The sequence below is a fragment of the Paragemmobacter kunshanensis genome (assembly GCF_011059185.1).
In the GTDB taxonomy this organism is placed as follows: Bacteria; Pseudomonadota; Alphaproteobacteria; order Rhodobacterales; family Rhodobacteraceae; genus Paragemmobacter; species Paragemmobacter kunshanensis.
The window spans coordinates 54,402-110,640 of record NZ_JAALFE010000014.1 but is presented as its reverse complement, the minus strand read 5'-3'; the positions used below and the strand labels follow the sequence as shown (position 1 = coordinate 110,640).

The following is a 56,239-nucleotide window of genomic DNA, read 5'->3' as shown; positions in this document are numbered from 1 at the left end:
CAGCAGCTGGTAAAGCTGGCAGGGCTCGTCCCCTTCGGCCACGCGCACGCAGCGCAGTTCCCAGGAATCGAACGCCTCTTTCACATAGGTCGATCCCGGGCCATCGGCGGGGGCCTGGCCCATGTTCAGCCCGGTATCGGCGGCCGGTGCGGCGGGGGCCTCGGCGGGGGCTTCGGTGGTTTCCTGGGCAAGGGCCATGCCCGAGACCGAGGCAAGGCCCATGGCCAGCACGAGGGCGAGGGAACGGTTCATGGAGGTAAGCGACATTGGATCTGTCCTTGATGTGACTGCTGGCCGCTTAGCATGGGTGGCGGGCGAAGTCAGGGGGCAAAATCGGCATGCGCGAAGCCCGGCCAACCCCCCGCGGCCGAGGCGCGCCCGCCCCGAAACGGGCAAAGAAAAAGGGCCGGCAAAGCGGCCCTTTTTCGTATCGTTATTTGCTCCCTGTCGGACTGGCCGACTTCATGGAAAGGGACGCTAAGCGCTATTCCGCCATCCGTCAACAGGGAATCTGGCGGATGGACGGGCTGAAAACATTAGAAAAAAACTGTCTTTTCGGTCAAAAACCCCCGCCCCGCGCGGCCTGCCGGGCAGGGCAGGGCCGGGCGCAGGGCCGGGCGGGGGCGGCCCTTGTGCAGGGGGCGCGGAACGCGGCACTGGCATGGGCTGCGGAAGCATGTATCTTCGACATCGCGCCCGCCCCCCAAGGGGCAGGCGGCAGGGTTTCAGGCAGTCAGACGGGGGCGGGGCATGACGGGGCAGGACAGCATTTTCGTGGGCGGCGGCGGCGAAGGCCATGGCCTGCCGCAAAACCTCTTGCTGAAATACGGCAACCGCCACGGGCTGATCGCGGGGGCCACCGGCACCGGCAAGACGGTGACGCTGCAGATCCTCGCGGAAGGGTTCTCGGCCGCGGGCGTGCCGGTCTTCATGTCCGATGTGAAGGGCGATCTGTCGGGCTTGGGGGCCTCGGGCTCGGCCAGCCACAAGCTGCATGGCCCCTTCATGGAACGCGCGGCGAAGATCGGGCTCGATCTGCAATACCGCGCCTTTCCGGTGACCTACTGGGATCTCTTCGGCGAACAGGGTCACCCGATCCGCGCCACGGTGGCCGAGATGGGGCCGCTTCTGCTGTCGCGCCTGCTGGAACTGACCGAGGCGCAGGAAGGCGTGCTGAACGTGGCCTTCCGCCTGGCCGATGAGGAAGGGCTGCCCCTTCTGGACATGAAGGATCTGCAGGCGCTTCTGGTCTTCATCGGCGAGAATGCCGATGCCATCTCCACCCGCTACGGGCTGGTGGCGACGGCCTCCATCGGGGCGATCCAGCGCCGCCTTCTGGTGCTGGAAAACCAGGGCGGCGCGCGGCTCTTCGGCGAACCGGCGCTGGATCTGGCCGATCTGATGCTGACCGATGCCGCCGGGGCGGGGCGGATCAACATCCTCGCCGCGGACAAGCTGATGAACAGCCCGCGCCTTTACGCGACCTTCCTGCTCTGGCTTCTGTCAGAGCTTTTCGAAACCCTGCCCGAAGTGGGTGATCCCGACCGCCCCAAGCTCGTCTTCTTCTTCGACGAGGCGCATCTGCTGTTCGACGATGCGCCCAAGGCGCTGGTGGACAAGGTGGAACAGGTGGCCCGCCTGATCCGGTCCAAGGGGGTGGGGGTCTATTTCATCACCCAGAACCCCGCCGACGTGCCCGAAGACATCCTCGGCCAGCTGGGCAACCGCGTGCAGCATGCGCTGCGCGCCTTCACCGCCAAGGACCAGAAGGATCTGAAGATGGCGGCCGAAACCTATCGCCCCAATCCCCGCTTCGACACGCAAGAGGCGATCCGCGATGTCGGCACCGGCGAGGCGGTCACCTCCTTCCTTGAAAACAAGGGCATTCCCGGCATCGTGGAACGCACGCTGATCCGCCCGCCCTCCAGCCAGCTTGGCCCGATCGACCCGGCGCTGCGGGCCTCGCTCATGGCCGCCTCGCCCATGGCGGGCAAGTATGACAAGCCCATCGACCGCGACAGCGCCTATGAGATGCTGCGCGCAAGGGCCGAAGCCGCCGCCCGCGAGGCCGCCGCGCAAGAGGCCGCCGAAGCCCCTGAGCAAGACGCCGCCTCACCCTGGACAAGGTCATCCCCCGGCGCGCGCGAAGGCGGCGCGGATGACGGCTATGCCCGCGCGCGCCGCTATGACGGGGGCCGCGACCCGGCGCCAAAGCCGCGCAGCAGCAGCAGCGGACGCAGCGATTCGGTTGGCACGGCCTTTGCAAAGAGTTTCGCCCGCCAGCTGGGCAGCAAGACGGGGCAGGCCGTGGTGCGGGGCATCCTCGGCTCGCTCTTCCGCAGCCGTTAGGCGGTTTTCTGCCGCAGGGTATGGGGCATTCGGCCCCATCACCCATCCGTCGGCATGGGGCGCTATCCGTAAGCGTAGTGGATATCCGCCGCGACAGGGCGCATCTGTGATCCCGAGGAAGGGATGCGTCATGGCCAAACGGGCAGGAACTCTGGAACTGGTGTCACTCGACGGGCCGCGCCTTGCCGAGGCGCCCGCCGATCCGCAGGCGGCAGGGCACTATTTCGATCAGGCCATCTTCGACCTGCATTACATGTTGCTGTCCGCCCGGGCCGAACGTCTGGCCGCGCATGGGGAATTCGACGATCTGCCCTTCAGCGTCGATCGCCTGGGCAATGTGACGCTGCGCCTGCGCCGCTGATCCCGCAGGCGCAAAGCCCCGTCAGAGCGGGCGCATCTTCAGCCTTGTGATCCGGTTCTCGCGCTTCTGCATCACCTCGAAGCGGAAGCCATGAAAGCTGAAGGCCTGCCCCTCGGCGGGGATCGTCTGCGCCTCGTGGATCACGAGGCCCGCGATGGTATTGGCCTCGTCATCGGGCAGGGTCCAGTCATTGGCGCGGTTCAGGTCGCGGATCGTCATGGCCCCGTCGATGATGTAATCGCCCGCCTCGTTCCGGCTCAGCCCGCCATCCTTGGCCACCACGTCGAATTCGTCGGTGATCTCGCCCACGATCTCTTCGAGGATGTCTTCCAGCGTGATCAGCCCCTGAAGCGCGCCATATTCATCCACCACCAGCGCGAAATGCGTCCGCCGGGCCAGGAATTCGCGCATCTGTTCGTCCAGCGTCGTGGTTTCGGGGATGAAATAGGGCTTCATCGCCACCTTCACGATGTCCAGCCCCGCCAGCGGATCGCCTTCGCCCACCTCATCGCCCCGGGTCAGGCGATGCACCTCGCGCAGCAGATCCTTGGCATGGATCACGCCCAGGATGTTCTCGTCACTGTCGCGAAAGATCGGCAGGCGGGTATGGGGCGAGGCCAGCGCCTGCGCCAGGATCCGCTCTGTCGGATCATCGGCATTGATCATCTCGATCTGCCGGCGATGGCGCATGATCTCGTCCACCGTGCGATGCGTCAGGTCCAGCGCGCCCAGCAGGCGGTCGCGCGCCTCCTTCTCCACCGCGCCCTCGGAATGGCCCAGCGCGATGGTGCCCGCGATCTCTTCGCGGATGGCGGTGATGCGCCCCTCTTCGTTGCCGCGCACGCCCATCAGATAGAGAAGCCCGCGCACCAGCCCCCGCACCACCGCCACGACGGGCGAAAAGACCAGGATCAGCAGGCGGATGACGGGCGCCACGCGGCTGGCCACGGCTTCGGGGAAGGTGATGGCCAGCGTCTTGGGCAGCACCTCGCCGAAGATCAGCACCAGCACCGTCATCACCAGCGTCGCAAGGGCCACGCCCGAATCCCCGAAGAGCCGCGTCAGCAGCGCGGTTGCCAGCGAGGCCGACAGGATGTTGACGATGTTGTTGCCCAAGAGCAGCGCGCCGATCATGCGTTCGCTGTCATCGGTCACCGCCATGGCGGCGGCGGCCCCGCGCGATCCCTTGTCGGCCTGCGCCTTCAGCTTGCCGCGCGAACTGGCGGTCAGGGCGGTTTCGGATCCGGAAAAGAAGGCCGAAAGGCACAGCAGGCCCAGAATGGAAAGGGCGGTGATCCAGAAGGCGGCGTCAAGCGTCATGGTCTGTCCGTGCAGGCTGTGAATGGGGCCGCGGGCAGGCCCGGCCGCGGGCGGAGTATGGGGGCAGGGGGCGGCAGGCTCAAGCCTTGCCCTTCGGGCGGGCCAGCGGGTGATGCTCCAGCACCAGCGATTTCAGGTGATCGTCAAGGACATGGGTATAGATCTCGGTCGTGGCGACATCGGCATGGCCCAGCAGCGTCTGGATCACCCGCAGATCCGCGCCCCCCGCCAGCAGATGCGTGGCAAAGGCATGGCGCAGGGTATGCGGTGTCACCTTGGCCGGGTCCACCCCGGCCAGAACGGCGATGTCCTTGATCAACAGGTGGAAATGCTGCCGCGTCAGATGCCCGCCCCGGCCCGGCCCGGCAAAGAGATGCCGCCCCGCGGGCTTGCCCGCCTTGCGCAGCGCTTCCTCTTCCGCATCGCGATGGGCCAGCCATTCGGCCAGCGCCGCCCGCGCCGGGGGCGAAAGCGGCACCATCCGTTCCTTGCCGCCCTTGCCGCGCACAAGGATCATCTTCGGATCGCCGCGCACGGCCGCGACCGGCAGTTCCACCAGTTCCGACACCCGCATCCCCGTGGCGTAAAGCAGTTCCAGAAGCGCGCGGTTGCGCAACCGCTCGGCCGGGGAGCGGCCCTTGGCCCGCGCGGCCTCCAGCAGGCGGTCCACCTCGTCATGGCTCAGCGTCTGGGGCAGGCGCTGCGTGGCCCCCGGGCCGCGGATGCGCAGGGCGGGGTTGTCCGCGCGCCAGCCCTCGGCATGGGCAAAGCGGTAAAGCTGCCGGATCGAGGACAGCCGCCGCGCCCGCGTGGCCTTGGACAGGCCCGCCGCCTCGCAGGACATCAGATAGGCCTCGACATCCTCGCGCGTGGCGGTGGCAAAAGCCTTGCCGCGCCGCGCGAGCCAGCCCATCACATCCGTCAGATCGCGCCCATAGGCCAGTTGCGTGTTGCGCGCGCTGTCCAGTTCGGCGGCCTGCGCCTCGAGAAAGGTGCTGATCCAGCCGGTTTCGTCGCGCGGGGCCATGGTTCAGCCCCGCCGTTCCAGAAGCAGAAGTTCCAGCGCCGCCCGCCGCGCCGCCCGTTCCATCCCCACCTTGCGCAAGAGGGCAAGCCCGTCCGTCACCCCGTCCAGATCGCCCTGCACCCCGCGTTCGATCATCTCGATGGCCAGAAGGATCGCCTCGCCCACCCGGGCTTCGTCCAGCAGGCGGGCCAGATCCTCGCCCGGGTCATGGCCCAGAAAGGCCGGCGCGATGGCCCGTGACAGGCTGTCGGGCGGCGCCAGCCCCGCCACATCGCCCCGCGCCAGCCCCAGAAGAAAGGCCTCGCGCGGGGTTTCGGCCTTGCGCGACGCGGCGACCGTCTCGAAATCCGGGCCCAGCAGGCCCAGCGTCAGCGCGATGCCCGCCGCCTCGCCGGAAAAGGGGATGGCGGCCAGCCGCTTGCCGTAAAGATCGGCAAAAGCCACCTCAAGCTCGGCCTCGGTCATCAGGGCCCAGATCGCGGGCAGCGCCTGCGCGATGGCCGCCTGTTCGCCCGATTGCAGCGCCGCGTCAAAGCGCTGGAAGGCCGCCACCCTGTCCCAGACACCGCCCGAAGCGGCGGGTTTCCGCGCCGTATACTGGCCCAGGAGCAGGTTCGAGGAAATCGCCCCCGCCCGCGCCAGCCGCTCGGCGGCCTCGATCTGGCTTTTCCATCCCGCCTGCGGGCGCAGTTCGGCATGGGCAAAGGCGATGGGCAGGCTGGCGGTGGACAGCGGCTCGCCGATCGCCTCGAACATCCGCCAGGCCAGCGGCGTCACGCGGGTGGGCGCGGGCAGGGGGGGCTCGCCCTCGAACAGGTCGGGGTCGAGAAAGCGCGACAGGAGCGCGTCCTCCTCATCGGTGATATATCCCAGCGCCTGCCCGGTGCGCAGCGTCAGCGCCGCCGCGTTCCAGTCGCCCGAGCGCGCGAGGCAGAAGATCCGCGCCGGGAAGGTGGGGGCAAGGCCGGGCGATTCCACCATGATGCGGCAACCGCGATCCTCTTCCCCGGTCAGCAGCGCCACGTCGAAACTGCGGCGGAAGAGGCCCGGATCGCGGCTGCCCGCCGCATCCAGAAGCGCGCGCGCCTGATCCAGCGCGCCCATGTCCAGAAGCTTGTCCACCCGCGCGGTCAGAAGCGTGGCGCCCGTTCCCGCATCGGCGGGAGGCTGCGCCTCGGCCAGCAGCACGGTCAGCATCAGCCCGCGCAGCGCGGGCAGGCTGTCCACCCGTTCCGCCCCGATCAGCCGCACGATATCGGCGGCCCGCCCCGGCCCCCAGAGCGCGGCCGGAAGCCCCGTCACCCGTGGCGTCAAGAGCCCCACCGCATCCGCGGAAGGCGCGCCGATCACGCTGACCGCCACCCCCGCAGGGGCAGCCCCGGTCGTGGCGACCGGGGGCCCCGGCTCGGCCTGCGGTTGCGGCTGGGCGGGCGTGGTGACGGATTGCGACAGCCAGTCGATGGCCGAAAGCGGCTCTTCCGCCCCGGCCTGACCCGGGGCCATCACCCCCGCCAGCGCGGCCAGGATCAGCCCGCAGCCCGCCCCGGCGCCAAGGCGCCTTTCAATCGGCATTCAGCGTCACCGGAACCGTCACCTCGGCCTGTTCGGGATCGAGATTGCCCAGATAGGCATAGCCCGTCAGCCCGATGAACCCGAGGATCGCCAGCATCAGCACCGCCTTGAAGATCCGCCCCATATGTCTGCCTTCTCGCCTTCCTGTCCGTTCGTTGCGGACCGATGCAGCCAGTCATGGGCCGCCTGCACCGACTGTTATCGCAAGCCGGGGCAAAAGCCACGTCCCGCGTCGCGATTATATATGGCTTTCATCCCCAGTTCACGCCATTGAGGGGGGCAAGGGAAGCGGTCCGGCGGGCGGAATTGCGCCGGACACGCAGGTGTGATCTGGGCGGCGTGTGATGCAACGGCTGAAAAAGACGGTCGTCATGGTGGGCATGATGGGCGCGGGCAAGTCGGCGGTGGGCAATGCGCTGGCCCGGGCGCTGGGTGTGGCCTTCCGTGATTCGGATGATGAAATCGTCAAGGCCGCCAGCCGCTCCATCCCCGAAATCTTCGAACGCGACGGCGAGGCCTTCTTCCGCGCCCGCGAGACCGAGGTGCTGGCCCGCCTCCTGCGCGGCGCGCCCTGCGTGCTGTCCACCGGGGGCGGGGCCTATCTGTCCGAAGCCAACCGCGCCCTGATCCGCGAGTCGGGCGTCGCCGTCTGGCTGCGCGCCGATCTCGATCTGCTCTGGCAGCGCGTCCGCCACAAGACGACCCGCCCGCTCCTGCGCACCGCCAACCCGCGCGAGACGCTGCGCCAGCTTTACGAGGCGCGCGTCCCGCTCTACAGCCTTGCCGATATCGTCGTGGACAGCGCGGCCGACCTGTCCATCGAAGAGATGGCGCAGAAGGTCGCCGCCGCGCTGGCGCAAAGGCCGGATGTGCTGGAAGGGGAATAGCATGGGGATCGACAGGGTGCCGGTCGCGCTTGGCGCGCGCTCCTACGAGGTGCGGATCGGGCCGGGCCTGATCGACCGCGCCGGGGCCGAGATCGCGCCGCTGCTGAAGCGCCGCCGCGCCGCCATCGTCACCGATGACACCGTGGCCCCCCTGCATCTGGCCCGCCTTCAGGTCGCGCTGGCCGCCGAAGGCATCGACAGCACCGCGCTGGCGCTGCCCGCGGGCGAGGCGACGAAGGGCTGGCCGGAATTCGCGCGCTGCGTGGAATGGCTGCTCGACCAGAAGATCGAACGCCGCGACATCGTCATCGCCTTCGGGGGCGGGGTGATCGGCGATCTGGTGGGCTTCGCCTCTGCCGTCCTGCGGCGCGGGGTGCGCTTCGTGCAGATCCCCACCACGCTTCTGGCGCAGGTCGACAGCTCGGTCGGCGGCAAGACCGGGATCAACACCGCGCAGGGCAAGAACCTTGTCGGGGCCTTCCATCAGCCCTCGCTCGTGCTGGCCGATACGATGGTGCTGGAAACCCTGCCACCACGCGATTTCCGCGCGGGCTATGGCGAGGTGGTGAAGTATGGCCTTCTGGGCGACGCGGCCTTCTTCGACTGGCTCGAGGTGAACGGCCCCGCCCTGGCCCGCGATGCCGACTTGCGCCAATATGCCGTGCGCCGCTCGGTCGAGATGAAGGCGGGCATCGTCTCGCGCGATGAAACCGAAGAGGGGGAGCGCGCGCTGCTCAACCTTGGCCATACCTTCTGTCACGCGCTGGAAAAGGCCACCGGCTATTCCGACAGGCTTCTGCATGGTGAGGGCGTGGCCATCGGCTGCGCGCTGGCGTTTGAGCTGTCGCAGCGGCTGGGCCTGTGCGCGCAAGAGGCCCCCAGCCGCCTGCGCGCGCATCTGCGCGACATGGGCATGAAGGTGGATCTGGCCGATATCCCCGGCGATCTGCCGGGGGCCGAGGCGCTGGTCGCGCTGATGGGGCAGGACAAGAAGGTGATCGACGGACGCCTGCGCTTCATTCTGGCCCGCGGCATCGGTGATGCCTTCGTGGCCGAGGACGTGCCCCCCGATCTGGTGACCGCGCTGCTGCACGAGGCGCTGCAGGCGCGACGCTGAAGCGCGGGGGAAGGTCGCCCGCGGCGCTTGCGCGCAAGGGCCCAAGGGCGTAGCACGAAGGCATTCCCGCAGCTTCCCGTGCCGCCATGAACCCCGATACGCCCAGCCCCGATCCGCTTGCCGCCCTTCCCGTCGCGCCCTCCGGGCTTCTGGCCCGGATCACCGGCTTTCTCGATATGGGTGGCCCCGCGATGTATGCCATCGCGGCGCTGTCGGTGCTGACGCTGGCGCTGATCCTGTGGCGCATCTGGGCGCTGATGCGGCTGGGGGCCTTTTCCGGCGGGCGCGTCACCGCCCGCGCCCTGGCCCTGTGGGAAGCCGGCGATCGCGCGGGCGCGCAGGCGCTGCTTGCCGGGCGCCGTTCCGCCCGGGCGCGGGTGCTGCGCGCCGCGATGGAGGCCGCGCTCGACCCGCGCCTCGACCGCGCCGCGACCGAGGCCGCCACCGAACAGATCGCCCGCGCCACCCTGAACGAGGCGGGCGCCGGCCTGCGCTTCCTTGACCTTGCCGCCAGCATCGGCCCGCTGCTGGGGCTTCTCGGCACGGTGACGGGGATGATCGCGGCCTTTCAGGGCCTGCAGGCGGCCGGCGTGCGCGCCGATACCGCCACCCTGGCGGGCGGGATATGGGAGGCGCTCCTGACCACCGCCGCGGGCATGGCGGTGGCGATCCCCGCCATGATCGCGCAGAGCTGGTTCGAAGGGCTGATCGACGGCCTGCGCCACGATATCGAGGATGGCGCGACCCGCATCTTCCTGGCCCAGGACAGGCTGCGCGGGCGGCCCGTCCTCGTGCCCGAAGGGGCAGGGGCCGCCGTGGTGAACTGGGCCGAGGCCGCGGCGCGCGCCGTGGCCCAGGCCAATGCGCGCGGGGATTAGGGCGATGCGGCTTGCCCCGGCGGCGCGGCGGCGGCGTGGCCTGAACCTCACGCCGATGATCGACGTGGTCTTCCTGCTGCTGGTCTTCTTCATGCTGGTCTCGCGCTTTGGCCAGCTGGATGGCGTGCCGCTGGCGCTGGCGGGGGGCGCCGCGCCCGGCTGGTCGGGCGCGCCGCGCCTTGTCGATGTGCGCCCCGAGGGCCTGTCGCTGAACGGCACCGCGCTGGATGAGGCGGCGCTGATTGCCGATCTGCGCCGCCTGATGCCCGCGCCCGATGCGCCGGTGGTGCTGCGCCCGCAGGACGGGGCCGATGTGCAGCGCCTCGTCGCGGTGATCGACCTGCTGCGCGCGGCGGGCATCACCCATGTCCTGATGGCGGAATAGCCCGATGCGCCTGGCCCCGCCGCAGACCCGCCGGAAATCCGATCCGCTTCTGCCGATGATCGACGTGGTCTTCTTCCTGATCGTCTTCTACATGATCGTCTCTTCCTTCGCCGAGCCCGAACCCTTCGCCATCGCCCCGCCGCAATCGGCGCAGGCCATGGCGGTGGAAGGCGAGGCGGCGCTTTTCCTCGGCGCGGATGGCATCGCGGCCATCGCGGGGGGGGCGGGCGCGATCACCGGCGATGCGGCGCTGGCCGCGCTTGCGGCGCGCTGCGCGCCCGGGGGCTGCGGGCCGCTCCGGCTGCATGCCGATGCCGCGGCCCCGGCTTCGGCGCTGGCGGCCCTCCTGCCGCGCCTTGCGGCGGCGGGCTATGGCGACATCCGCCTTGTCACGGTGCAGCCATGACGCGCCGGGGCGAATTCGCCATCGCGGCCGGGCTGGCCATTGCCCTGCATCTGGCGGCCTTTGCCGGGCTTGCCGGCAATGCCGAACCGGGGATCGAGGCCGCCGGGGATGGCGGGGTGGAGCTTGTCTCGCTCACCGCATCGGATGCCGCGCTGGCCGAGATGATCCGCCAATGGGAAACCCCGCCCGATCTTGCCACCACCGCGCCCGCCCCGCAGGCCCCGCCGCCGCCCGATCCCGCCCCGCAGATCGCGGCAGACCCGGCCCCCGCGCCGCTGGCCCTGCCGATGGCACTGGCCCTGCCGCAGCCCGCCGCACCCGATGCCGCCCCCCGTGTCGAGACGCCGCCGCCGCCCCCTCCGCCACCTGAACCCAAGCCCGAACCCAAGCCTGAACCCAAACCCGAACCGAAACCCGAACCCAAGCCCAAGCCCGCAGCAAAACCCGCCCCCGCGCCCAGCCCGGCCCAGCCTGCGCAGACCGCCGCAGGGCAGGGCGGGGCAGAGGCCGCCGGTCAGCAGGGGCAGGCCCGCGCCGCCACCGCCTCGGGCGATGCGGCGCGCAACCTGCGGGCGGAATGGGGGGCCGAAATCCGCGCCCGCATCGAAAGGCGCAAATCCTATCCGCGCGATGCGGGCGGGGCCACAGGCACGGTCAAGCTTCGGATCTCAGTAGGCACCGACGGACGGCTGATCGCGGTGGGGGTGCTGGCCTCTTCCGGCCAGCCTGCGCTGGATGCCGCCGCCGTCAAGGCGGTGCAGCGCGCGGGCCGCTTCCCGCGCGCCCCCCGGGCGCTGGGGGCGGGGCAGGCCGATTTCACCCTTTCGATCAGCTTCAAGCCCTGACCGATCCGGTCCGGGCGCGCAGGTCAGGCGATCCGCGCCTAGAACAGCACCTTGTAGCTGTTGCCCAGCGTATCCGTCGCCGTGCCTGTGCCGCTGGTCGTGCCGCTGCCCGTCACGAAGGTGCCCTGCACGATGGTCCCGTCGCGGCAGACGGCATAGATCTCGCCGGAATTCACCCCGGCCACGGTCGACCGGTCACGCCCCAGCCGCCCGCCCAGATTGCGGATCGACAGGTCGATCCCGCGCTCCTTGGTCACCACCGTCGGGGCGACGCTGGTCCAGGTGCCGTTGCAGCGCGGCCCCTTCGGCAGGCGAAAGCTCAACTCGCCGGAATTGTCGCGCGCATTCGTGGCCTTGGCCACGACGACAGGCGGCGGCACCTGCGCGGCCAGCGGGCCTGCGACGGGATAAAGCTGCATGTCCCGGGACGAACCGCAGGCGGCCAGCAGGCCGAGGGAGAGAAGGGCGAAGGCACGGATCACGCAAAACCCCGTTCGATGGCTGAGTCGATGGCGCGGCACCCTAAGCGCTGCCCGCCGCCGCGACAATGGCCCGCCGCGAGGGCACCGCTCACGCTTTCGCCACCGTGGCATCCGCCGCCGCGCGTGCTAGGTGGGGCAGAAAGGGCAGGGCAGGGAAGGCAGGGCAGGGGATGACCGCGCAATGAAACGCATCGCAGTGGCCCTGTGCGCCCTTCTGGCCATCCTCGTCTCGCTCTGGCATCTCGACAGCGCCCGCAAGGGGCTGACGATCCAGCCGCTCGCCGGGGCCGATATCGCCCCTGCCACGCTTTACCTGCCGCCCGGCACCGATCCCGCGCCCCTTGTCGTGGTGGCGCATGGCTTTGCCGGATCGCGGCAATGGATGGAGTCCTTCTCGCTCGCCCTGGCGCAGTCGGGCTATCTGGTGGCCAGTTTCGATTTCATGGGCCATGGCCGCAATCCCCACCCGATGACGGGGGATGTCACCTCGGTCGAGGGCACCACCCGGTTGATGGTTGATGAGTTGCGCGCCGTCGCCCGCGCCGCGCTGGCCCATCCCCGCGCCGATGGGCGGCTGGCCTATCTGGGCCATTCCATGGCCTCTGACATCGTGATCCGCGCGGCCCTGCCCGATCCCGAATCCCCCGCCGTGCAGGCGGTGGTGGCCGTCTCGGCCTTTTCGCGGGCGGTGACGCCTGCGGAACCCGCCAATCTGCTGCTGATCGCGGGCGCATGGGAAAGCCGCCTCGCGGATGAGGGGCTGCGCCTCTTGCGCCTCACCGATCCGGCAGCGGGACCGGAGAGCGAGGTGGGCGAGATCACGCAGGGCACCGCGCGCCGCCTGATCCTGGCCCCCCATGTGGAACATGTGGCGGTGCTGCAATCCACCGTGGCGCTGGATGCGGCGGCGCTCTGGCTTGACCGGGTCTTCGGGCGTGATGGCGCAAGGCCCGCCGAGAACCGGGGCGGCTGGATCCTGCTTCTGCTGGCAGGCGTCGCGGCGCTGGCCTGGCCCCTGGCCCGGGCGCTGCCCGCAGGCCCGCCCGCAGGCGCGCCTGCCGGGGCAGCGCCCCTTGGGCTGCGCCCCTTCCTTGCCGCCTGCCTGCTGCCGCCCCTTGCCGTGCCGCTGCTTCTTGCCCCCATCGAGACGCGCATCCTGCCCGTCCTCGTGGCCGATTACCTGGTGCTGCATTTCGCGGCCTATGGCGCGCTGACGCTTGCGCTGCTGGCCCGGGCCGGGGCGCTTGCCGGGCAGTTCCCGGCGCGGGTCTGGCCGCTTGCGCTGCTGGTGGGCGCGGCTTCCATCGCGGGATTCGGGCTGGCGCTGGATCAGGCGGTGGCCTCCTTCCTGCCGCATGCGGGCCGCCTTGCGGTGATCGCGGGGCTGGCGCTTGGCGCGGTGCCCTATCTGCTGGGCGACGCGATCCTGACAGAGGGCGGTCGCGCGCCGCTCTGGCGCGTGCTCTTGGCGCGCGGGGCCTTCCTCGCCTCGCTTCTTGCGGCGGTGGCGCTGAACTTCGACCGGCTGATGTTCCTTCTGATCATCCTGCCGGTGATCCTGCTCTTCTTCCTGATCTTCGGCACGCTTTCGGGGGTGATCGGGCGACGGACGGGCCTGCCCGCCATCGCGGGCATCGGCATGGGGCTGATGCTGGCCTGGTCGCTGGGCGTGACCTTCCCGATGTTCGCCTGACCCGGCGCTATCCCTTTGCGCCCGCGCCGCTGCCTTTGGTCTGCCGCCCCGCCGTCATCCTGTCTTCGCAGGGGGGAAAGGCTGTGCCAGCCTTGACCCGTTGTTCCAGTTCCCGTTCCTGTCCCCTGACAAGGATCTGTCCCATGCCCCGAGACCTGCACCTGCTTTCCCGCGCGGCCACGCTCCTGGCCCCGCATGTGGACCTGCGCTGGGACAGGCCCCGCCGCCGCGGCGCGACCCTGATCAGCCGCGCCGCCATCGGCGCCTTCTCCGAAGCGATCCTGCAATCCGTCGATCCCGATCCCGACAGCGCCGATCCGGCCTCGGGCCTCTCGGGCTGGAGCCGCCCGCTGCCGGGCTGCCGCGATCCCTTTCCCCTGCGGCTCTGGGCCTTCAGCCCGGCCACCGACGCCCCGGCATGGGAGGCGCTGCGCCATGCCATCCGCCTGAACCTGCTGATGCAGGCGCAGATCCACCTGCTGCTGACCCGCGCCCCCCTGGGACAAAGCCTTTCGGGCCTTGTCCTGCGCGATGCCGCCGCGGCCCGCCGGGCGCTGGAGCCGCTCGCCCCGCACAGGCTGCAGGGCGGCGATCTGGCCACGCTCCTGACCGCGCTCTATCGCGGAGCGCCACGCTCGGGGCGGCAGACTGTCAATCAGGCCTGACAGTTTTTCTGGACGTAACGGCTGACGCGCACTAGCTTTGCCCAAGGGCCAGCCCGGCCCGCAGGGATCATCATGCCCGACGGCCCGCTTCCCCCCATGCCCGGCCTTGCCGCCCCGTCGCTTGGCGGTGCGCCGCGCCCGGGGCTTTGCACCGATTGCGGCATCTCGCGCCTGGGCGATGGCCGCGCCTGCGGCCGGGCCTGCCAGTTCATCGCGCCCGACTACCCCGCGCGCGAGGCGCGCGCGCATGGCCGCCCGGCCGACCCGGCACAGGGCGAAGAGCGTTTCTTCGGCGTCACCCGCCGCATGCTGCGCGTTCGCATGACCGCGCCGCTGCCCGGCGCGCAATGGACCGGGATCACCACGGCCTTGGCCGCGCGGCTTCTGGAAACCGGGGCGGTGACGGCGGTGCTGACCACCGCGCCCGATCCCGAGGACCGCTGGAAACCCCTGCCGGTGATCGTCACCGACCCGGCCGAGATGCCGCGGGTCCGCGGCATGCGCATGGGGTTCGGCCCGACGCTCGCGCTGCTCGAACCCGCCGCTGCCGCCGGGCACCGGCGCATCGCGGTGGTGGGCATTCCCTGCCAGGTCCACGCCCTGCGCGCGCTCGAGGCGGAACTGGGCTTCGAGCGGATCCATGTCATCGGGACCCCCTGTTCCGACAATACGACGACCGAGAATTTCCACCATTTCCTAGCCCGGATCGACCCGCGACCCGAGACGATCAGCTATCTGGAATTCCGCGCCGATTACCGGGTGGAGCTGCGCTATGACGATGGCCGCCCCACGCGCACCGTGCCCTTCCTCAAGCTGCCGCTGTCGCAGCTTCCGGCCGATTTCTTCCCGATGACCTGCAAGACCTGCGTCGATTACACCAACCGTCTGGCCGATATCACCGTGGGCTATATGGGCGGCGATGGCGATCAATGGGTGATCACCCGCAATGACCGGGGCGAGGAACTGCTGGCGCTGCTGGCCGACCGCGTCACCGTCAGACCGCTGACGGACAAGGGCAAGCGCGCGGGGGCCGTGCGCGGCTTCATGGCCAATACCGAACGCGCCGCGGGCGGCCTGCCGCTGCGCGCCATGCCCGACTGGGCGCGCCCCATCGTGGCCTTTCTGCAGCCGCGCATCGGGCCGCGCGGCCTTGAATTCGCGCGGGCCAGGGTGGAGATGAAGGCGATCGAAACCGTCCTCCACCTGCGCCGCGTCTTTCCCGCCCGGATGAAGAACATGATCCCCGCCCATGTCTGGCGGCTGGTCGCGCCCTATGGCCTGACCCCCGGACCGGAAGAGGAAAGGAAATAGGCGGCACGCGCCCCCGTTCCGGGGCCGCGCATTCCTTTTGTCTCGCCTGCGCGCATTCGCGCTTCGGCTCGGGTCAGGGGGCGGCTGCCCCCTCTGGCGTCGCGTGCCGCGCCGCCATTCACCCCCGCGGGTATTTGCCGCCAAGATGAAGGGAAAGCGCGACCTGCCCCTTCATCCTGGCCCAAATACCCATGCAACGGGGCCACCCGCGCCGGGGCCCGGGGGTCTTGCAATGGTCTGTCGCAAGGATCATCGTGGCCGGAAAGGGGAGGGCGGCCATGGAAACGGTTCCGGCGCGGCGGGGCAGGGCGGTCAGGCTGGCGGCGGGGCAGGCGATCCGCATCGTGAACACCCATGGCACGCAGGTGGTGGATACCTGGGCCTTCAATGCCGGGGATCCGGGGGAATTCATGTCGATGGAGCATCTGCGCGGCTTCATCGGTTCGGTCTTTCCGAAGGCGGGCGACGCGCTGCTGACCAATCGCCGCCGTCCGATCCTTGTGCTGGAGGAGGACACCTCGCCCGGGCGGCACGACACCGTCATCGCCGCCTGCGATATCCACCGCTACCGCATGCTGGGCTGCGGCGATTACCATGACAATTGCACCGACAACCTGCATGCCGCCCTTGCCATGATCGGCTTTCCCCGCACCGAAACCCCCAGCCCGCTGAACCTGTGGATGAACATCCCCATCGCCGCCGATGGCGGCATCACCTGGGGAGAGCCCCTGTCGAAGCCCGGCGATCATGTCCTGCTGCGCGCGCAGATGGACTGCGTGGTGGTGATGTCGGCCTGCCCGCAGGACATGATCCCGATCAATGGCAAGGATTGCACCCCGGTCGAGGTACATTTCGCCGTGATCGACTGATCGCATCATCGCAAGGGAAATGCCGCCATGTCCCGCAATCCGATCCTGACCTTCCACGGAGCCGCGCGGGCGGTGACGGGATCGTGCTTCCGGCTGGAAACCGCCACGGGCGCGGTGCTGGTGGATTGCGGGATGTTCCAGGGATCGAAGACGGAAAAGGGCCTGAACTACCGCCCCTTTCCCTTTGACGCCGCCGCGATTTCCGCGGTCCTGCTCACCCATGCCCATATCGACCATTCCGGGCTGCTGCCCAAACTTGTGCGAGACGGCTTCACCGGCCCGATCCACGCCACCCCGGCGACCGTGGATCTCTGCGCCGTGATGCTGCCCGACAGCGCCCATATCCAGGAGACCGAGGTCGAGATGCTGAACCGCCGCAACCGGCGGCGCGGCGGCGCGGATCTGACGCCGATCTATGATGCCCGCGATGCCGAGGCGACGCTGGCCCTGATGCGCCCGCAGGAGATGGACCAGTGGTTCCCCGTCCTGCCCGGCTGCCGCGCGCGGTTCTGGAATGCGGGGCATCTGCTGGGCTCGGCCTCGATCGAGGTGGAGCTGACCGCCCCGAACACGCCGCTGCGCCTGCTCTTTTCCGGCGATATCGGCCCGGATGCCAAGCTGTTGCAGCCCGATCCGGAAGGGCCGTCGGATCTGGATTACGTCATCTGCGAATCCACCTATGGCGATACCGACCGGATCGAGGCCAGCGCCGAACACCGCCGCGCCGCCCTGCGCGATGAGGTGCGCGCCGCCTGGCGCGAGGATGGAGTCCTGCTGATCCCCACCTTTGCCGTCGAACGCGCGCAGGAACTGATCGCCGACCTCTCCACCTTGATGCTGGCGGGCGACATCCCCTTCTGCCCCATCCATGTCGACAGCCCCATGGCCACCCGCGCCACGGCCCTGTTTCGCAAGCATGCGCGCGCGTTGGAGAACGGCGCCGCGCTGGTGGAGGGGCTGCAATCCAGCCATCTGCATTTCACCGAAACGGTGGAACAGTCCCGCGCGCTGGCCAATGCGCGCGGCTTTCACATCATCCTTGCCGCCTCGGGCATGTGCGAGGCCGGGCGCATCCGCCACCATCTGAAAAACTGGATCGCGCGCGAGGCGGCGACGCTCCTGCTCGTGGGCTATCAGGCCGAGGCGACGCTGGGCCGGCTGTTGCAGGACGGCGCGCGCGAGGTGCGGATCCAGGGCGAGGAATTCCCGGTCCGCGCGCGGATCCGCTCCATCGACCTGTATTCCGGCCATGCCGACGGGCGCGAACTGGTGCAATGGATCACCGAACGCCTGCCGGTCCGCCATGGGCTGTTCCTTGTCCATGGCGAATCCGAAGCGATGGAGGCGCTGGCCGCGCGGCTGGTCCCGCTTCTGCCGGGTGACCGTCTGGCGCTGCCCGCGCTGGATGACAGCTTCGGCCTTTCGGCCGATGGCTTCATCCGCCGGGCCAATGCCGATCCGCCGCGCCTTGCGCCGGAACAGGTGGCGCGGATGGACTGGCACAATGATGTGTCGCGCCTGATCCTCGATATCAACGAAGCCCTGCGCGCCACCGCGGATGAGCGCGCGCGCAACACCCTGATCCGCCGCCTGCGCCACGCGCTGGAGGAAAGCGGCCATATGCCACCGCCGCGAAAATCCGCGCGGCACCGGCAATGATGGCCCGGGCTGCGGGCCTTGATGAAACGTGTCACCCTCCACAGGAAAGGTTTGCCATGTCCCTTCTGACCCGCCTGATAACCGCAGCGATCCTGATGACGTCGCCGATCCCCGCTCTCGCCTTCGAGATCGCCTTCACCTGGGATGGGCTGAAGCCCTGCAGCAGCGGCAATCCGGGAACGGTGCCCAGCCCGGCCTTTGCCGTAAGGGACGTGCCCGAAGGCACGGCCTTCATCCGCTTCAAGCTGGTGGATCGCGATGTGCCGGGCTTCAACCATGGGGGCGGCGTCGTGGCCTATGCGGGGGGCGATGTGATCCCGGCGGGGCAGTTCAAATACAAGCAGCCCTGTCCGCCGGATGGCGCGCATCGCTATGAATGGACGGCGACCGCACAGACAAAGAAGAACGGCGGCAAGCTGGCGGTGGCCAAGGCGGCGCGGCCCTACCCGGAATAGAACTGTCCCCTCTTTCCATCCCGCCCGCCTTGCGCCAAAAGGGGCCGCTTTCAGGAAAGGGCCACGACCATGGCGCAGGGCTTCGGCTTCACCCTTCATGCAACGGATGGCAAGGCGCGCACTGGCGTCATTCACACCACCCGGGGCGAGATCCGCACCCCCGCCTTCATGCCCGTGGGGACCGCCGCCACCGTCAAGGCCATGCTGCCCGACAGCGTGCGTGCCACCGGGGCGGATATCCTGCTGGGCAACACCTATCACCTGATGCTGCGCCCCACCGCCGAACGCATCGCGCGGCTTGGCGGCCTGCACCGCTTCATGAACTGGGATCGCCCGATCCTCACCGACAGCGGCGGGTTTCAGGTCATGTCGCTGGCCAGCCTTCGCAAGCTGACCGAGGAAGGCGTGCGCTTCTCGTCCCATATCGACGGGTCGAAACACATGCTCACCCCCGAACGCAGCATGGAGATCCAGCGCCTTCTCGGCTCTGACATCGTCATGTGCTTCGATGAATGCCCCGCGCTGCCCGCGACCGAGGCCGAGGTCGCGAAATCCATGCAGCTGTCCATGCGTTGGGCGCAACGCTCGCGCGATGCCTTTGGCGACAGGCTGGGCCATGCGCTTTTCGGCATCATGCAGGGCGGCGTGACCCGCGATCTGCGCGAGGAATCGGCGCGTGCGCTGACGGGCATCGGCTTTGACGGCTATGCCGTGGGCGGCCTTGCCGTGGGCGAGGGGCAAGAGGCCATGTTCGACGTGCTGGACTATGCCCCCGGATTCCTGCCTGCGGACAAGCCCCGCTACCTGATGGGCGTGGGCAAGCCGGATGATATCGTGGGCGCGGTGGAACGCGGCATCGACATGATGGATTGCGTGCTTCCCTCCCGCTCGGGCCGCACCGGCCAGGCCTGGACAAGGGCAGGCCAGATCAACATCAAGAACGCCCGCCACCAGGACGATCCCCGCCCGCTGGACGAGGAATGCACCTGTCCCGCCTGCCGCAACTATTCCCGCGCCTATCTGCACCATGTCAACAAGGCGGGCGAGATCATCGCCTCGATGCTGATGACCTGGCACAACCTGCACTACTATCAGGATCTGATGCAGGGTCTGCGCGATGCCATCGCGGCGGGGCGGCTCTCGGCCTTTGTCGCCGATTTCCACGCCCGCCGCGCCGAAGGCGACATCGACCCGCTCTGATCACCAGCCCCGGCGCAACTGGCGTACCCGCCCATCAGGTCACGCCCGGCGGGCAACAGCCTGCACCCCGCCCTTTCCCGGCCCGGGGGCCATCCCTCCGGATGGTTGCCTAAAGGCCCGCGCGCCCTGGTCGTAAGACCATTGAACCGCTCCCGGCCCGGGCCTTGCCCCTCCGGGGTGGAGAAAAGGCAGACCAGAATGACGACCCCGTCCCCGAATGCCGGCAACGGCCCCCGCCCCGGATCCCGGGCATGACCCTGCATTGCGAAGCCCAGGGTTTTGAAAGCGCGATGGAACAGGCCCGCGCGCTCCGGCCCCGCAGCGGGGCCGCCCCCTTCGCGGCGGATGAGGTCTTCTTCTCGCGCACCGACGGGCGCGGGGTGATCCGGTCCTTCAACGATGTCTTCCTGCGCATCGCCGACTATGCCCCCGGCGATCTGATCGGCGCGCCCCATCGCATCATCCGCCATCCCGACATGCCAAAGGGCGTCTTCCACCTGATGTGGGAGGGCATCAAGGCCGGCCATCCCATCGGCGCCTATGTCAAGAACCGCGCCCGCGACGGGCTGCATTACTGGGTCTTCGCGCTGGTCACCCCGGTCGAGGACGGCTATCTCTCCGTCCGCATCAAGCCCTCGTCCGATCTGATGCCGGTGATCGAACAGGAATATGCCTCGCTCCTCGCCGCCGAGGCGGGGGGCCTCTCGCCCGAAGCTTCGGCCCGGCGCATCTGCGAACGCCTGCGCGCGCTGGGATTTCCCAATTACGCCGCCTTCCAGACCGAGGCGCTTCTGCGCGAGATGCGCAGCCGCCGCGCGCTTCTGGGCCAGCCCCCCGAACGCGATCTCGATGCGCTGCACCGCATGGTTGTCGACCTGCGCAAGGTGCGCGGCGAACTGGCCGATCTGCAGCATGTGCTGCACGGGGCCAATCTGCTGACCGCCAACATGCGCATCGTCGCGGCCAAGCTCTCCGAAGGCCGCCGCACGATCAGCGAGATCGCCCGCAGCTACGGCGTCATGCTGTCGGATGTGCAAAGCCATGTCAGCGGCTTTTCCTCGCTGGAACGGGGCGAAGGCCCGCATGCCACCTGCGGCGAGGAGCGGGGCCTCTTCCTGCTTTGCGCCGCGCGGCTGATGGATGGGGTGCGCGCCGATTTCGCGACCCGCGCCGTGGCGCTCGACGGCGTGGACCGTGACCGCGAATCCCGGATCCTGTCCGAGGTCGCCGAAACCTATGCCCGCGATGCCGAGGGCGCGATGACGGCGGTCCTCGATCAGGCCCGCGCGCTGCGCCGCAATGTGGAATATCTGCGCCGGCTCATCGTGGGGCTGTCCACGGTCCGCATCGCCTGCCGGGTGGAAAGCGGCATGCTCAGCCACCGCTCGGCGGGGCTGGAAACCATCATCGGCCGCATCGATGCGCTGCAGGATACCATCGGCAGCGGGCTGGAACGGATCGACACCGCCTGCGGCGCGGCGCTTTCGGCGCTGCGCGACTGGCACGCGCTGGTGCCGCGCGGCGTGGCGGCCGCCGCCTGACAGGCCCGCCCGGGCGGCACGATCCGTGCAGAAGGGGCGGCAGGCTTCGTAAAGGATGCGACCAATGCCTGCTTGCCCCCGCCTTCGGCTGGGCGCATCATGGCGGACAAGTTGATGTGAAGGCATGGTTGACTCGCCCCCGGCGGGCCACCAGATATGGATACCGAAGGGGAGGGCCGAGCGCTGCCGAAGACCGGGGCCGGGGCCTTCCTGCCAGACAAGGACACATGATGAGCGATACCCTCTCCCCCAGCTATCCGGTGCTGCCGCTCCGCGATATCGTGGTTTTCCCGCACATGATCGTGCCGCTTTTCGTGGGCCGCGAGAAATCCGTCCGCGCGCTCGAAGAGGTCATGGCCGACGACCGCCAGATCCTGCTTTCCTCGCAGATCGACCCGTCGGTTGACGATCCCGACACCGACGCCATCTACCGCGTCGGTGTGCTGGCCAATGTGCTGCAACTGCTGAAACTGCCCGATGGCACCGTCAAGGTGCTTGTCGAAGGCAAGACCCGCATCCGCATCACCGATTTCATCGCCAATGACCGCTTCTTCGAGGCGCGCGTCGCGCCGCTTTCGGAAACGCTGGGCGACAAGGCCTCGGTCGATGCGCTGATCCGCACCGTGGCCGAGGAATTCGAACGCTACGCCAAGATCAAGAAGAACATCCCCGAAGAGGCGCTGGCCGCCGTTGCCGAAACCCGCGAACCCGCGCGCCTGGCCGATCTGGTGGCGGGCCATCTGGGCATCGAGGTGGGCCAGAAGCAGGATCTTCTCGAAACCCTCGAAGTCTCGGCCCGTCTGGAAAAGGTCTATGGCCAGATGCAGGGCGAAATGTCCGTGCTTCAGGTGGAAAAGAAGATCAAGTCGCGCGTCAAGACCCAGATGGAAAAGACCCAGCGCGAATATTACCTGAACGAACAGATGAAGGCGATCCAGCGCGAGCTGGGCGATGGCGAGGAAGGCCAGAACGAGATCGCCGAACTCGAAGAGCGCATCAAGAAGACCCAGCTTTCCAAGGAGGCCCGCGAAAAGGCCGAAGGGGAACTGAAGAAGCTGAAATCCATGTCGCCCATGTCGGCCGAGGCGACGGTGGTGCGCAATTATCTCGATTGGCTTCTGGGCGTGCCCTGGGGCGTGAAATCGCGCGTGAAGAAAGACCTGCACAAAAGCCAGGACGTTCTCGACAAGGATCATTACGGCCTTGAAAAGGTCAAGGAACGCATCGTCGAATACCTTGCCGTTCAGGCCCGCAGTGCCAAGCTGAAGGGGCCGATCCTCTGCCTCGTCGGCCCTCCGGGCGTGGGGAAAACCTCGCTGGGGCGCAGCGTGGCCAAGGCCACGGGGCGCGAATTCATCCGCATCTCGCTGGGCGGGGTGCGCGACGAATCCGAAATCCGGGGCCACCGCCGCACCTATATCGGCTCCATGCCCGGCAAGATCATCCAGGCGCTGAAGAAGGCCAAGACGACCAATCCGCTGATCCTGCTCGATGAGATCGACAAGATGGGCCAGGATTTCCGCGGCGACCCGGCAAGCGCGATGCTCGAGGTGCTGGATCCCGAACAGAACGCCACCTTCGTGGATCACTACCTCGAGGTGGAATACGATCTGTCCAACGTGATGTTCATCACCACGGCGAATTCCTACAACATGCCGGGCCCGCTGCTGGACCGGATGGAGATCATTTCGCTGGCGGGCTACACCGAGGATGAAAAGCGCGAGATCGCCAAGCAGCACCTGATCCCCAAGCAGATCGAGGGGCATGGCCTGCGCAAGGGCGAATTCGCCATCACCGATCCCGCCCTGACCGAGGTCATCCGCACCTATACGCGCGAGGCCGGGGTGCGGAACCTGGAACGCGAAATCGCCAAGCTGGCCCGCAAGGCCGTGACAGAGATCGTCAAGAAGAAGGAAAAGACCGTCGAGGTCACGCCCGAAAAGCTTGAGGATTACCTGGGCGTCAAGCGCTTCCGCTATGGCCTGGCCGAGAAGGAGGATCAGGTCGGCGTCGTCACGGGCCTGGCCTGGACGTCCGTCGGCGGCGATCTTCTGTCGATCGAGGCGCTCAAGCTGCCCGGCAAGGGGCGGATGAAGACGACGGGCAAGCTCGGCGACGTGATGAAGGAATCGATCGAGGCGGCGGCCTCCTATGTCCGCTCCATCAGCCCGGAGCTTGGGGTGAAACCGCCGAAATTCGAAACCATCGACATCCATGTCCACGTCCCTGAAGGCGCCACGCCCAAGGACGGCCCCTCGGCGGGGCTTGCCATGGTCACCTCCATCGTCTCGGTCCTGACGGGCATCCCCGTCCGCAAGGACATCGCCATGACCGGCGAGGTGACTTTGCGCGGCAATGCGCTGGCCATCGGGGGGCTCAAGGAAAAACTGCTCGCCGCCCTGCGCGGCGGGATCAAGACGGTGCTGATCCCCGAGGAGAACGCCAAGGACCTGCCCGAGATCCCGGCCAATGTGCGCGAAGGTCTGACCATCATCCCGGTCAGCCATGTGAAAGAGGTGCTGAAACATGCCCTCGTCCGCGCCCCCGAACCGGTGGAATGGGACGAGGCCGCCGAAGAGGCGGCGGCAGCGGCGGCCAAGGCCGCGGCCTCCAGCACGGCGGCGCAGATCGCGCATTGATCGGGGGCAGGTCGCCCCTGACCGCCCGGCATGAGGGGGGCGCGGTTCACCGCGCCCCCCCTTGCTATCCAGCGCGTGAAAATTCTGCGCCGGTTCAACCGCAGTGGTGGAAATCCGCGCCCAAGCCGGATAACCTTTGCCCACCGATAACAGGTCGCACCCGACCACCAGCAGGGCAGTAGTGTCATGGCCACCAGTTCCGCCAGTAAATCCGCCGTCAAGAAACCGGCCGCGAAGAAACCCGCCGCCAAACCTGCCGTGAAGGCGGTCGTGGCCGCGCCGAAGATCGCCGCGCCCGTTCTCGCCTCCGTGCCCGCGGCGCCCCCCGCGGATGCCGCCGCGCTCGCGCGGCCCGCCAAGGCCGCGGCCGGCCCGCAACTGAAGAAGAAGGAACTGCTCTCCCGCGTCGTGGCCGCCCTCGACGGCAAGAAGAAGGGCGGCGTGAAGGAAATCGTCGAGGCCACCCTCGCCACCCTGGGCGAGGCGCTGCAGAAGGGCGAATCCCTGAACCTGCCGCCCCTCGGCAAGGCCCGCGTGGCCCGCACCAAGGGCGAAGGGGCCGAACAGCAGATCACGCTGCGCCTGCGCGGGGCAGGGGAAAAGAATGCGCCCAAAGGCCCGAAAGAGGCCCTTGCAGAGGTCGGCGAAGACGACTAAACACCGCGCCATCGGGCGATTAGCTCAGCGGTAGAGCGCTTCGTTCACATCGAAGATGTCAGCGGTTCAAATCCGTTATCGCCCACCATCCTTAGGCAAAGGCGCTGCACCAGGCAGCGCCTTTCGTCTTTCGGGCCCCCCCCGACAAGGCCGCGGCCAGTCCCGCCCTGCAAGGCCGCAGCACTTGTATCCGATGACACAAGCCCCGCCCCCCTTTCGCGGCATGATCGGCCCATCACCCTTGCCAAAGGACAGCCGCCGTGAAAACCAGCAACACCCCCCAGATCAAATCCATCTCGCCCGGCCTCTCGCCCCGGACCGAAGACAAGACCGCCGTCAAGCAGACCGGCACCGACAAGGCCCCGCACCTTGACCGCGAGGCCGGGCTGAAGAAACTCTTCAACTCGCGCACGGAATTCGCCATCGGCTTCAAGGCCTTCTTCAAGTCCATCGGTTCCGACAAGAAGATGGACACGATCAAGACCGAGATGAAGGAAAGCATGAAGGCGGACTACCACGACCGCATGGATCGCAAGGAAAAGCTGGAAAACAAGGAGATCAAGGCGATCAAGACGCCCACGCTGTCAGAGATCCTAAAGGCAAAGCAGGCGCTGCCTTTCGATCTGGCGTCGATCCCGTTCCAGAAGAACTCCAAGCTCGTCCTCAGCACGCAGATCGACGTCTTCATCGACGAGGCGAAATCGAAGAACATGAAGAACCCCGAGCAGATCTCTGCCTTCGTGAATTCCTTCGTCGAAAAGCTTCTCATGGAGCGGCTGTCTCTCACCTCGGCGCTTTCCTACAATCGCGACTCCCTCCTGAGCATCGCGAATGAATTCAAGACAGAAGGTCGCTCGCTGAAGGCCGACATCGTGACGAACTTCATCACCGTGATGGATGATCTGTTAAGCAAGGATGGCAGCATCGCCCAGTTCAGCAACGAAGGCAAAACGAACCTCGACGAAGAGATCGTGAAGGCAAGCAAAGACAAAAAGGCGGCAGACGCCTTCCTCCGCGGCAAGGCCTATGATCCGATCGGTCTTGTCCTGCATTCCCACGGGCTGAACAAACTGGCCAAGCATATGGAGTCCGCGATCAGCGATCTGGTGACGGTGCAGGACTTCAAGGACATTCCTCCGACTACTCAGCTCAAGAGCGAAAATGGCAAGAAGGAGTATCTCACCCCCCTGCACGGCGCCGCGCTTAAGATGATCGACGCGCTGAACAGGTTCGAGGTGCCGCAGGATCTGCGGGACAAGATCTCAGAACAGACTGCACGCATTACCGATGCGGTGAAGAACAAGACGATCGATGCAGAGATGGGCAAGAACCTGATGCACAAATGGTTCAACAACGCCGTGATCCTGCGTGTTGTCAATCCGTCCCTGACCTCTTCCGACAAGGCGAATGTCCACGCGCAAAGCCGGCAACTGAACCTGTTGTCGCAGTTTGTGCAGGCGATTCTCAATGGCAACACCAGCGCCAATTTCAAGAACAAGGAAGCGGGCACGGAATTCGACCGCATCGCAGGCGGTCTGTCGAACAAGTTCAACCAGATCCTCGTGGACAAGTTCGGCATGCCCAACGATGTGTTTGAGGTCAAACCCGAACCCGACGCTGTGCAAAACCAGCCGGAACCGCCCAGTTTCCAGGATTTCCTCGCCGCGCAGCGCCAGCCGGTCGACGGTGGGCAGGTCAACCCGCCCGAGAACAACTGATCCAGGGCGCGCCGCGCGCCCAGTGGCCCGTAACAAGTAGAACCAGTCAGGTGTTTCCACGATGAAAGATGCAAATCACGCCCTCGACATCCTCGGTCGCAAGCTCGGCCTTGCCAGCCTCGGCTTCGATGATCAGGGCCTTGTCGGCCTGTCCCTGGCCGAAGGGGTGACCTTTCACCTCACCCGGATCGACGATGCGGAACTCGAGGTGTCCACCCCGATCCAGTGCCTTGATTTCCCCGATGCCGCGCTGCTGCGGGCGATGGTCGAAGGGCATTACCTGGGCGCGGCGGTCGGGGCAGGGCGGCTTGCCGTCGATCCCGACAGCGACAGGGTGATCCTGTGCGAACGCTGGGTGATCGCCGACATGGAGGCCCCCGTGCTTGAACGCCGGTTCGAGGATTTCGCCGCCAATGCCGTCTTCCTGATGTCCGAAGGCGGCGAGGCCCTGCTGGAAAGGGCGGAAACCATCCGGCTTGAAAACCTGCCAGCGGGCGGCGATTTCGCCCCTGACGACATGCAGGAAGGCGAAGACGGCGATCCCCCCATCGTCATGCGCCTGTGATCCCCCCCTGCGGCAGGCGGGGCGGCGCGTGCCGTTTCCGCTTGCCGCGGGCCTTGGCCTTGGGCTAAAGCCTGCCCCCGGGGGCGGTTAGCTCAGTTGGTAGAGCGTCTCGTTTACACCGAGAATGTCGGGGGTTCGAGTCCCTCACCGCCCACCATCCCCCACCCATCCCCCCCGGCTGTCGGATTCGGGCGCTTCCCTTTTGCCGCGCTTCCTGCTGAAACTCGGGGGATGACAGGATGCCGCCCATGACCGACGCCCCCCTCGGCCCGCTGCTCGACAGCCGGCCGCCCGCCTTCCCGCCCGATCAGGTGGCGGGCTGGCTGGCGCGGCATTGGGGCCTGTCGGGTGCGCTGCGCCCGCTCACCTCGGAACGCGACCTGAACCACCGGATGGACGCGCCCGAGGGGCGCTTCGTCGTCAAGATTGCCAACCTTGCCGAACCCCATGCGATGACGCGCTTCCAGAGCGCCGCGCTGCGCCATGCCGCCGCCCGCGATCCGGCGCTGCCCATCCCGCATCTGCGCCCGCTGTCGGACGGCAGCGCCGATCTGGTCCTGCCGGAGGGCCATCTGATGCGGGTGCTGACCTGGGTCGAAGGCGCGCCGCTCGCGGGCCTGCCCGCCTCGCGCGCGCAGTCGCAGGGCGTGGCACGGCTGGGCGGGCGGCTGGCCCGGGCGCTGCGCGGCTTTGCCGATCCCGCCGCCGATCACGTCCTGCAATGGGATATCAAGCGCGCCGCCGCCCTGCGCCCGCTCGTGCCCCATATCGCCGATGCCGATCTGCGCGCCCTTTCCACCGCGCTGCTGGACCGGTTCGATGCCCGCATCGCGCCCGCCTTGCCCGCCCTGCGCTGGCAGGTGATCCATGGCGATCTGAACCCCCACAACATCCTGGCCGATCCCGCCGCGCCCGACCGCGTGACCGGCATCCTCGATTTCGGCGACATGGTCCTGACCCCTGCGGTCTGCGATCTGGCCGTCGCCGCCGCCTACCGGATCGAACCCGATGCCCCCGCCGCCGCGCTGGCCGCCTTCGCGGCCGCCTGGGCCGCCGAAAGCCCGCTGTCGCGGGACGAGGCCGCGCTCCTGCCCGATCTGGTGGCCGCCCGCATGGTCACGACCCTGGCCATCACCAGCTTTCGCGCCGCCCGCTACCCCGAGAACGCCCCCTATATCCTGCGCAATTATCCCTCTGCCGCCGCGGGCCTGCGGGCGCTTGCCGATGCCGGACCCGCCGCGCTGCAGGCGGCGCTGGCCGCCGCCCTGGCCGAAACCGCCCCCAACCCGATGGAACAGCCATGACCCGCGATCCCATGCCCAATGCCTTTGTCCCCGGCACCGGCACACTCGGCCCGGTCGAGACCGCCATGGTCGACCGCCGCCAGCGCCTGCTCGGCCCGGCCTACCGGCTGTTCTACGAAACCCCCGTCCATCTGCTGCAGGGGCAGGGGGTCTGGCTGCATGATCCCGAAGGCAAGGCCTATCTCGACACCTACAACAACGTGGCCTCGGTCGGGCATTGCCACCCCCGCGTGGTGGCCGCCATGTCCGAACAGGCGGCCCGCCTCGCCACCCATACCCGCTACCTGCATGATGGCGTGCTGGCCTATGCCGAACGCCTGCTGGCGCATTTCCCGCCCGACCTCGCCCATGTGATGTTCACCTGCACCGGGTCCGAGGCGAATGACCTCGCCCTCCGCCTGGCCCGCGCCGCCACCGGCAACACCGGCATCATCGTGACCGCGAACGCCTATCACGGCGTCACCGCCGCCGTGTCGGAATTCTCGCCCTCGCTGGGGGCGGGCGTGCCCCTCGGCCCGCATGTGCGCACCATCCCCGCCCCCGATGCGCGCCAGGGCGATCCCGCCATCACCTTTCCCGCCGCCGTTCAGGCCGCCATCGACGATCTGGCCCGCCACGGCATCCGCCCCGCGCTTCTGGTGGTGGATACCGTCTTCTCCTCTGACGGGCTGTTTACCGATCCGCCCGGCTTCCTCGCCCCCGCCGCCGCCGCCATCCGCGCCGCGGGCGGGCTCTTCCTCGCCGATGAGGTGCAGCCCGGCTTTGGCCGCACCGGCAGCCATATGTGGGGCTTCGCCCGCCATGGCGTGATCCCCGACATGGTCAGCCTGGGCAAGCCGATGGGCAATGGCTATCCCGTCGCGGGCCTTGTCCTGCGCCCCGGGGTGATCGCCGAGTTCGGCGCGAAGGCGCGCTATTTCAACACCTTCGGCGGCAATGCCGTGGCCGCCGCCACCGCCATGGCCGTGCTGGACGTGATCGAGGATGAGGGCCTGATGCAGAACGCCGCCCGCACCGGCGCGGCCTTCCGCGACGGGTTGCAGGATCTTGCCCGCCAGCACGGGCCCTTGGGCGATGTGCGCGCCGCGGGCCTCTTCCTCGCCGTCGACATCGTCACCGACGGCCAGCCCGACCGCACCCGCGCCGCCCGCATCGTGAACGCCCTGCGCGACGAACGCATCCTGATCTCTGCCACCGGCCCGCAGGGCCATGTGCTGAAGATCCGCCCGCCGCTGGTTTTCTCGGCCGAGAATGCCGCCTTCTTCCTCGACGGGCTTGACCGCGTCCTCACCCGCCTCGCGTGATCCCGCTGTGCCTTCCTGCACAGGGCCCGCGCATCACCAAGGGATGACGCGCGGGCGCACAGCGCCTATCCTCGGGCTTTCCTGATCCCCCCGATCCCCGGAGGCTGCCATGAGCTGGAACCCCGCCCTCGATCCCGATATCCCCGTCGGCGATGCCGTCGATGCGATCGAAGCCGTCATCATTCCCCGCGCCCGCGATCTGGGCGGCTTCGAGGTGCGCCGCGCGCTGCCCTCGGCCCAGCGCCAGATGGTCGGCCCCTTCATCTTCTTCGATCAGATGGGCCCCGCCGAATTCCTGACAGGGCAGGGGATCGACGTCCGCCCCCATCCCCATATTGGCCTGGCCACAGTCACCTACCTTCTCAAGGGCCGGATGCATCACCGCGACAGCCTCGGCACCGATCAATGGATCGAACCGGGCGCGGTCAACCTGATGATGGCGGGCCACGGCATCACCCATTCCGAACGCACCGATGGCGAGATGCGCGCAAGGCCCCATGCCATGTTCGGCCTGCAAACCTGGCTCGCCCTGCCGCAGAAGAACGAGGATGACCCCGCCGCCTTCCTGCATGCCCCCGCCTCCGTCCTGCCGGAACTGGAGGGAGAGGGAAAGCAGGTCCGCCTGATCCTCGGCAACGCCTGGGGCGAGACCGTCCCCGTCGCCACCCCGTCCGAGGTGTTCTACGCCGACGCCACCCTTGCCCCCGGCGCCGCGATTCCCCTGCCGGACGAGCATGAGGATCGCGGCATCTACATCCTCTCGGGCGAGGTGACGGTGGCAGGCCAGACCTTCCCCGCAGGCCAGATGCTGGTCTTCCGCCCCGGTGACCGGGTCTCGGCCCGCGCAGGCGGGCAGGGGGCGCGGATCATGCTGCTGGGCGGGGCCACGATGGATGGGCCGCGCCATATCTGGTGGAACTTCGTGGCCTCCTCCAAGGAACGGATCGAGGCCGCGAAAGAGGCCTGGCGCGCCGGCGACTGGGCGCATGGCCGTTTCCGCCTGCCGCCGGGCGATGACGCGGAATTCATCCCCGCGCCGTAAGCGGTTTCTGACGCAGAAACCGCGACGGAATTTGACGCAAATTCCGCCAACCGGCGCCGCGCCCGGAAGGCGATTTCTGCGTGCAGAAATCGACGCGAAATCTGCGTCAGATTTCGCTTTCCCCACTTCCCCCGGAATTTTCCCCAATCCTCGCTTGACGCCGCCCGCGCCCTTCCGTAATACCCCCACACGTTCGGAAAGCCGGGCGGTGGACACGCGGTTGTAGCTCAGTCGGTTAGAGTACCGGCCTGTCACGCCGGGGGTCGCGGGTTCGAGCCCCGTCAACCGCGCCACCGCCCGCTTTCCCGAATGTGACCAGCGCGGTTGTAGCTCAGTCGGTTAGAGTACCGGCCTGTCACGCCGGGGGTCGCGGGTTCGAGCCCCGTCAACCGCGCCACCGCCCGCTTTCCCGAATGTGACCAGCGCGGTTGTAGCTCAGTCGGTTAGAGTACCGGCCTGTCACGCCGGGGGTCGCGGGTTCGAGCCCCGTCAACCGCGCCATTTCACCACAGATGCAAGTTCCTGCATGGATGATAGCCGTCCGCCATGACGGAGTTTCTCATGCATTATCTCGACCAGATCCCCCTCAGCCTTGCCGTGATCGCGGCGCTGACCCTTGGCCTCGCGCCCTTCTTGCCGGAACCGCATATCTGGGAAAAGCTGCGGATGCTGGCCGCAGGCACGCTGACCCGCCCGCTCGACATCTTCGATCTCCTGTTCCACGCGCTGCCCTGGCTGATCCTGGCGGCCAAACTGGCCCGCATGGCGCTCAGCCGCGGTTAGGAAAGGGTTAAGGTTAACGCCTTTTCCGGCCGATTCTGTGCCTCGGCGTATGCACAGCCGTCTGCACCGGCAGCCTGCACCGGTCGCGGCATGGCCCCTCCGGCCCATGCCCCTGATATCGCAGCAGATTAACGCAGCGCGCGGCTCACAGCCGCAACCGATAGCGCAGATGCCCGTCCGAAGGCGTGAACCGGTCATACAGCCGCCGCGCCACGCTGTTCGTCTCATCCGTATGCCAGTACAGCCGCTGCCAGCCCTTGCCCCGCGCCAGCGCCATCAGATCCTCGATCAACGCACGGCCCAGCCCCTTGCCGCGCGCCTCGGGCGACAGGAACAGATCCTCCAGATAGCAGTCATCCCCGATCACCCAGGTCGAGGGATGGTGCAGATGGATGGCGAATCCCGCCATCCGCCCCCCCGCAAAGGCCAGCCGCGCCTTGACGGGCGATGCCGGATCCATCAGCCGCGCCCAGGTGGCCGCCGTCACCTCGGGTGCAAGGGATACCTCATAGAAATCAAGGTATTGCTGCCAAAGCTCGCGCCAGCCCGCCTCATCCTGCGGGCCTGCGTCGCGGATTTCCACGCTCATGCCAGCCTCGCCAGGACGCGGGCCCAGGACCGGATTCCCTTGTGGAAGCAGTCCAGATCGTATTTCTCGTTCGGGCTGTGGATCTGGTCGTCATCCCGGCCAAAGCCGATCAGCATGGCATCCATGCCCAGCACCGTCTTGAAATAGCCCGCGATCGGGATCGACCCGCCCGATCCGACAAAGGCCGCGGCCCGCCCCCATTCCTCGGTCAGGGCCTGCCGCGCCGCCTCGAAGGCCGGATCGCCGATCTCCATGACGCTGGCAGGCGACCCCTCGATGCCGTCATGCCAGAGGATCTCGCAATCCGCGGGGATCTGCGCCTCGGCCCATTTCCGGAAGGATTTCAATATCTTCTCGGGATCCTGCCGGGATACCAGACGGAAACTCACCTTCGCATGCGCCTCGCCCGGCAGCACCGTCTTGAACCCCGCCCCGGTATAGCCGCCCCAGATCCCGTTCACCTCGGCCGTGGGGCGCGACCAGATCATTTCCAGCGGCGTCCGGTCCACCTCGCCCGCGGGCAGGGACAGGCCCACATCCCCCAGATATTTGCCATGATCAAAGGCCAGCGCCTGCCACTGGGCGCGCAACTCATCGGGCAATTCGGCGACATCGTCATAGAATCCGGGCACTTGCACGTGCCCGTTCGCATCATGCAGCCCCGCCAGCAGCCGTGTCAGCACATGGATCGGATTGCGCGCCAGCCCGCCATACATCCCCGAATGCAGATCGCGCGACGCGGCCCGGACGGTGAATTCCGCCTTGCACAGCCCCCGCAGCATGGTGGTGATCGCAGGCACCGCATCCTCGAACAGGCCCGTATCGCAGATCAGCGCAAGGTCCGCCCGCAACTCATCGGCATTCTCCCGCATGAAGGGGATCAGCGAGGGCGACCCCGATTCCTCTTCCCCCTCCAGAAAGATCGTAAGCCTTCCGGGCAGGCTGCCATGCACCGCCTTCCAGGCGCGGCAGGCCTCGATGAAGGTCATCAGCTGGCCCTTGTCATCCGAACTGCCGCGCGCGCGGATCACCTTGCCCTTGGCCGTCTCCTCGATTGCCGGATCAAAGGGATCGCGCGCCCAAAGTTCCAGCGGATCAACGGGTTGCACGTCGTAATGGCCATAGAACAGCAGGTGCCGCCCACCCGCCCCGCCATGGCCCACCACCATGGGATGGCCCGGCGTGGGGCGGCTTTCGGCGGTGAAACCCAGCCCCCGCAGATCCTCGGCCAGCCAGTCCGCCGCCCGGGCGCAATCGGCCTTGTAGGCCGGATCGGTGGAAATCGACGGGATCCGCAAGAGCGCCATCAACCGTTCCAGCGCCTGCGGCAAATCTGCGTCGATACGGGCAAGAACTGCGTCAAGGGTCATCGGGCTTCTCCTGAATGTGAACCGCGCCGCGACCCTAACAGCACGACTGCCCCTGTCCAGACCCGCCCCGACAGGCTAGAACAGCCACGTTGTCCCGCGCAGAGGTGTGCCATGCCCAGATCCGCCATGATGGTTCCCTTCCTTCTGCTTTCGGCAGGCCCCGCCCTGTCGCAGGCCGTCACGGGCGATGCCGCCGCCGCGCTGCTTTTTCCGCCAGCCCCGGCCGAGGTGGAAATCAACGGCCAGGGCGTGTTGCCCAAGGATCAGGCCAAGATGCTGGCCATGGTCGCCAAGGATCAGCCCTATTACGCCGCCATCGCCATCTCGCCCGATGAAGGGCTGATGTCCGAGGCCACGATCGCCGCCGCCAACCACCACACGATCGAGGCCGCCAGCACCGCCGCCCTTGCCGAATGCAACGCCAAGAAGAAGGGCGCGGCTGATTGCGTCATCGTGGCCCAGGTCCGCCCCGAAGGCTGGGAGGCGCGCCCGCTGCAGCTTTCCGCCTCGGCCACGGCGGATTTCCAGAACTATTCCGGGGCCTTGGCGATTTCGGCCCTGACCGGTTCCTGGGGCCTTGGCGCCACGGCGGAGGAGGCCGTCGCCGCCTGCACCGCCAAGCAGGAGGCCGCGACGGATTGCACCGTTGCCATTGCCGAGTGATTGCGGCAACTCGTCCCGGGACAAGGCAAGGAATGTTTGACAGATTGATGCATATCAAAGTCTGCAAATGACTGCCGTTCCATGACTGACAAGACGCTTGCCGCGCAGGGGTGATGCCTGACACGGCGTCGGGGCCAACGGGGCCGCGAAGGACAAGGCGCACTGAGGACGGCCCGCGCCGGGCCGGATAGGAGACGCGATGAACTACGAAGCCGCGCTGGATGCCAGCCTGCAACGCCTGCACGACGAAGGCCGCTACCGCACCTTCATCGACATCGTTCGCAAGAAGGGGCATTTCCCGCAGGCTGTCTGGCGTCGCCCCGATGGCACGGAACGCGATATAACCGTCTGGTGCGGCAACGATTATCTGGGAATGGGCCAGCATCCCAAGGTGCTTGCCGCCATGCATGAGGCGCTGGATGCGACCGGCGCAGGCTCGGGCGGGACGCGCAACATCTCGGGCACCACCGTCTATCACAAGCAGCTGGAGGCAGAGCTTGCCGATCTGCACGGGAAAGAGGCGGCGCTGGTCTTTTCCTCGGCCTATATCGCCAATGACGCCACGCTTTCGACGCTGCGGTCGATCTTTCCGGGGCTGATCATCTATTCCGACGCGCTCAACCATGCCTCGATGATCGAAGGCGTGCGGCGCGGTGGCGGGGCCAAGCGCATCTTCCGCCACAATGACGTGGCGCATCTGCGGGAATTGCTGGCCGCCGATGATCCGGCGGCGCCCAAGCTGATCGCCTTCGAATCGATCTATTCGATGGATGGCGATTTCGGCCCGATCCGCGAGATCTGCGATCTTGCCAAGGAATTCAACGCACTGACCTATATTGATGAAGTGCATGCCGTGGGCATGTATGGCCCGCGCGGGGCAGGGGTGGCGGAACGCGATGGCCAGATGCACCGCATCGACATCATCAATGCCACCCTGGCCAAGGCCTATGGCGTCTTCGGCGGCTATATCGCGGCCTCGGCCCGCATGGTGGATGCCATCCGCTCCTATGCGCCGGGCTTCATCTTCACCACCTCGCTGCCGCCCGCCGTGGCCGCCGGGGCCGCGGCTTCGGTGCGCGAGTTGAAGACGGCCCAGCATCTGCGCGATGCCCAGCAACTGCATGCCCGCATCCTGAAAACCCGGCTCAAGGCGCTTGGCCTGCCGATCATCGACCATGGCAGCCATATCGTGCCCGTCCATGTCGGCGATCCAGTGCATTGCAAGATGCTGTCGGACATGCTGCTGGATCAGTATGGCATCTACGTCCAGCCCATCAACTTCCCCACCGTGCCGCGCGGAACGGAACGCCTGCGCTTCACGCCCTCGCCGGTGCATGATCCAAAGCAGATCGACAACCTTATCCGCGCGATGGATGCGCTGTGGCGGCATTGTGCGCTGAATCGTGCCGAGGTCTCTGCCTGACCCATTGCGCACATGCAGAATCGCTTGCCCTGTGCTAGTTTATGCTGAATACGACAGAAAATGAGTCGCGGGTTTGCGGCTCGCCAAGTGGGGCAGTGATGGGGCGGGGTGCATGATCGGTTGGAGGTCGAAACCTTCGACGGGCGAAGTCGAAAAGCCGAAGGGCTTTGATGATTTCGAACTGCGCCTTGGCGACCTGATGCGCGGCGAAAGGGCCACGCTCGGGAAATCGCTGCTCGATGTCCAGCGCGAATTGAAGATCAAGGCCACCTATATCGCCGCGATCGAGAATGCCGATGTCTCGGCCTTTGAAACCCAGGGCTTCGTTGCGGGCTATGTGCGGTCCTATGCGCGCTATCTGGGCATGGATCCCGACTGGGCCTTCCGCAAGTTCTGTGTCGAGGCGAATTTCACCGTCGCCCATGGCATGAGTGCGGCCGCTTCCTCGGCGGCCATGGTGGCCAAGCGCGTGCCGCAGGAATTCGGCGATCCGCTGGCAAACCCCAATGCAACCTTCGTTCCCCGGGGCGAAAGCGTGCTGGCCCGGATCGAACCGGGTGCCGTGGGTTCCGTGCTTGTGCTGGCCGTGCTGATCGGGGCCATCGGCTATGGCGGCTGGTCAGTGCTGCAGGAAGTGCAGCGCGTGCAGCTTGCGCCCGTGGATCAGGCCCCCGTCGTGGTGGCCGAGATCGACCCGCTCGCCGGGGTGCAGACCCGCGCGCCCGCCGTGGCCGAAGCCGCCCCCGCGCCCGGCGCGGAGGACACCACCGCCCTGGCCGAGGCCGATACCTCGGCCCAGCCCGATCTGATGGACCGTCTCTATCGCCCGCAGGCGCTGGATGTGCCGGTTCTGACATCGCGCGATGGTCCCATCGCCGCGATCAATCCGCGTGAAACCGGCGCTCTGGCCGATCTGGCACAGGCCGGGTCGATTGCGGATGCGGTGGATGACGCGCTGGTCGAGGCCGGCGTGGAAGCCGGGGCCGTGCAGGTCGTGGCCGACGCGACCCCGCAGCTTGAGGTGCTTGCCGTGCGGCCGTCCTGGGTGCGCGTGCAATCGGCTGATGGCACGGTGCTTTTCGAAAAGATCCTCGATGCTGGCGAACGCTATGTCGTGCCCAAGCTGGAAGAACCGCCAGTCCTGCGCGCGGGCAATTCCGGTTCGGTCTATTTCGCCGTGAACGGGCGCACCTATGGCCCGGCGGCGCCCGGTGCCTCGGTCGTAAAGAACGTGGCCCTCTCGGCCGAGACGCTGTCGCAGACCTTCGCCGAAGCCGATCTTGCGGTGGATGCCGATCTGGCGAAATTCGTCAATGTGGCCGAAGCCGCCGTGGAACCCGCGCCGCTGGTCGATTGATCCCGCACTGTCGGACAGGGGATCGCCCTCTCGGCGGTTGCTCCGGCGGGCCTGCGGGTCTATGTCTTGGGGCAGGATTTCCCCTAGCAGGATCGACGAGATGTCCCTGAACGCCGTGCGCCCCTGGCGCAACATCTATCGCCGGAAATCGCGCCAGATCCGCGTGGGCAAGGTGCTTGTCGGCGGGGATGCCCCGATCAGCGTGCAGACCATGACGAACACGCTGACAACCGATGTCGCTGGCACCCTGGAGCAGATCCAGCGCGCCGCCATCGCCGGGGCCGATATCGTGCGCGTCTCGACCCCCGATGAGGACAGCACCCGCGCCCTGCGCGAGATCGTGGCCGAAAGCCCGGTGCCGATCGTGGCCGACATCCATTTCCACTACAAGCGCGCCATCGAGGCGGCCGAGGCGGGCGCCGCCTGCCTGCGCATCAATCCCGGCAATATCGGCGATGCTCGCCGCGTGAAAGAGGTGGTCAAGGCCGCCCGCGATCACGGCTGCTCCATCCGCATCGGCGTGAATGCCGGGTCGCTGGAGAAGCACCTGCTCGACAAATATGGCGAACCCTGTCCGGATGCCATGGTCGAATCCGGGATGGATCATATCAAGCTGTTGCAGGACAACGATTTTCACGAATTCAAGATCAGCGTGAAAGCGTCCGATGTCTTCCTCGCCGCCGCCGCCTATCAGCAACTGGCCGAGGCGACCGATGCCCCCATCCATCTGGGCATCACCGAGGCCGGGGGCCTGATGTCCGGCACGGTGAAATCGGCCATCGGGCTGGGCAATCTCCTGTGGATGGGCATTGGCGACACGATCCGCGTGTCCCTCTCCGCCGATCCGGTGGAAGAGGTGAAGGTGGGGTTCGAGATCCTGAAATCCCTCGGCCTGCGGCATCGCGGCGTCACCATCATCTCCTGCCCGTCCTGCGCGCGGCAGGGCTTTGACGTGATCAAGACCGTTTCCGCGCTTGAGGACAGGCTGGCCCATGTCACCACCTCGATGTCGCTGTCGATCATCGGCTGCGTGGTGAACGGCCCGGGCGAGGCGCTGATGACGGATATCGGCTTTACCGGCGGCGGGGCCGGGTCGGGCATGGTCTATCTTGCAGGCAAGCAGAGCCACAAGCTCGGCAATGACCAGATGATCGACCATATTGTCGAGCTGGTGGAAAAGAAGGCGGCCCAGATCGAGGCCGCCGAAAAGGCCGCGGCCGAGGCGGCGGAATAGGGCAGGGGGAACCTGCCCGTCCTTTCCCGTCGGCCGGCCTTCACCCGTCCTTCTTGCGCTGTTCCGCCACGATCTGCTGCATGGCATCCAGCGGCACATAGCCACGCACCATGGTTCCGCCAACCACGAAGGTGGGCGTCCCACTCACTTCCATGATCTGCGCCAGGTTGTGATTGTCCTCGATCACCTTGGTCACCTCGGGCGCGTTCATCCGGTCAAGGATCGGCCCGGCGTCAAGGCCCAGATCCCCCGCGATCCGCGCCAGCGCCTCGGGATTGGTGTCGCCACGCAGCGACAGCAGCGCATCATGGGCCTTCTTGTAGGCCTCGCCGCCGTGAAGCTGCAGCACGGCGATGGCAAAGCGCGAGGACAGCACCGATTCCTCACCCAGGATCGGGAATTCCTTCAGGACAAAACGGATGTTCCCATCCCCCTCGACCAGCTGGTCGACCTCCTGCCAGGCCTTGCGGCAATAGCCACAGCGATAGTCGATGAATTCCACCACCGTGATGTCGCCCTCGGGATTGCCCCCCACCCAGGAGGCCGGGTCGTTGAAGATCGCCTCGGCCTGATCGGCCAGCATCTGGCGGTCGCGATCTGCCGCCGCCGCCTGTTCGCGCATCTCCAGCGCGTTCATCACCTCGATCATCACCTGCGGATTTTCCAGCAGATAGGCCCGCACCTCGGCCCCGAAGGCCGCGCGCTCGGCATCGGTCATGTCCATCAGGCCTTCGGCCCGCGCGGACTGCGCGCCTGTCAGGCCGCCCGCCAGGGCGCCGGTCACGACAAGGGCTGTGCCCGCAAGAAGGTTACGCATCCAAGGCTCCGTCATCTGTTGGCCCTGTCGGGCATTCACTTGACCTCCGCCCCCGGAGGGGACAGAGCAGTTGGCGCACAGCTTAAGGGGGCAGCGATGCGGAATTCAAGGCGCGGTCAGGTCGATCCCTTTATCGTGATGGATGTCGTCGAGGCCGCGCGCCTGCTGGAAGAGCAGGGCCGCTCGATCATCCACATGGAGGTGGGCCAGCCCGGCAGCCCGGCCCCCGCGCTGGCACGTGCGGCCCTTGCCCGGGCGATGGACAGCCAGCCCCTTGGCTATACCGTGGCGCTTGGCCTGCCAGCCCTGCGGCAGGGCATCGCGCGGCTTTACGCCCGCTGGTACGGGATCGACCTGAACCCCGATCGCGTCATCGTCACCGCAGGCTCTTCCGGGGCCTTCCTTCTGGCCTTCACCGCGCTCTTCGATGCGGGGGACAGGGTCGGCCTGGGAGAGCCGGGCTATCCCAGCTATCGCCAGATCCTGCGCGCCCTGTCGCTGGTGCCCGTGGGCCTGCCCACGCGGGCCGAGAACCGCCTGCAACCCGTGCCGGCCGATCTGCAGGGGGTGGATCTGCAGGGCCTGATCGTCGCCTCGCCCGGCAACCCGTCGGGCACCATGCTGTCGCGCGATGCGCTGGCCGCCCTGATCGCCGAGGCCCGGTCGCGCGACATCGCCTTCATATCCGACGAAATCTATCACGGCCTGCATTACGCAGACCGCGCCGTTTCGGCGCTTGAGATTTCGGACGAAGTCTGGGTCGTCAATTCCTTCTCGAAGTATTTCTCGATGACGGGCTGGCGCATCGGCTGGATGGTGGTGCCGGAAGGCCAGATCCGCACCGTGGAACGTCTGGCGCAGAACCTGTTCATCTGCCCGCCCCATGCCAGCCAGGTGGCGGCGCTGGCCGCGCTGGATGCCGTTGACGAGTTGGAGGCCAACCGCGCCGTCTATGCCGAAAACCGCCGCCTGATGCTGGAAGGGCTGCCGCGCGCGGGCTTTTCCCGCATCGCGCCGCCCGACGGGGCCTTCTACATCTATGCCGATGTCTCGGACCTGACCGATGACAGCCTCGCCTTGTCGCGCGAGCTTTTGCACGAAGCCGGGGTGGCGGTCACGCCGGGACTCGACTTCGATCCTGTCCGGGGGGCACGGACATTGCGCTTTTCCTATGCCCGCGCCACGCCCGACATCATCGAGGGGCTGGCCCGCCTGCAGCGCCACATGGCCGGTCGCGGCGACCGGCGGCGGTGATGCAGCCGTGAATGGACAAGCCCGGCAGGGTTGCCGATAGTTGCGCAAAGCGGGGGATGTGATGCGGTCAGTTCTGGTGTTCCTTCTGTGCCTCCTGTTCGGGATGACCCCTGTCCTTGCGCAGGATCTCTCGGCTCTGGCGCGGCTGGATCCCGCGGCCTCTTCCGTCAGCGATCAGGGCGAGACGGTCCGCATCGACCTTGCCCTCAGCCAGCCCGTTCCCTGGCGGGTGCGACTGGCCGACAATCCCCCCCGCCTGATCATGGATTTCCGCGAGGTGGACTGGTCCGGCATCGCCGCCATGCCGCGCGCCAGCGCCCGCATCGGCGATCTGCGGGCGGGCACCTTCCGCCCCGGCTGGTCGCGTCTCGTGATCGGGCTGAAGGCCCCGCTTGGCATTCTGTCGGCCGAGATGGAAACCGGGCAGGGCACCCGGGTGCAGGTGCGTCTGGGGCCTGCCACCCCGTCCGATTTTGCCCGTCAGGCCGGGCTTCCCGAACCTGCCGAATGGTCCCTGCCGGAACCCGCCGATCTGCCACCCCCGGTGCTGCGCGGCGCGGGTCCGCTGATCGTGGTGCTGGATCCCGGGCATGGCGGCATTGATCCCGGGGCGGAGCGCGATGGCCATACGGAGGCCGCCCTCATGCTGACCTTCGCGCGTGAATTGAAAGAGGTTCTTCTGCGCGATGGTGCCTTCCGTGTGGTGATGACGCGGGAAGAAGATGTCTTCGTTCCGCTGGAAACGCGCATCTCCATCGCCCGCGCCGCGGGGGGGGATGTGTTCCTGTCGCTCCATGCCGATGCCCTGGCCGAGGGCGAGGCCGTGGGGGCCACCATCTATACCCTGTCAGAAGAGGCCAGCGATGCCGCCGCCCGCGCCCTGGCCGAACGCCATGATCGCGACGATCTGCTCTCGGGGATCGACCTGACGAACCAGGATGATCTGGTGGCCACCGTGCTGATGGACATGGCGCGCACCGAAACCCAGCCGCGCATCGCAAGGCTTGCCGACACGCTGCAGCAAGCGATTTCCGGCGCGGGGCTGAAGATGCATCGCCGCCCGATCCAGCAGGCCAGTTTTTCGGTGCTGAAATCCCCCGATATCCCTTCGGTCCTGATCGAGATCGGCTTCCTTTCCTCGGCTTCGGATCTGGACCGCCTGCTCGATCCCGAATGGCGCGGCCGGATGGCCGCCGCCTTGCGCGATGGCCTGCGCCGCTGGGCGGATACGGAGGCGGCGCTGAGGGCCATGGATCAACCCTGAGCCTGCCCCCGGCGGGGGCTTGCCGTCCCGCGCGCCTTTCACGGCATCGTTTTGACCTTTGCCACCGCGCGCGTGTATAAGCGCGGGATATCTGTCGGATTTCGGGAAACGCGCGTGGTCAGGTTCATCGGATCATTCTTCGGGGCTATCTTCACGGCCGTCACGCTGGGCATCCTCTTCGGCGCGCTGACCATCGGCGCGATCTTCTGGATGTATTCCCGCGACCTGCCCAGCCATGAAAGCCTGTCGCAATACACGCCCCCCACGATCAGCCGGATCTATTCCGGCGAGGGCCGCATCATCGACGAATTCGCGCAGGAACGGCGGCTTTTCGTGCCGATCGAGGATATCCCCGATCTGGTCAAACACGCCTTCATTGCCGCCGAGGACAAGAATTTCTACGCCCATCACGGCTATGATGTCACCGGCATGGCCGCCGCCTTCCGCGATGCGATCCTGACGCGCGGGCAGGAACTGCGCGGGGCCTCGACCATCACCCAGCAGGTGATGAAGAACTTCCTGCTGTCGGGCGACCGCACCGGCGAACGCAAGATCAAGGAAATCATCCTCGCCACCCGGCTGGAGGAGACGCTGTCCAAGGACAAGATCCTTGAGCTTTACCTGAACGAGATCTTCCTCGGCCAGAACAGCTATGGCGTGGCCGCCGCGGCGCAGACCTATTTCAACAAGCCGCTTTCGGCGCTGACTGCGGGCGAGACGGCCTATCTTGCCACGCTGCCCAAGGCGCCGTCGGAAATGCATCCCGTGCGCAACAAGGACCGCGCGCTGGAACGCCGCGCCTATGTTCTGAACCGCATGGCCGAAGACGGCTACATCACCCGCGATCAGGCCCGGGCCGAGGCGGAAACCCCGCTTCTGTCGGTGCAGAACGGCGATTACCCCGCCTTCCGCGAGGCGCTGCCCCCGCGCAACTACTTTACCGACGAAATCCGCCGCCAGCTTTCCACCACCTTCGGCGAGGCGGAATTCTTCGGGGGCGGCCTGTCGATCCGCGCGACGGTCGATCCCGATCTGCAGGAGGTTGCCGCCAAGGCCCTGCGCGACGGTCTGGAACGCTATGACCGCAGCCTTGGCATCTGGCGCGGCACCGGCAAGACCATCGCAGCCGACCGTCTGGCCGACTGGCGCCCGGCGCTGGTGGAAACCGATGTCCCGCGCGATATCGCCGGATGGTCGCCCGCCGTCGTTCTGGAACTGGGCGAGAATGACGCGCGCATCGGCATCGAAGGGGTCGAGGATGACGAGGATGGCCACTGGATCCCGGCCGAGGACGTGACCTGGGCGCGCAAGCTCAATGAAGATGGCAGCCTGGGCCGGAAGGCGCGGGTCGCAGGCGACCTGCTGGCCGTAGGCGATGTGGTGCTGGTGCGCGCCGTCACCTCGGACGAGGATGGCAGCTTCGTCCGCTGGTCGCTGCGGCAGGTGCCCGAAGTGCAGGGCGGCTTCATGGCGATGGACGTCTTTACCGGCCGCGTCATCGCCATGCAGGGCGGCTTTTCCTATCAGGATTCGGTCTTCAACCGCGCCACGCAGGCAACCCGCCAGCCCGGCTCCAGCTTCAAGCCCTTTGTCTATGCCGCCGCGCTCGACAATGGCTTTACCCCCGGCACGATCGTCGTCGACGCGCCGATCGAGGTGGAAACGGCCCAAGGCCTCTGGACGCCGAAGAACGCTTCGAACAAGTTCTACGGGCCAACCCCGGTGCGCACGGGGATCGAACAGTCGCGGAACCTGATGACGGTGCGGATCGCGCAGGAAATCGGGATGGAAACCGTCGCCCGCTATGCCGAACGCTTTGGCGTCTATGATCCGATGCGCCCCTTCCTGGCCAATTCGCTGGGCGCGCAGGAAACCACGCTGTTCAAGATGGTGGCCGCCTATGCGATGTTTGCCAATGGCGGTGAAAGGGTGGAACCCACGCTGGTGGACCGCGTGCAGGATCGCTTTGGCCGGACGATCTATCGCCACGATCAGCGCGAATGCGTCGATTGCCGCCTGGCTAGCCTCGATCCCGGCGCGGGCGTCACCATCCGGTCTGAACGGGAACGCGTGATGGATGCCGTCACCGCCTATCAGCTGACCTCGATGATGGAAGGCGTCGTCTCGCGCGGCACGGCGGCGCGGGCGGTGAACCTGCCGGTTCCCGTGGCAGGCAAGACCGGCACGACCAATGATGCCAAGGATGTCTGGTTCATCGGCTATACCTCGAACATCGTGGCGGGCTGCTACATGGGCTATGACCAGCCCCGCGGCCTGGGCTCCGGCGCATCGGGCGGGGGGATGTGCGCGCCCGTCTTCCAGGAATTCATGGAAGAGGCCGTGGCGCGCTATGGCGGCACCGAATTCCGCGTCCCCGAAGGCGGGCGCTGGGTCAAGCTGGATCGCTTCACCGGCGCGCTGCTGCCGGATGATGCCTCTGGCCCCAATGTGCAGGTCGAATATTTCCGCGATGGCGTGGATGGGATCATCGGCCTCGACATGATGGTTGATGGCGGCTTTGCCATGGGGTCGAACCTGCCGCTCTTTGCCTATGGCGAAGGGGATAGCGGGGGCGGGGAAACCACCGTCACCACCGCCACCGGGGAAACCGCCGTCATCCCCGAAAAGGCCGATTTCGGAACGCTCAGTTCCGGCGGACTTTACTGACAGCCATATCCAGGCCGCGCACCCTGCCGGGGTTTCCGGCAGGGCAGGGGCAACCCTTGCCCGCATCGGCCTCTCAGGCTAAACCGCACCGGAAACCAGAACAGGACCAGACCGCCATGCGCGCCGAAACGCAGAACAATGTCGATGCGATCACCAAATCGCTGAAGCTGCTTGCGCAACGGATGGATTGGGAAACCGCGCCGCACCGGCTGGAGGAATTCGACGCCATGATCGAGGCGCCCGATCTGTGGAACGATCCGGCCAAGGCGCAAAAGCTGATGCGCGAACGTCAGGCGCTGCTCGATGCCGTCTCCAGCTACCGGATGATCGAAAGCGGCCTGCGCGACAATGTCGAACTGATCGAACTGGGCGAGGCCGAGGGCGATCAGGAAATCGTGGCCGAGGCCGAGGCCGCACTGAAGGCGCTGGTCGAGGTTGCCGCCGCCAAGGAGCTTGAGGCCCTGCTCGATGGCGAGGCGGATGGCAATGACACCTTCCTTGAAATCAACGCAGGCGCGGGCGGCACGGAAAGCTGCGACTGGGCCTCGATGCTGGCGCGGATGTATGTCCGCTGGGCCGAGAAGAAGGGCTACAAGGTCGAACTTCAGGCCGAAACCGCGGGCGAAGAGGCGGGCATCCGCTCTGCCGCCTACAAGATTTCCGGGCAGAACGCCTATGGCTGGCTGAAATCGGAATCGGGCGTGCATCGCCTAGTCCGCATCTCGCCCTATGACTCGGCGGCGCGGCGGCATACGTCCTTCTGCTCGATCTGGGTCTACCCGGTGGTGGACGACAATATCGAGATCGTGGTGCCGGACAGCGAAATCCGCATCGACACCTACCGCTCCTCCGGCGCAGGCGGGCAGCACGTGAACACCACCGACTCGGCGGTGCGCATCACCCACCTGCCCACGGGCATCGTCGTGACATCGTCGATGAAGTCGCAGCACCAGAACCGCGAGATTGCGATGAACGCGCTGAAATCGCGGCTTTACCAGATGGAACTGGATCGGCGGAACGCCGAGATCAACGCCCAGCATGCGGCGAAGGGCGAGGCGGGCTGGGGCAACCAGATCCGTTCCTATGTGCTGCAGCCCTATCAGATGGTAAAGGATCTGCGCACGGGCGTGGAAACCTCTGACACGCAGGGCATTCTGGATGGGGATCTGGATCGCTTCATGGCCGCGACGCTGGCCATGGATGTGGCGGGCAAGTCCCGCGCCGAGGCCACGGCCGAAGATTAAGCTGCCCTGAAAATACATCTTTGATGGCGGCCCTTCCACCGCTTAGCCTGTTGTCAGGAACGGGAGGGTTCAATGTCAGATCAGGCCGGCACGCCGCCCGCGGCGCTGCCAGAAATACTATCGCTGGATACCGGCGATCTGCGCCATGCCCTTGCCAGCGGCTGGCGCGACTTCCGCGCCTGCCCCGGCATGGGGGCCTTCTTCGCGCTGGTCTATGTGCTGGGCGGCTGGCTCTTGACCTTCGCCTTCACCGCGCAGGGGCAGGTCTGGTGGACATTGCCCGCCGCGGCAGGCTTTCCCATCCTTGGCCCCTTCATCGCCTGCGGCCTTTATGAAGTCAGCCGCCGCCGTGAAAGCGGCGAGGCGATGGTGCTTTCGGAAATCCTGGGCGTCGTCTTTCGCCAGAAGGACCGGCAGATCCCGTCGATGGCGGCGGTGATCGTGGTCTTCTTCCTGTTCTGGAACTTCCTGTCGCACATGATCTTTGCGCTGTTCCTGGGCAAGGCCACGATGACGAATGTCTCATCCTCGCTTGCGGTCTTTGTCACGCCGGAAGGGCTGGCGATGCTGGCCTTCGGCACGGCGGTGGGCGCTGTCTTCGCGACGCTTCTCTATGCGCTGACCGTGGTCAGCCTGCCCATGCTGCTGGATGATCGCGAGGTGGATTTCGTCACCGCGATGCTGACCTCCGTCGCGCTGGTGCGGGAAAATCCGGCCGTGATGCTGGGCTGGGGGGCCTTCATTGCCGTGCTTCTGTTCCTGGGGATGCTGCCCGGCTTTCTGGGCCTTTTCATCGTCCTGCCGGTGCTGGGCCATGCCACATGGCATCTTTACCGCCGCGCCGTGGCCTGGCCGGAATGAACCCGGAGTGAACGCGGAATCGACAAGGGGCCCCAAAGGGCCCCTTTCAAGCGACATCGCTTCGTTCCGCGATCAGGGCGTCTCGGCCTTCTGGGCCGGCGCGGCGGGGGCCGCGGCAGGGGCGGCGGTCCGGCCCTGTGCCAGCGGGTCTTCCTGACGCTGGACCGATCCTTCGAAATGCGCGCCGCTTTCGATGGCGATGGTCTTGTGGATGATGTCACCCTCGACCCGGGCGGTCGATGTCAGGCGCACCTTCAGGCCGCGCACCCGGCCGATCACCCGGCCATTCACCACGATGTCATCGGCGACGATCTCGCCCCGGATGGTGGCGCTTTCGCCCACGGTCAGAAGATGGGCGCGGATATCGCCCTCGACCGTGCCTTCGACCTGGATGTCGCCGGTGGTGCGCAGGTTGCCGACAACCGTCAGATCCGACGACAGGACCGAGGCAGAGGCCTTGCCCTTGGGCGCCGAAGGGGTGAAGTCCATGCTGGGTTTGGTCACGCCTGCCTCCGGTGCTTTCGGCTTTTCTGCTTCGGCCTGCTTGGGGCCCGGCTCATTGATACGGCTCTTAGAAAACATCTCTCGCTGCCTTTATGAAGGTCATCGGGTTGATTGCTTCGCCCCCGATGCGGATCTCGTAGTGAAGATGCGTGCCGGTGGAGCGTCCTGAATTGCCCATATCACCGATCCGGTCGCCGCGCGATACCCGATCGCCCACGTTGACGCGGATTTGCGACATATGGCCATAGCGGGTCTCGATGCCGAAATCATGCCGGATCTTCACCAGACGGCCATAGCCATTCTCCCATCCCGCATGGATCACGACACCATCCGCCGTGGCAAGGATCGGCGATCCATAGGCCCCCGCCAGATCCTGCCCCTCATGCCGACGATAGCCGCGCCCGAAGGGATCGTTCCGCCCGCCAAAGCCGCTGGTATAGCGGACGGGCGTGTTCACGGGCATGGCGAAGGGCGTCTTGAAGGCGGCGATCTTGTACATGTTCATGCGGTCCAGCCCCTGGAGGATCGCATTGGCCCGCGTCGCCTCGGGCGAGGCGGCCGCCCCGGAGGTGGAAAAGGAAATCGGTGAAAGCGGCCCGCCCGTACCGGAATAGCCCTTGCGGACCGAATTCAGCAGGTCGTCGGGCGACAGGCCCGCATCGCGGAACATGTTGTCCAGCGGCTCCATCGACACGGTTACCGCCTCTTCCAGCCGGGCGAAGATCTCGTCGTTGCGGCGCTCCATCGCGCGCTTCTCGGCCATGATCTCTTCGGCCTTCTCGGCCGATTTCTCGGCCGCGCCTTCCATCAGGTCGCGTTCCTGGGCGGTTTCCCCCAGCGCTTCGGTAAGCAGGCTCAGCGTCTGCAGGGAATCCTGCACGCGGCCTTCCTCGGTGCGGGCGGATCCGGTGCTTTCGGCCAGCGCAAGCTCTGCCTGATCGGCATTGGCGCGGGCCTCGTCGCGTTCGATGATGGTGCGGCGCAGGGTGGACTGGATCACCTCGATCCCTGTCTCAAGCTCGCGGCGGCGGTCTTCGGAGGCCAGCAGGCGCGATTGCATGTCGGCCACCTGTTCCAGCGCCAGGTTGAACCGCTCCTGCGCGCGCACCGCCTCTTCCGCCCGCAGGTCGCGGTCCATCGACAGCGCGTTCAGCCGTTCCTCATACAATGCCTGTTGCCGGGCCGACTGTTCGCGCGACGAACCCGCCCCGATCGAATCCATCATCAGCACGGCTGTTGCCACGATCGTCCAGGCCACGAACATCGCCCCGCCGGTCATGGCGACCAGCTGGGTCACGGGGCGCAGGCGGATGAAGCGGGTTTCGGTATCGGATTTCAGGAAAAGGCGCTGTTCGGGAAGGAAACGCTCCAGCGTGGCGTTGATCCGGTAGGAGAGGCGCGTCAGCACTTGGCAGGGTCCGTGCGTTGCTTCAAGGGACGGGTGAAACGCTCCCAAGTGGAGGCCCCGTCTGATTAGCCAGCCACGGCCCACCCCGCAAGATTTTTGACCTGATGCCCGGAAAGCACGCGGAAAAACCGCCGCAACTCGGCAAGAACTCGCCGATAGGGGCGGAAAGGGCCTATCCCTCCGCCTCTTCGCGCTCGGTCAGGGGCCAATAGAAATCCGGCGGCAGCCCGGCCTCGGCGCGCTTCTCCTCGTTGAAGGGGGGCTTCAGGGTGGCGTGGAAGTATTTCCGGACCAGGTCATGGAACACCTCCTTGGGATCCAGCCCGTCACGCCCGCACAGCCAGTTGAACCATTTCGATCCATAGGCGACATGGCCCACCTCTTCGGCGTAGATCGTCTCCAGCGCGGCTATGGGGCCCGCTTCGCCCGCCTTGCGGAAGATGTCGATCATGCCGGGCGTCACATCCAGCCCCCGCGCCTCCAGCACCATGGGCACGACGGCCAGACGGCCCAGAAGATCGTCCACCGTATCTTCTGCCGCACGCCACATGCCGGCATGGGCGGGCAGGGCGCCGTAATGGCTGCCCATGGATTCAAGGCAATCACAGATCAGGTTGAAGTGCTTTGCCTCTTCATCGGCGGCCTTCACCCAGTCGTCGTAGAACCCCAATGGCATGGGATGATCGGTGAACCGGGCGATGATATCCCAATGCAGATCGACCGCGTTCAGTTCGATATGCCCCACCGCATGCAAAAGGGCGATGCGCCCGGCGGGGGTGCCGGGCCTGCGGCGCGGCACCTCGCGCGGGGGCAGAAGGTCGGGCTTGGCCGGACGTGAGGGGCGCAGGGGAGGCGAGGCCTCTCCGATGGGCAAGGGCTGCCCCGCGGCGCGCGCGGCGAACCATGCGGCGGCATGCTTCCGCCCCAACGCCGTCTTTTCGCGTCCGTCGGCGGTGGTCAACACCTCCACCGCCATCCCGGCCAGCGTCTGCATCACAGCGCCTTGGCCGCTGCCAGCACCTCGTCGGCATGGCCCTTGACGGACACCTTGTTCCAGACCCGCGCCACCTTGCCCGCGCCGTCGATCAGGACGGTCGTCCGTTCGACGCCCATATAGGTCTTGCCGTACATGCTTTTTTCCAGCCAGACGCCGTAATCCTCGCAGGTATGGCCCGTCTCGTCGCTGGCCAGGATCACGCCCAGCCCGTGCTTCTTGCAGAACTTGTCATGCGCCTTCACGCTGTCCTTGCTGACGCCGATCACCGTCGTGCCTGCGGCGGTGAACTGGTCAAGGCGGGCGGTGAAATCCTGCGCCTCCAGGGTGCAACCCGGCGTGTCGTCCTTGGGGTAGAAGTAGAGGACAACCTTTCCCGGCCGCAGCGCGGAAAGGGTGACGGTCGTCCCGCCATCGCGCGGAAGGGTGAAATCGGGGGCGGTATCGCCAGCAGTGATCATCGGGCGGCTCCTTGCTGTTCACGTATCAATTCTTTGCGTTCTAGTTGCCTTCGGTGGAAGATAAAGGCAATCCCGGCAAAAGAGGCGGCAGGGGGAACAGGCGCGGTGTCTCAGACGGACAGGCAGTCGGCAGAGGCCGAAGGCGGGCCGCCCCCGGAAGGGGCCGCGCCGTCGTCCTCCGGCACGGCGCCCGGCCCCATGCCCCGCCCGCGCCGCCGCCGCTTTCGCCGGGGCCTTGTCAGCCTCCTGGTGGTGCTTGTCCTTCTGCTGTCGGGCGGTTTTGCGCTGCTTGGCGTCACGGGAAGTTTCCTGCGCCTTCCCGTATGGGCCGTGGCCGAGGCCGAGTCGCGCCTGAACCAGGCGCTGGCCCCCGCGATGCCAGATGCCGCGCTGGCGCTTGGCGGGGTGGAAGTGGGCGTCGACAGTGACTGGATCCCCCGCCTGCGGGTCGAGGATCTGCGCCTGCTGCACCGCGACGGCAGCCCGATGATGATCCTGCCCGAGGCGCGGATCGCCTTTTCGCTTTCTGCCCTGAAGCAGGGCCAGCTTCGCCCCAGCAGCCTGCGCCTGTCGGGCGGGCGCATCGACCTCGTGCGAGAAAGGGACGGCAGTCTCAACCTCGCCTTCGCGGGGGGGCAGGAGGCCCGCCGGATCGACAGCCTGACCGCGCTCTTCGCCTCCATCGACGCGGCCCTTGCCCTGCCGGGCCTGTCGCATCTGAACCGGATCGACGCGGATGCCCTGACCATGACGCTGACGGATCGCCGCAGCGGCCGGATCTGGGATCTGGGCGATGGTCGGCTCCGGCTGGAGAACCGAGACGAAGAGTTGCGCGGCGAGATGGGCTTTTCCCTTCTCGACAAGGAAGGCACCCCCGCCCAGGCCCAGATGACCGCAATCACCCGCAAGGGCGAAAGCACGGCCCGGCTGTCTGCCACGGTGGATCGCGTGAAATCGGGCGATCTGGCCGCGCTGATCCCGCCGCTCGCGCCGCTTGCCGCCATCGAAGGCGGGGCCATTTCCGGCAAGCTTGATGCCGCCCTCGCCGCCGAAGGCATCACGGCCATGGACGCGGTCCTTGAACTCGGCTCTGGCGCGCTGCGCCCGACGCCGGCTTCGGTCCCCATCCCCTTCGACCGTGCCTCGATGACGCTGGCCTATGATGCCGCGCGGGGCAGGGTGAACCTCACCGACTTCGGGGTGGAAAGCACCACGCTCCGGCTCAGGGCTTCGGGGCATTCCTACCTTGTCGACGAGGCAGGGGATATCCTGACCGGCCCGCTTGGCGCACGGCTGCCCGCGGCCTTTCTCAGCCAGATCAGCATTTCCAAGATGCAGGTCGATCCGGCAGGGCTTTTCCAGCAACCCGTCCGCTTCAGCCAGGGCGCGCTGGACCTGCGCATTCATCTGGACCCCTTCCAGATCGACATCGGGCAGGTGGCGCTGGTCGAGGCGGATCGCAGGCTTTCCGCCCGGGGCACGATCAGCGCGGGCAGCGAAGGCTGGACCGCCTCGGTCGATCTCGCGCTCGATTCCATCAGCCATACCGATCTGCTGGCGCTCTGGCCGGTCAAGCTGGTGATGCGCACGCGCGAATGGCTGGAACAGAACGTCCTCGAAGGCACTCTGTCGGATGTGAAGGCCGCGCTGCGGATCGCGCCGGGCAAGGAACCCGTGCTGTCGCTGGGCTATGACTTCCGCGAGGCGGATGTGCGCTTCCTGCGCACCCTGCCGCCGATCCGCGCCGCCGACGGCTATGCCACGATCGAAGGCATGACCTATACGATGGTGGTCAGCCGCGGGTCCGTCACGCCCCCGCAGGGCGGGGTGATCGACATGGCGGGATCGGTCTTCTCGGTCCTCGACATCACGCGCCGCCCCGCCCAGGCCGAGGTTCTGCTGCGCACCTCGTCCAGCCTGACGGCGGCGCTTTCGCTGCTTGACGAACCGCCCTTCGGCTTTCTGGCCAAGGCGGGCCGCCCGGTCGATCTGGGGCAGGGCCAGGCCCGGATCGAGGCGACGCTGCGCTTCCCCCTCGTGCCACGGCTGCAGGCGCAGGATGTGGGTTTTTCCGTCTTCGGCACGGTCACCGATTTCGCCAGCGACCGGCTGGTTCCCGGCAAGGTCGTCGCGGCCCCCGACCTGTCGCTTTCGGCCGATCCACGTGGCCTGCGCATCTCTGGTCCCGGCACCATAGGCAGCGTGCCCTTCGATGTCACCTTCACCCAGCCCTTCGGCAAGGAGGCCGCGCCCGCCCGCGTCGAAGGCTCGGTTGCCCTGTCCCGCGCCACGATCACCGAATTCGGCCTTGGCCTGCCCGAGGTTCTGGCGCGCGGCGATGGCCAGGGCATGGTGACGATCGACCTGCCCAAGGGCGAACCTGCCCGGCTGCGCCTTGTTTCCGATCTGAACCGCATCGCGATGGATCTGCCCGGCACCGGCTGGCGCAAGCCCGCCGCCGCCACCGGTCGGCTGGAGGTGGCCGCCACATTGGGCAAGCAGCCGGTGATCGACAGAATCGTGATCGAAGCACCGGGCCTTTCGGCCCGCGGGCGCGTCACCTTGCGCCCCGATGGCGGGCTTGATGCCGCCGATTTCCCCGAAGTCGCGCTTGGCGACTGGATGACGGGCGCCGTGCGCGTGGCGGGCCGGGGTGCGGGCCGCCCCGTGGCGATCACCGTGACCGGGGGCAATGTCGATATCCGCCGCAAGCCCGCCGCCGCTGGCGGTGGCGATGGGGGCGATGGCATGGCCGATATCCCGCTGACCCTGTCGCTTGATCGCCTGCGCATCACCGAAAGCATCTCGCTCACCCGCTTTCGGGGGGAATTCTCGCCGCGCGGCGGCTTCAACGGCACCTTCTCTTCGCTGGTCAACGGGCAGGCCGCCATCACCGGCACCGTGGTTCCGGGCCGCAACGGCGCGGCCTTCCGCATCCGGTCGGACAATGCCGGGGGGGTGCTGGCCTCTGCCGGCGTCTTCGCCTCGGCCCGGGGCGGGCAGCTTGACCTCAGCCTTCTGCCGCGCGCGCAGGATGGCGTCTATGACGGGCGTGCCGATATCCGCGATTTCCGCGTCATCGACGCGCCGGTTCTGGCTGAACTGCTGAATGCCGTGTCCGTCGTCGGGCTTCTGGAACAGCTCAACGGTTCGGGTCTGGCCTTCGGGCAGGCTTTGGGAGAGTTCATCCTGACGCCCGAAGCCGTGGAAATCACCCGCGGCTCGGCGGTCGGCAATTCCATCGGCGTCTCCATGGCGGGGGTCTATGGCACTGAAACCGGCGCGCTGGACTTGCAGGGGGTCGTCTCGCCGGTCTACATGCTCAACGGCATCGGCTCTGTCCTGACCCGCCGGGGAGAGGGGCTTTTCGGCTTCAACTATCGGGTGCGCGGCACGAGGGAACGTTCGCTCGTGTCGGTCAATCCGCTTTCGATCCTGACACCGGGCATGTTCCGCGACCTGTTCCGCCGCGATCCGCCCAGCCTTGCGGAACCCAAGGGATGATTGACCCGGCATGAAACTGTCCGATTTCGATTTCGACCTGCCCGAAGACCTTATCGCCACGCGTCCCGCCCGCCCGCGCACAAGCGCAAGGCTTCTGCTGGCCGAAGGCGACAGCATCGCCGACAGGCGGGTTTCCGACCTGATCGACATTTTCCGTCGCGGCGACCGGCTGGTCCTGAACAACACCCGCGTCATCCCCGCCCGCCTGTCCGGCCACCGCCAGAGGGGAGAGGCCATCGCCAGGGTCGAAGTCACCCTGCTGGAACCCGCCGCCGAAGGCTGGCGCGCATTGGCCAAGCCGTTGCGCAAGGTTCAGGCGGGCGAGGTGATCACCTTCTCCGACCGTCTCTCCGCGACAGTGGCCGAAAAGGGCGAAACCGACCTGCGCCTTGTCTTCAACACGACGGGCGAGGATTTCGATGCCGCCCTGGCCGAGGCCGGGGCCATGCCGCTGCCACCCTATATCGCGGCCAAGCGCGCACCCGATGCGCAGGATGCCACCGATTACCAGACGGTCTTTGCCCGCCATGCCGGGGCCGTGGCCGCGCCCACCGCCTCGCTCCATTTCGACGAGGCGCTCTTGCGTGCCCTGGCGGCCAAGGGGGTGGAGTTCACCGAAGTCACCCTGCATGTCGGCGCGGGCACCTTCCTGCCGGTCAAGGTGGAGGACGTCACCACCCACAAGATGCATGCCGAATGGGGTCAGATCACCCCCGGCGCAGCCGCCGAGATCAACCAGACGAAGCGCGCCGGGGGGCGGGTCATCCCCGTCGGCACCACCGCGCTGCGCCTGATCGAATCCGCCGCAGATGCGCAGGGTGTCCTGCACCCCTGGACCGGGCCGACCGACATCTTCATCTATCCCGGCTACCGCTTTCGCGTGACCGATGCCCTGATGACTAATTTCCACCTGCCGAAATCCACGCTGATGATGCTGGTCTCGGCCCTGATGGGGCCGGATCGAATCCGCCGCATCTATGCCCATGCCGTGAAGAGCGGCTATCGCTTCTTCAGCTATGGGGATTCCTCGCTTCTGATCCCCTGACGGGCAATCCGCTGCCTGCGTCGTATTCCTTCCTTGGCCGCTCCGTCAGGAATGATAGCCTCATCTCCTGACGGCCTGACCCGCTTCCTCTCTTTCCGGTGTTCCGATGATCAAGGTTCTCTCCACCTCCTGGCCGCTTCTGCTGGGTGTCATGCTCCTGATGGTGGGCAATGGCATCCAGGGCACGCTCTTGGGGATCCGGGGCGCGATCGAGGGCTTTTCGACCTTCGAGATATCGCTTGTCATGTCGGCCTATTTCGCGGGGTTCCTGCTGGGGTCGCAGCTTGCGCCCTCGATGATCCGCAAGGTGGGGCATGTGCGCGTCTTCGCGGCGCTCGGCTCGCTCATTTCGGCGGTGCTGGTCGTCTATCCCGTCGCCGCCGACTGGATGGTCTGGACGGCGCTGCGCGTGCTGTTCGGCTTCTGCTTTTCCGGCATCTACATCACCGCCGAAAGCTGGCTGAACAACGCCGCCACCAACGAGACGCGGGGCCAGGCGCTTTCGGCCTACATGATCGTGCAGATGGTGGGCATCATCGCAAGCCAGGCCATCTTGAACGTGGGCGATCCGTCGGGCTTCGTGCTGTTCGTGATCCCGTCTGTCCTTGTTTCGCTGGCCTTCATGCCCATCCTGCTGGCCCCGACGCCCGCGCCGACCTTCCAGACGACCAAGGGCCTGTCCTTCCGCGAACTTTTCCGCATCTCGCCCCTGGGCTGCGTGGGCATGCTGCTGACGGGCGGGGTCTTTTCGGCGATGTTCGGCATGGCCGCTGTCTGGGGCGCGATGGAGGGGCTTTCGGTCCGCGACATCTCCATCTTCGTGGGTGCGCTCTATGTCGGCGGTCTGGTCCTGCAATATCCCATCGGCTGGATGTCCGACCGGATGGATCGCCGCCTGCTGATCACCGGCCTTTCGGGGATTGCTGCCGTGACCATGCTGATCGCGGGGCTCGCCGATCTGCCCTTTACCGCCTATCTGGTTGCGGCCCTTCTTCTGGGCGGGATCACCAATCCGGTCTATGCGCTGCTGATCGCCTATACCAACGACTTCCTCGCCCAGGATGACATGGCCGCCGCCAGCGCCGGGATGATCTTCCTGAACGGCTTCGGGGCGATCTTCGGCCCCATCGTCACGGGCTGGATCATGGGGCAGGTGGGCTCTGGCGGGTTCTTCCTCTTCATCTCGGCGCTCTTCTCGCTGCTGACGGCCTATGCGCTTTGGCGCATGTCGCGTCGTGCCGCGCCCGCGGGCACCGCGCCTTCGGCCTTCCTCGTGCCCACAGCATCGCCGGTGGCCGCCACCGCCGTGATCGAAAAGGACCGCTAGGCAAAGGTTGCGCCGCCCGGCTTTCCCTGCCACCCTCGGGGGAAAAGGGAAGGAGGTCCCGATGTCGGACCCTGTCGAACTGCTCGATTTCTGGTTGGGCGAGATCGGCCCCGAAGGATGGTATGCCGGCGGGGACGAGATCGACAGCATCTGCCGCGACCGCTTTGGCGATCTCTGGCAGGCGGCGCGCGATGGCAACCTCGATCACTGGATCGACGGCACGGTCGGCACGCTCGCCTTCCTGATCCTGACCGATCAGCTGCCGCGCAACATGTTCCGCGGCACAGCCGACAGTTTCGCCACCGATCCCCTGGCCCTTGCCGCGGCCCGCACCGCCCTTGCCGCGGGCTGGGACATGGGCGCGCCGGAACCCGAGAGGCAGTTCTTCTACATGCCCTTCGAGCATTCCGAAGACCCCGATGATCAGGCCCGCGCCGTGCAGCTGATGGAGGAACGCCTGTCATCCGATCCCGAAATGGCCCTGCATGCCCGCGCACATCAGGCCATCATTGCCCGTTTCGGCCGCTTTCCCCATCGCAACGCCGCCCTTTCCCGTTTCAGCACCCCGGCCGAGCAGGACTGGCTTGATGCCGGCGGCTATGGGGCCGAGGTGCGGCGCCTGATGGGGCAGGGGTGATCCGCCGCGCCGTTGATCCGCGGCAGCCATGCGCCTGGCGCATAGGCCCCCGGCGCGCCCTGCGTTGCTTGGATGCGGAAAATGGTTTAAGGCCAAACCAATTTCTTTGAGGGAGGAAACACGCATGGCCGCAGCCTATGATGTGATCGTGATCGGTGCCGGTCCCGGCGGCTATGTCGCCGCGATCCGCGCCGCGCAACTGGGGCTGAAGACGGTCATCGTCGAACGCGAACATCTTGGCGGCATCTGCCTGAACTGGGGCTGCATCCCGACCAAGGCCCTGCTGCGCAGCGCCGAGGTGTTCCACCTGATGCACCGCGCCAAGGAATTCGGGCTGAAGGCAGACGGGATCGGCTATGACCTGCCCGCCGTCGTGGCACGCTCGCGCGGGGTGGCCAAGCAGCTTTCTTCCGGCATCGGCCATCTGATGAAGAAGAACAAGATCGCCGTCGTGATGGGGCAGGCCACCGTCACCGCCAAGGGCAAGGTTTCTGTGAAGACCGACAAGGGTGTCGAAGACCTCACCGCCCCGCACATCATCCTGGCCACCGGCGCCCGCGCCCGCGAATTGCCGGGGCTGGA

At 67.1% G+C, this 56,239-nt stretch carries 51 protein-coding genes and 5 tRNA genes (2 of these 56 only partly in view); 43 read left to right on the top strand and 13 right to left on the bottom strand.

Going from position 1 to position 56,239, the window contains the following annotated elements:
• Positions 1–267: the start of an invasion associated locus B family protein gene (locus G5V65_RS14685; protein WP_241250579.1), read on the bottom strand. It extends 372 nt beyond the left edge of the window; only the first 267 of its 639 coding nucleotides appear in the window; it begins with the start codon at positions 265–267; its stop codon lies beyond the left edge, outside the window.
• 483 nt (positions 268–750) lie between these two features.
• Between G5V65_RS14685 and G5V65_RS14680 the strand changes: the two genes are divergently transcribed.
• Both G5V65_RS14680 and G5V65_RS14675 read left to right on the top strand, forming a co-directional pair.
• Positions 751–2,349 carry a helicase HerA-like domain-containing protein gene (locus G5V65_RS14680; protein ID WP_165051464.1) on the top strand — a complete coding sequence of 533 codons (1,599 nt, stop codon included), beginning with the start codon at positions 751–753 and terminating at the stop codon, positions 2,347–2,349.
• Between the two features lie 130 nt (positions 2,350–2,479).
• The gene (locus G5V65_RS14675; protein ID WP_165051462.1) at positions 2,480–2,710 is read left to right on the top strand and encodes a hypothetical protein; all 231 of its coding nucleotides are present in this window, start codon (positions 2,480–2,482) and stop codon (positions 2,708–2,710) included.
• A 21-nt stretch (positions 2,711–2,731) separates the two neighbouring features.
• Here G5V65_RS14675 and G5V65_RS14670 read toward each other — a convergent pair whose 3' ends face one another.
• The 4 genes from G5V65_RS14670 to G5V65_RS22715 all read right to left on the bottom strand — a co-directional run bounded on the left by G5V65_RS14670 (position 2,732) and on the right by G5V65_RS22715 (position 6,753).
• Positions 2,732–4,030 carry an HlyC/CorC family transporter gene (locus G5V65_RS14670; protein WP_165051459.1) on the bottom strand — a complete coding sequence of 433 codons (1,299 nt, stop codon included), beginning with the start codon at positions 4,028–4,030 and terminating at the stop codon, positions 2,732–2,734.
• Positions 4,031–4,109: 79 nt separating this feature from the next.
• On the bottom strand, positions 4,110–5,057 hold the full coding sequence (locus G5V65_RS14665; RefSeq protein ID WP_165051457.1) for a site-specific tyrosine recombinase XerD: 948 nt from the start codon (positions 5,055–5,057) through the stop codon (positions 4,110–4,112).
• Between the two features lie 3 nt (positions 5,058–5,060).
• Positions 5,061–6,629 carry a hypothetical protein gene (locus G5V65_RS14660; RefSeq protein ID WP_165051455.1) on the bottom strand — a complete coding sequence of 523 codons (1,569 nt, stop codon included), beginning with the start codon at positions 6,627–6,629 and terminating at the stop codon, positions 5,061–5,063.
• Positions 6,619–6,753 (bottom strand): hypothetical protein, encoded by a 135-nt coding sequence (locus G5V65_RS22715; protein ID WP_277602960.1) that lies wholly within the window; start codon positions 6,751–6,753, stop codon positions 6,619–6,621. The genes G5V65_RS14660 and G5V65_RS22715 overlap by 11 nt, the downstream gene beginning before the upstream one ends.
• A gap of 217 nt (positions 6,754–6,970) precedes the next feature.
• On the opposite strand from G5V65_RS22715, the gene G5V65_RS14655 reads away from it, so the two are divergent.
• The 6 genes from G5V65_RS14655 to G5V65_RS14630 all read left to right on the top strand — a co-directional run bounded on the left by G5V65_RS14655 (position 6,971) and on the right by G5V65_RS14630 (position 11,147).
• Entirely contained in the window at positions 6,971–7,516 is a 546-nt protein-coding gene (locus G5V65_RS14655) for a shikimate kinase (RefSeq protein WP_343162852.1), read from the top strand.
• Position 7,517: 1 nt separating this feature from the next.
• Positions 7,518–8,633, top strand: coding sequence for a 3-dehydroquinate synthase (gene aroB / locus G5V65_RS14650; protein ID WP_165051450.1), 1,116 nt, complete (start codon positions 7,518–7,520; stop codon positions 8,631–8,633).
• Between the two features lie 86 nt (positions 8,634–8,719).
• Positions 8,720–9,511 (top strand): MotA/TolQ/ExbB proton channel family protein, encoded by a 792-nt coding sequence (locus G5V65_RS14645; RefSeq protein WP_165051448.1) that lies wholly within the window; start codon positions 8,720–8,722, stop codon positions 9,509–9,511.
• A gap of 4 nt (positions 9,512–9,515) precedes the next feature.
• On the top strand, positions 9,516–9,896 hold the full coding sequence (locus G5V65_RS14640) for an ExbD/TolR family protein (protein WP_165051446.1): 381 nt from the start codon (positions 9,516–9,518) through the stop codon (positions 9,894–9,896).
• A gap of 4 nt (positions 9,897–9,900) precedes the next feature.
• Positions 9,901–10,302 (top strand): ExbD/TolR family protein, encoded by a 402-nt coding sequence (locus G5V65_RS14635; RefSeq protein WP_165051444.1) that lies wholly within the window; start codon positions 9,901–9,903, stop codon positions 10,300–10,302.
• A complete protein-coding gene (locus tag G5V65_RS14630) occupies positions 10,299–11,147 on the top strand; it encodes an energy transducer TonB (protein ID WP_165051442.1) in 849 nt (282 codons plus the stop codon). Before G5V65_RS14635 ends, G5V65_RS14630 begins: the two co-directional genes overlap by 4 nt.
• A 38-nt stretch (positions 11,148–11,185) precedes the next feature.
• Here G5V65_RS14630 and G5V65_RS14625 read toward each other — a convergent pair whose 3' ends face one another.
• Positions 11,186–11,629, bottom strand: a complete 444-nt coding sequence (locus G5V65_RS14625; RefSeq protein ID WP_165051439.1) for a hypothetical protein — start codon at positions 11,627–11,629, stop codon at positions 11,186–11,188.
• 181 nt (positions 11,630–11,810) lie between these two features.
• Between G5V65_RS14625 and G5V65_RS14620 the strand changes: the two genes are divergently transcribed.
• From G5V65_RS14620 to G5V65_RS14520, 21 genes are all read left to right on the top strand, one after another.
• A complete protein-coding gene (locus tag G5V65_RS14620) occupies positions 11,811–13,322 on the top strand; it encodes an alpha/beta hydrolase family protein (protein ID WP_165051437.1) in 1,512 nt (503 codons plus the stop codon).
• 143 nt (positions 13,323–13,465) lie between these two features.
• Entirely contained in the window at positions 13,466–13,987 is a 522-nt protein-coding gene (locus G5V65_RS14615; protein ID WP_165051435.1) for a hypothetical protein, read from the top strand.
• A gap of 72 nt (positions 13,988–14,059) precedes the next feature.
• Positions 14,060–15,298, top strand: coding sequence for a Coenzyme F420 hydrogenase/dehydrogenase, beta subunit C-terminal domain (locus G5V65_RS14610; RefSeq protein WP_241250578.1), 1,239 nt, complete (start codon positions 14,060–14,062; stop codon positions 15,296–15,298).
• A 278-nt stretch (positions 15,299–15,576) separates the two neighbouring features.
• Entirely contained in the window at positions 15,577–16,167 is a 591-nt protein-coding gene (locus G5V65_RS14605; protein WP_206526807.1) for a DUF1989 domain-containing protein, read from the top strand.
• 27 nt (positions 16,168–16,194) lie between these two features.
• Complete coding sequence (locus G5V65_RS14600) at positions 16,195–17,826, top strand: MBL fold metallo-hydrolase RNA specificity domain-containing protein (RefSeq protein ID WP_165051431.1); 1,632 nt, start codon at positions 16,195–16,197, stop codon at positions 17,824–17,826.
• Positions 17,827–17,882: 56 nt separating this feature from the next.
• Entirely contained in the window at positions 17,883–18,281 is a 399-nt protein-coding gene (locus G5V65_RS14595; RefSeq protein ID WP_165051429.1) for a YbhB/YbcL family Raf kinase inhibitor-like protein, read from the top strand.
• A 69-nt stretch (positions 18,282–18,350) separates the two neighbouring features.
• Positions 18,351–19,481, top strand: a complete 1,131-nt coding sequence (gene tgt, locus G5V65_RS14590; RefSeq protein WP_165051427.1) for a tRNA guanosine(34) transglycosylase Tgt — start codon at positions 18,351–18,353, stop codon at positions 19,479–19,481.
• 290 nt (positions 19,482–19,771) lie between these two features.
• On the top strand, positions 19,772–21,022 hold the full coding sequence (locus G5V65_RS14585) for a PAS domain-containing protein (RefSeq protein ID WP_165051425.1): 1,251 nt from the start codon (positions 19,772–19,774) through the stop codon (positions 21,020–21,022).
• Between the two features lie 230 nt (positions 21,023–21,252).
• Positions 21,253–23,661, top strand: coding sequence for an endopeptidase La (lon, locus tag G5V65_RS14580; protein ID WP_165051423.1), 2,409 nt, complete (start codon positions 21,253–21,255; stop codon positions 23,659–23,661).
• A 186-nt stretch (positions 23,662–23,847) separates the two neighbouring features.
• Positions 23,848–24,318 (top strand): HU family DNA-binding protein, encoded by a 471-nt coding sequence (locus G5V65_RS14575; protein ID WP_165051421.1) that lies wholly within the window; start codon positions 23,848–23,850, stop codon positions 24,316–24,318.
• A gap of 13 nt (positions 24,319–24,331) precedes the next feature.
• A tRNA-Val gene (locus tag G5V65_RS14570) sits at positions 24,332–24,406 on the top strand.
• 172 nt (positions 24,407–24,578) lie between these two features.
• Positions 24,579–26,036: a hypothetical protein gene (locus tag G5V65_RS14565; protein ID WP_165051419.1), complete on the top strand. Its 1,458-nt coding sequence runs from the start codon at positions 24,579–24,581 to the stop codon at positions 26,034–26,036.
• Positions 26,037–26,097: 61 nt separating this feature from the next.
• Positions 26,098–26,601 carry a CesT family type III secretion system chaperone gene (locus tag G5V65_RS14560; RefSeq protein WP_165051417.1) on the top strand — a complete coding sequence of 168 codons (504 nt, stop codon included), beginning with the start codon at positions 26,098–26,100 and terminating at the stop codon, positions 26,599–26,601.
• A gap of 81 nt (positions 26,602–26,682) precedes the next feature.
• Positions 26,683–26,758 (top strand) — tRNA-Val (locus tag G5V65_RS14555).
• 91 nt (positions 26,759–26,849) lie between these two features.
• Positions 26,850–27,905 (top strand): phosphotransferase, encoded by a 1,056-nt coding sequence (locus G5V65_RS14550; protein ID WP_165051414.1) that lies wholly within the window; start codon positions 26,850–26,852, stop codon positions 27,903–27,905.
• Positions 27,902–29,209: an aspartate aminotransferase family protein gene (locus tag G5V65_RS14545; RefSeq protein ID WP_165051412.1), complete on the top strand. Its 1,308-nt coding sequence runs from the start codon at positions 27,902–27,904 to the stop codon at positions 29,207–29,209. The genes G5V65_RS14550 and G5V65_RS14545 overlap by 4 nt, the downstream gene beginning before the upstream one ends.
• A gap of 109 nt (positions 29,210–29,318) precedes the next feature.
• Complete coding sequence (locus tag G5V65_RS14540; RefSeq protein WP_165051410.1) at positions 29,319–30,251, top strand: pirin family protein; 933 nt, start codon at positions 29,319–29,321, stop codon at positions 30,249–30,251.
• 216 nt (positions 30,252–30,467) lie between these two features.
• Positions 30,468–30,544, top strand: a tRNA-Asp gene (locus G5V65_RS14535).
• A gap of 27 nt (positions 30,545–30,571) precedes the next feature.
• Positions 30,572–30,648 (top strand) — tRNA-Asp (locus tag G5V65_RS14530).
• 27 nt (positions 30,649–30,675) lie between these two features.
• Positions 30,676–30,752, top strand: a tRNA-Asp gene (locus tag G5V65_RS14525).
• Between the two features lie 45 nt (positions 30,753–30,797).
• Positions 30,798–31,034: an RND transporter gene (locus G5V65_RS14520; RefSeq protein WP_241250577.1), complete on the top strand. Its 237-nt coding sequence runs from the start codon at positions 30,798–30,800 to the stop codon at positions 31,032–31,034.
• 145 nt (positions 31,035–31,179) lie between these two features.
• Here the strand turns inward: G5V65_RS14520 and G5V65_RS14515 are convergent, their stop codons facing one another.
• Positions 31,180–31,623 (bottom strand): GNAT family N-acetyltransferase, encoded by a 444-nt coding sequence (locus G5V65_RS14515; protein WP_165051408.1) that lies wholly within the window; start codon positions 31,621–31,623, stop codon positions 31,180–31,182.
• Positions 31,620–32,993 carry a M20/M25/M40 family metallo-hydrolase gene (locus G5V65_RS14510; RefSeq protein ID WP_165051405.1) on the bottom strand — a complete coding sequence of 458 codons (1,374 nt, stop codon included), beginning with the start codon at positions 32,991–32,993 and terminating at the stop codon, positions 31,620–31,622. Before G5V65_RS14510 ends, G5V65_RS14515 begins: the two co-directional genes overlap by 4 nt.
• A 111-nt stretch (positions 32,994–33,104) precedes the next feature.
• Between G5V65_RS14510 and G5V65_RS14505 the strand changes: the two genes are divergently transcribed.
• The 4 genes from G5V65_RS14505 to ispG all read left to right on the top strand — a co-directional run bounded on the left by G5V65_RS14505 (position 33,105) and on the right by ispG (position 37,670).
• The gene (locus G5V65_RS14505) at positions 33,105–33,656 is read left to right on the top strand and encodes a DUF4189 domain-containing protein (RefSeq protein WP_241250576.1); all 552 of its coding nucleotides are present in this window, start codon (positions 33,105–33,107) and stop codon (positions 33,654–33,656) included.
• 199 nt (positions 33,657–33,855) lie between these two features.
• Positions 33,856–35,079, top strand: coding sequence for a 5-aminolevulinate synthase (gene hemA / locus G5V65_RS14500; RefSeq protein WP_165051403.1), 1,224 nt, complete (start codon positions 33,856–33,858; stop codon positions 35,077–35,079).
• 112 nt (positions 35,080–35,191) lie between these two features.
• A complete protein-coding gene (locus G5V65_RS14495; protein WP_165051401.1) occupies positions 35,192–36,436 on the top strand; it encodes a helix-turn-helix domain-containing protein in 1,245 nt (414 codons plus the stop codon).
• Positions 36,437–36,536: 100 nt separating this feature from the next.
• Positions 36,537–37,670, top strand: coding sequence for a flavodoxin-dependent (E)-4-hydroxy-3-methylbut-2-enyl-diphosphate synthase (gene ispG, locus G5V65_RS14490; RefSeq protein ID WP_165051398.1), 1,134 nt, complete (start codon positions 36,537–36,539; stop codon positions 37,668–37,670).
• A 40-nt stretch (positions 37,671–37,710) separates the two neighbouring features.
• On the opposite strand, the gene G5V65_RS14485 is transcribed toward ispG, so the two are convergent.
• Positions 37,711–38,487 carry a DsbA family protein gene (locus G5V65_RS14485; protein WP_165051396.1) on the bottom strand — a complete coding sequence of 259 codons (777 nt, stop codon included), beginning with the start codon at positions 38,485–38,487 and terminating at the stop codon, positions 37,711–37,713.
• Positions 38,488–38,583: 96 nt separating this feature from the next.
• Here G5V65_RS14485 and G5V65_RS14480 point away from each other — a divergent pair, with 96 nt between their 5' ends.
• The 5 genes from G5V65_RS14480 (at position 38,584) to G5V65_RS14460 (ending at position 45,777) form a co-directional block, all read left to right on the top strand.
• Positions 38,584–39,741: a pyridoxal phosphate-dependent aminotransferase gene (locus tag G5V65_RS14480; RefSeq protein ID WP_165051394.1), complete on the top strand. Its 1,158-nt coding sequence runs from the start codon at positions 38,584–38,586 to the stop codon at positions 39,739–39,741.
• A 61-nt stretch (positions 39,742–39,802) separates the two neighbouring features.
• Entirely contained in the window at positions 39,803–41,005 is a 1,203-nt protein-coding gene (locus tag G5V65_RS14475; RefSeq protein WP_165051391.1) for an N-acetylmuramoyl-L-alanine amidase, read from the top strand.
• 114 nt (positions 41,006–41,119) lie between these two features.
• Positions 41,120–43,672: a PBP1A family penicillin-binding protein gene (locus G5V65_RS14470; RefSeq protein WP_165051389.1), complete on the top strand. Its 2,553-nt coding sequence runs from the start codon at positions 41,120–41,122 to the stop codon at positions 43,670–43,672.
• 116 nt (positions 43,673–43,788) lie between these two features.
• Positions 43,789–44,916 (top strand): peptide chain release factor 2, encoded by a 1,128-nt coding sequence (gene prfB, locus G5V65_RS14465; RefSeq protein ID WP_165051387.1) that lies wholly within the window; start codon positions 43,789–43,791, stop codon positions 44,914–44,916.
• Between the two features lie 72 nt (positions 44,917–44,988).
• A complete protein-coding gene (locus G5V65_RS14460) occupies positions 44,989–45,777 on the top strand; it encodes a DUF2189 domain-containing protein (RefSeq protein ID WP_165051385.1) in 789 nt (262 codons plus the stop codon).
• 72 nt (positions 45,778–45,849) lie between these two features.
• Here the strand turns inward: G5V65_RS14460 and G5V65_RS14455 are convergent, their stop codons facing one another.
• The 4 genes from G5V65_RS14455 to G5V65_RS14440 form a co-directional block, all read right to left on the bottom strand.
• On the bottom strand, positions 45,850–46,359 hold the full coding sequence (locus tag G5V65_RS14455; protein ID WP_165051382.1) for a bactofilin family protein: 510 nt from the start codon (positions 46,357–46,359) through the stop codon (positions 45,850–45,852).
• Positions 46,349–47,689 carry a DUF5930 domain-containing protein gene (locus G5V65_RS14450; RefSeq protein WP_165051380.1) on the bottom strand — a complete coding sequence of 447 codons (1,341 nt, stop codon included), beginning with the start codon at positions 47,687–47,689 and terminating at the stop codon, positions 46,349–46,351. The genes G5V65_RS14455 and G5V65_RS14450 overlap by 11 nt, the downstream gene beginning before the upstream one ends.
• A gap of 172 nt (positions 47,690–47,861) precedes the next feature.
• Positions 47,862–48,683 carry a ferritin-like domain-containing protein gene (locus tag G5V65_RS14445; protein WP_165051378.1) on the bottom strand — a complete coding sequence of 274 codons (822 nt, stop codon included), beginning with the start codon at positions 48,681–48,683 and terminating at the stop codon, positions 47,862–47,864.
• On the bottom strand, positions 48,683–49,144 hold the full coding sequence (locus G5V65_RS14440) for a peroxiredoxin (protein WP_165051376.1): 462 nt from the start codon (positions 49,142–49,144) through the stop codon (positions 48,683–48,685). Before G5V65_RS14440 ends, G5V65_RS14445 begins: the two co-directional genes overlap by 1 nt.
• Positions 49,145–49,249: 105 nt before the next feature.
• Here G5V65_RS14440 and G5V65_RS14435 point away from each other — a divergent pair, with 105 nt between their 5' ends.
• The 5 genes from G5V65_RS14435 to lpdA form a co-directional block, all read left to right on the top strand.
• The gene (locus G5V65_RS14435) at positions 49,250–52,648 is read left to right on the top strand and encodes a hypothetical protein (protein WP_343162851.1); all 3,399 of its coding nucleotides are present in this window, start codon (positions 49,250–49,252) and stop codon (positions 52,646–52,648) included.
• A 10-nt stretch (positions 52,649–52,658) separates the two neighbouring features.
• Entirely contained in the window at positions 52,659–53,693 is a 1,035-nt protein-coding gene (gene queA / locus G5V65_RS14430; protein ID WP_165051373.1) for a tRNA preQ1(34) S-adenosylmethionine ribosyltransferase-isomerase QueA, read from the top strand.
• A gap of 106 nt (positions 53,694–53,799) precedes the next feature.
• A complete protein-coding gene (locus tag G5V65_RS14425) occupies positions 53,800–55,020 on the top strand; it encodes an MFS transporter (RefSeq protein ID WP_165051371.1) in 1,221 nt (406 codons plus the stop codon).
• Positions 55,021–55,081: 61 nt separating this feature from the next.
• Entirely contained in the window at positions 55,082–55,657 is a 576-nt protein-coding gene (locus G5V65_RS14420; protein WP_165051369.1) for a DUF924 family protein, read from the top strand.
• A 124-nt stretch (positions 55,658–55,781) separates the two neighbouring features.
• On the top strand, positions 55,782–56,239 hold the start of the coding sequence (gene lpdA / locus G5V65_RS14415) for a dihydrolipoyl dehydrogenase (RefSeq protein WP_165051367.1). The gene runs 937 nt beyond the window's last position; only the first 458 of its 1,395 coding nucleotides appear in the window; the start codon lies at positions 55,782–55,784; the stop codon falls past the right edge of the window.

Excerpts from the sequence above, each read along its gene's own strand:
- G5V65_RS14680 (WP_165051464.1), top strand. The coding sequence starts at position 751 with ATGACGGGGCAGGACAGCATTTTCGTGGGCGGCGGCGGCGAAGGCCAT.
- G5V65_RS14675 (WP_165051462.1), top strand. The coding sequence starts at position 2,480 with ATGGCCAAACGGGCAGGAACTCTGGAACTGGTGTCACTCGACGGGCCG.
- G5V65_RS14670 (WP_165051459.1), bottom strand. The coding sequence starts at position 4,030 with ATGACGCTTGACGCCGCCTTCTGGATCACCGCCCTTTCCATTCTGGGC.
- G5V65_RS14665 (WP_165051457.1), bottom strand. The coding sequence starts at position 5,057 with ATGGCCCCGCGCGACGAAACCGGCTGGATCAGCACCTTTCTCGAGGCG.
- G5V65_RS14660 (WP_165051455.1), bottom strand. The coding sequence starts at position 6,629 with ATGCCGATTGAAAGGCGCCTTGGCGCCGGGGCGGGCTGCGGGCTGATC.
- G5V65_RS22715 (WP_277602960.1), bottom strand. The coding sequence starts at position 6,753 with ATGGGGCGGATCTTCAAGGCGGTGCTGATGCTGGCGATCCTCGGGTTC.
- aroB (WP_165051450.1), top strand. The coding sequence starts at position 7,518 with ATGGGGATCGACAGGGTGCCGGTCGCGCTTGGCGCGCGCTCCTACGAG.
- G5V65_RS14645 (WP_165051448.1), top strand. The coding sequence starts at position 8,720 with ATGAACCCCGATACGCCCAGCCCCGATCCGCTTGCCGCCCTTCCCGTC.
- G5V65_RS14640 (WP_165051446.1), top strand. The coding sequence starts at position 9,516 with ATGCGGCTTGCCCCGGCGGCGCGGCGGCGGCGTGGCCTGAACCTCACG.
- G5V65_RS14635 (WP_165051444.1), top strand. The coding sequence starts at position 9,901 with ATGCGCCTGGCCCCGCCGCAGACCCGCCGGAAATCCGATCCGCTTCTG.
- G5V65_RS14630 (WP_165051442.1), top strand. The coding sequence starts at position 10,299 with ATGACGCGCCGGGGCGAATTCGCCATCGCGGCCGGGCTGGCCATTGCC.
- G5V65_RS14620 (WP_165051437.1), top strand. The coding sequence starts at position 11,811 with ATGAAACGCATCGCAGTGGCCCTGTGCGCCCTTCTGGCCATCCTCGTC.
- G5V65_RS14615 (WP_165051435.1), top strand. The coding sequence starts at position 13,466 with ATGCCCCGAGACCTGCACCTGCTTTCCCGCGCGGCCACGCTCCTGGCC.
- G5V65_RS14610 (WP_241250578.1), top strand. The coding sequence starts at position 14,060 with ATGCCCGACGGCCCGCTTCCCCCCATGCCCGGCCTTGCCGCCCCGTCG.
- G5V65_RS14605 (WP_206526807.1), top strand. The coding sequence starts at position 15,577 with ATGGAAACGGTTCCGGCGCGGCGGGGCAGGGCGGTCAGGCTGGCGGCG.
- G5V65_RS14600 (WP_165051431.1), top strand. The coding sequence starts at position 16,195 with ATGTCCCGCAATCCGATCCTGACCTTCCACGGAGCCGCGCGGGCGGTG.
- G5V65_RS14595 (WP_165051429.1), top strand. The coding sequence starts at position 17,883 with ATGTCCCTTCTGACCCGCCTGATAACCGCAGCGATCCTGATGACGTCG.
- tgt (WP_165051427.1), top strand. The coding sequence starts at position 18,351 with ATGGCGCAGGGCTTCGGCTTCACCCTTCATGCAACGGATGGCAAGGCG.
- G5V65_RS14585 (WP_165051425.1), top strand. The coding sequence starts at position 19,772 with ATGGAACAGGCCCGCGCGCTCCGGCCCCGCAGCGGGGCCGCCCCCTTC.
- lon (WP_165051423.1), top strand. The coding sequence starts at position 21,253 with ATGAGCGATACCCTCTCCCCCAGCTATCCGGTGCTGCCGCTCCGCGAT.
- G5V65_RS14575 (WP_165051421.1), top strand. The coding sequence starts at position 23,848 with ATGGCCACCAGTTCCGCCAGTAAATCCGCCGTCAAGAAACCGGCCGCG.
- G5V65_RS14560 (WP_165051417.1), top strand. The coding sequence starts at position 26,098 with ATGAAAGATGCAAATCACGCCCTCGACATCCTCGGTCGCAAGCTCGGC.
- G5V65_RS14550 (WP_165051414.1), top strand. The coding sequence starts at position 26,850 with ATGACCGACGCCCCCCTCGGCCCGCTGCTCGACAGCCGGCCGCCCGCC.
- G5V65_RS14545 (WP_165051412.1), top strand. The coding sequence starts at position 27,902 with ATGACCCGCGATCCCATGCCCAATGCCTTTGTCCCCGGCACCGGCACA.
- G5V65_RS14540 (WP_165051410.1), top strand. The coding sequence starts at position 29,319 with ATGAGCTGGAACCCCGCCCTCGATCCCGATATCCCCGTCGGCGATGCC.
- G5V65_RS14520 (WP_241250577.1), top strand. The coding sequence starts at position 30,798 with ATGACGGAGTTTCTCATGCATTATCTCGACCAGATCCCCCTCAGCCTT.
- G5V65_RS14515 (WP_165051408.1), bottom strand. The coding sequence starts at position 31,623 with ATGAGCGTGGAAATCCGCGACGCAGGCCCGCAGGATGAGGCGGGCTGG.
- G5V65_RS14510 (WP_165051405.1), bottom strand. The coding sequence starts at position 32,993 with ATGACCCTTGACGCAGTTCTTGCCCGTATCGACGCAGATTTGCCGCAG.
- G5V65_RS14505 (WP_241250576.1), top strand. The coding sequence starts at position 33,105 with ATGCCCAGATCCGCCATGATGGTTCCCTTCCTTCTGCTTTCGGCAGGC.
- hemA (WP_165051403.1), top strand. The coding sequence starts at position 33,856 with ATGAACTACGAAGCCGCGCTGGATGCCAGCCTGCAACGCCTGCACGAC.
- G5V65_RS14495 (WP_165051401.1), top strand. The coding sequence starts at position 35,192 with ATGATCGGTTGGAGGTCGAAACCTTCGACGGGCGAAGTCGAAAAGCCG.
- ispG (WP_165051398.1), top strand. The coding sequence starts at position 36,537 with ATGTCCCTGAACGCCGTGCGCCCCTGGCGCAACATCTATCGCCGGAAA.
- G5V65_RS14485 (WP_165051396.1), bottom strand. The coding sequence starts at position 38,487 with ATGCGTAACCTTCTTGCGGGCACAGCCCTTGTCGTGACCGGCGCCCTG.
- G5V65_RS14480 (WP_165051394.1), top strand. The coding sequence starts at position 38,584 with ATGCGGAATTCAAGGCGCGGTCAGGTCGATCCCTTTATCGTGATGGAT.
- G5V65_RS14475 (WP_165051391.1), top strand. The coding sequence starts at position 39,803 with ATGCGGTCAGTTCTGGTGTTCCTTCTGTGCCTCCTGTTCGGGATGACC.
- prfB (WP_165051387.1), top strand. The coding sequence starts at position 43,789 with ATGCGCGCCGAAACGCAGAACAATGTCGATGCGATCACCAAATCGCTG.
- G5V65_RS14460 (WP_165051385.1), top strand. The coding sequence starts at position 44,989 with ATGTCAGATCAGGCCGGCACGCCGCCCGCGGCGCTGCCAGAAATACTA.
- G5V65_RS14455 (WP_165051382.1), bottom strand. The coding sequence starts at position 46,359 with ATGTTTTCTAAGAGCCGTATCAATGAGCCGGGCCCCAAGCAGGCCGAA.
- G5V65_RS14445 (WP_165051378.1), bottom strand. The coding sequence starts at position 48,683 with ATGCAGACGCTGGCCGGGATGGCGGTGGAGGTGTTGACCACCGCCGAC.
- G5V65_RS14440 (WP_165051376.1), bottom strand. The coding sequence starts at position 49,144 with ATGATCACTGCTGGCGATACCGCCCCCGATTTCACCCTTCCGCGCGAT.
- queA (WP_165051373.1), top strand. The coding sequence starts at position 52,659 with ATGAAACTGTCCGATTTCGATTTCGACCTGCCCGAAGACCTTATCGCC.
- G5V65_RS14425 (WP_165051371.1), top strand. The coding sequence starts at position 53,800 with ATGATCAAGGTTCTCTCCACCTCCTGGCCGCTTCTGCTGGGTGTCATG.
- G5V65_RS14420 (WP_165051369.1), top strand. The coding sequence starts at position 55,082 with ATGTCGGACCCTGTCGAACTGCTCGATTTCTGGTTGGGCGAGATCGGC.